This window comes from Kitasatospora sp. NPDC093679 (assembly GCF_040683455.1).
Lineage (GTDB): Bacteria > Actinomycetota > Actinomycetes > Streptomycetales > Streptomycetaceae > Kitasatospora > Kitasatospora arboriphila.
The window spans coordinates 1-47,698 of the sequence record NZ_JBFBDW010000063.1 but is presented as its reverse complement, the minus strand read 5'-3'; the positions used below and the strand labels follow the sequence as shown (position 1 = coordinate 47,698).

Sequence of the window (47,698 nt, the reverse complement as noted above, 5' to 3'; positions counted from 1 at the left end):
CTTGTCCTCGTCCGCCTTCGGCCAGTCGAAGCCGAGCATCTCCAGGACCCACTCAAGGCCGTCCGGCAGCATCAGCGACACGAGTCAGTTCCCCCCAACTGACCGGCCCGTCCGGCTCCGGGGCCGGGACGGGTGAACGAGAACGAAGCACAGCACGAGCGACGAACAGTCAGATGATCCTATTCATCGCACCGACAGCCCGTCGCCCCCCGACGCCGGGAAGATCCCCACCCGACGCCGCCGGAGCCGACCCTTCACCGGCCCCCCACGAACATCGCGACAACCCTGCACACGGACCGGACGGCCCGTCACTTCCGCCGGTCGTCGCGCTTGGCGGAGTTGCTCTCGGCCTCCTCCTGCTCGCGGACCATCTTCTCCGCGCGCTCCTCCGACCTGCGCCGGTCCTCCGGCGACAGGTGCTCGGCGGCGTCGTGGATCTCGCCGAGCCGGCCGGTGATCGCGTGCATGTAGCGGTCGGACTCGATGACGTCCCTCATGCCGATCCGGCCGCTGAGCACGCCCTTCGCCATCTCCTGCAGCTCGGGGCCGACGTTGGAGTTGTTGGCGAGGGTGCGCAGTGCCTTGTGCAGCGACGCGGCCTGGGTCGGATTGTCCGCCACGTCCAGCAGTTCGTCGTCACCGATCTCGTGCTCGTCGGCCATGGCGGCCACCTCCCCGTCGTCCAAAACCTGGACTTCGCCCCGGACCGCGGCGGGCCAAGACCGGTCGGCCGCAGTCGCTTTCGTCGTGCGATCATATGCAACCGTTCGGAGTCGACGGTGCCTGACGGTAATGTCGGCCGCAGTCCGCCACCACGGAGGAATCGTCGTGATCACCCAGGAGCAGGCCCTCGCCGCAGCCGACCGCTGGCTGAACGGTGAAGCGCCGGCCGAGCAGCGCCGTGCCGTCCGCCACCGCGAGTTCGGTCTCGGCTGGGTGGTCTGGGCCGCGCCGGCCCCGCTGGAGCGCGACCCCGTCACCGGGGAGCGGCGCCCGCCGGCCGACCTCGGCGACGCCTGCGGTGTGGTGGACCGGGAGAGCGGTGAGCTCACCGTGTGGCCCTCGATCCCGGTGGACGAGGTGATCCGCGCGTACGAGGCCAAGCACGCCGAGCGGGCGCACCGGAACGACCCGCCCGCCACCGGCCCGGGCAACACCGCCGTCGCCACCTACGTGAACCCGGCCGACGGTCAGGAGGTCATGCTCTACCGCAACGCGGGGCCGGGTCTGCCGCCCGCGGAGTACCAGCTCGCCGCGGAGCTCGACCGACTCGGCGTCCCGGCCGGGAACGTGGTCGCCGTCCACACCGACCTGCGCCCGGCCACCCTGCCCGGCGGCTACACCGCCGCCCTGCTGGAGCGCGCCTTCCCCAACGCCGAGGTCTCCTGCTCGCACACCTACGGCATCTTCGCCGACGAACGGGCCGAGGGTGCCGCCGCGCTCACGCAGCACGCGGAGCGGATCGCCCGCCTCGCGGGGCAGCCGCTGCCCCCGCGGCCGCGCCGGGTGCCGGCGCCGCAGCCCGGCGAGGTCGAGCCGGCCGCGGCGGTCCGTGACGTGGCGCTCGGCCGCCGGCTGGCCGAGGTGTTCGGCGAGGTCGTGCGGTACGACGCCGACGACATCGCGGCGAGTGCGCTGCCCGAGCCGACCCGTTCCACGCTGACCTGGGCGGGGCTGCCCGCCGACGTCCCCCTGTTCTTCGCCGCGGACCGCCCGGACGCCCCGCCGGCCGGCGGTCTCCTGGCCGACCTGCGCGCCCACCTGACGGCCGCGGGCACCGAGCTGGAGGATTCGCTGCTGGACGTCCTCGCGGGCTGGACGAGGATCGGCTCCGACGGGCTGTGCGTCGTCGCCGTGCAGTGCGCGGGGGCCGAGCAGGACCTCGGCTCGGTGTGGGCCGTCAACCCGCGCACCGGCAGCGGACGGTACGTCAGCGCCTCGCTCTCCGCCTTCCTGCGGGGCCTGGACGCCCTGGTGACGGCGCGTGCCGCGATGCGCGGGCTCGACCCGCTGGCGGCCGGTGCCGCGGTCGCCGCGCTCCAGACGGAGCTCGCCGGGATCGACCCGCAGGCCTTCCACAAGGACTCGACCTGGTGGAACGTGGTCGTCGAGCAGATGTGGCACGGCCTGTTCTGACCCGGCCCCACGCGTTCGGGGGCTCTCTCAGGAGAGGTCGACCCGTACCAGGGCGGCGGCCAGCGCGGGCAGTTCGGGTCCCGGCACCAAGGCACCCAGGGAGTCGCCGTCGCTCGGCAGGCCGAGCGAGGCGGCGGCGTCCCGCGCCCGACGGTCGAAGGACGGGCGGAGCTCCGGCCAGACGCCCTGGGCCTCGCGGCAGAAGATGTCCGCGCCGACCGGCCCGATCCGGGGGAACTCCTGGAGCAGCCGGTGCACCGCGGCCCGGTCGCCGTCCGCCTCGGCGCGCAGTCGGCGCAGGTCGCCGCGCCAGCGTTCGAGGAGCAGGTCGGCGCCGCGGCCGAGGGCGGTGGCGGTGCTCTCGTCGTAGCGGACGTAGTGGGCGCGTCCGAGGGCGTCGACCCGGTCCTGCCAGCCGGAGCCGGCCATCGCCTGCGGGGTGCGCAGCCCGGCCCGGAAGAGTTCGCGGGCTGCTGCGGTGGCGATGTCCGCCTTGATCCTGGTGGAGCAGAGCAGCGTCAGCACCAGCAGTCGGTAGAGCGGTGCGGGCTTGTTCCGCAGGGTGATCCCGGCTGCCTCCGCGTAGGTCTGTCCGTGCTCGTGCAGGAGGCGGGCCGCCGTCTGCGAAGCCTCGCTCACCCGGGCGCGCCTACCCCGCTCCGCCGGTTCGAACCACGGCTCGCAGGCCGAGGCGCGACGGTCGGGCAGCGGTCAGGCGCACCAGGCGCCGCCGGTACGGCTGGCACGGACCTCGACGGTGTAGCCCTGTCCACCGGCGTAGGCCCAGCCCACCGCGAGGTGGGCGGTGGTGCCGTCGACCTGTTTGGTGAAGCAGAGGCCGATCCGCTCGCCGCCGGGGTCGGTGCGCCAGGCCGGTTCGTCCGGGTCGGGCGGGGCGGGCTGCCAGCCGTTGTGGGCGGCGGCGGCCCGGTAGTGGGCCACGACGTCCGCCCGCCGGGCGGGCTCGTCGTAGCCCTGCCCGTAGTAGGCGAAGCGGTCGTCGTCGTCGCAGCCGGCGTACGGCTCCCCGTCGGAGCGCGCGCCCTGCGGCGCTCCGAGTGCCCGCACCTCGGCGGTCACCGGTTGCTGCAGGCGGCGGTCGGCGAAGGTGCAGCCGTACAGTCCGCCGTCGAGCGCCCAGTACCCGCCGCCGACGACGAGCGCGGCGAGCACGAGTCCGCCGACGGCCAGCGACGCTCCCACCCGGAGATCGTTCACGGGCGGGAGCGTAGCGGTCGGCGGGCCGCGGCGGAAGCGGCGGTCAGAGCACCCGGACCATCGTCCGGTGCGGGATTCCGGCGTCCTCGTAGACCGGGCCCTCGGCGGTGTAGCCGAGCCGCTCGTAGAAGCCGAGCGCCTGGGTCTGGGCGTGCAGTTCGAGTTCGCGGGCGCCGCGCTCGCGCCCGGCCTCCTCGATGGCGCGGACGAGGTCGGCGCCGAGGCCGGTGCCGCGGGCGGCCTTGCGCACGGCGAGGCGGCCGAGCAGGACGCGGCCCTCGACGCCGGTGAGCTTCAGGGCGTCGGCGCCGTGGATCAGGCGGCCGGTGCCGAGACCGGTGCCGTCGGCGGTGACGGCGAGCAGGTGCACCGAGGTGGCGTCGAGCTCGTCGTACTCGAGCTCCTCGGGGACGTTCTGCTCCTCGACGAAGACCTCGCGGCGGACGTGCCGCACCTGGGCGAGGTCGGCCTCGCTCGTCGCGATCCGGATCTCGACGGCGGGCCGGTGGGTCTCGTCGGCCATGTCAGCTCTCCGCGGCGATGATGTCGAGGGCGTTCTGCAGGTCGGCGGGGTACTCGCTGCGGAACTCCACCCACTGGCCGTCGGAGGGGTGCTCGAAGCCGAGCTGGACGGCGTGCAGCCACTGCCGGGTGATGCCGAGGCGCTTGGCGAGGGTCGGGTCGGCGCCGTAGGTCAGGTCGCCGACGCAGGGGTGGCGCAGCGCGGACATGTGCACCCGGATCTGGTGGGTGCGGCCGGTCTCCAGCTTGATGTCGAGCAGGGAGGCGGCGCGGTAGGCCTCGATGAGGTCGTAGTGGGTGACCGAGGGCTTGCCGTCGCGGGTGACGGCCCACTTCCAGTCGCTGCTGGGGTGGCGGCCGATCGGGGCGTCGACGGTGCCGGTCAGCGGGTCGGGGTGGCCCTGGACGAGCGCGTTGTACCGCTTCTCGGTGATCCGGTCGTGGAACTGCCGCTTGAGGTCGGTGTAGGCGCGCTCGGACTTGGCGACGACCATGAGGCCGGAGGTGCCGACGTCGAGGCGGTGCACGATGCCCTGGCGCTCGGCGGCGCCGGAGGTGGAGATCCGGTAGCCGGCCGCGGCGAGGCCGCCGATGACGGTGGGGCCGGTCCAGCCGGGGCTGGGGTGGGCGGCGACGCCGACCGGCTTGTCGACGAGGACGATGTCGTCGTCGTCGTGGACGATGCGCATGCCCTCGACGGGCTCGGCGACGATCTGCACGGGGGCGGCGGGGGCCGGGATCTCGACCTCCAGCCAGGCGCCGGCGGTGACCCGGTCGGACTTGGCGGCGGGGGAGCCGTCGAGCGTCACCTTGCCGTCGGCCGCCAGCTCGGCGGCCTTGGTCCGGGAGAATCCGAACATCCGGGCCAGGGCGGCGTCGAGGCGCTCGCCCTCCAGGCCGTCGGGTACGGGAAGGCTGCGGGTCTGCGCTGCGATACTCACTCGTACGAGTATGCCGGACCGCGGGGGGCGGCCCGACCGCCGCGGACGCGGTCCGCCCCGCCGGCGCGGGGCCTGCGGGACGGTCGTCGCCCGGCCGTCACGCGGCCGCGGTCACTCCGCGCGGTCGCCGGTGCTCTCTCCGCCGTCCTGTGCGGCGGTCTGCTTGGCGCTCTGGTGGGTGGTGCCGTCCGGGTTGGAGCCGCGGAAGGACAGCAGCACCACGAGGATGCCGCCGCAGACGATCGCCGAGTCGGCGAGGTTGAAGACGGCGAAGTGCTGGACGGAGATGAAGTCCACCACGTGGCCGCGGAACACACCGGGCGAGCGGAACAGCCGGTCGGTGAGGTTGCCGAGGGCGCCGCCGAGCAGCAGGCCGAGCGCGATCGCCCAGGGCAGGCTGTGCAGACGGCGGGCGATCCGCCAGATCACCACGATCACGGCGGCGGCGATGGCGGTGAACACCACCGTCATCGCCTGGCCCATGCCGAAGGCGGCGCCGGGGTTGCGGATCACCTGGAAGGTCATGACGTCGCCGATGACCTCGATCGGCCGGTGGCCCTCCAGCCGGGCGACGACCAGCAGCTTGCTGCCGAGGTCGATCAGGAAGGCGAGCAGGGCCACGGCCAGCAGCACGCCGACCCGGCGGTGACGGACGCTGCGGGCGCCGCCCGCCGCGGTGGCCCCGGCCGTGGCGGTGCCGGGCTCGGAGGCGGACTCGTCCACGGCGGTCTCCGGCTCGTGCGGCACGCGTGCGGTGGGGACGGCTTCGTCCTGCGTCTGGGGGGAACCTGGAGTGCTGATGATCCGCTCCGCTGCCGTGTACAAGAGGACCGGCCCGAGGCGGGCCGACCTGGGCCGGGGTTACGGGGACGAGCGTACGGCACTCGGCGGCCGGACCGCCCGTTCCCCGCCACCCCGGACGGGCCCTACCTGCGCTCCTGCTTGGCCTTGCAGCTGACGCAGAGCGTCGCCCGCGGGAACGCCTGGAGCCGGGCCTTGCCGATCGGCTGGCCGCAGGACTCGCAGATGCCGAAGCCGACGCCCTCCAGGCGGGCGAGCGCCCGCTCGGTCTGGGCGAGGCTGTCGCGGGCGTTGTTGGCGAGGGCGAGCTCGCTCTCGCGGTTGATGTTCTTGGTCCCGGCGTCGACCTGGTCGTCGCCGGCGCCGTCGTTGGAGTCGCGCATCAGGCCGGTGATCGCGGCCTCGGAGGCCTCGATCTCGGCGCGCAGGCGCTCCAGGTCGGTGTTGAGCTCGGCGTGCAGCTCGGCCACCTCGGCCGACGTCCAGGCGTCCTCACCCGGGCGTACGGGCAGCTCGGCCGGGTCCACCGACTCGGCTCCGCCGCCCCGGGCGCCGGAGCCCGCCGGGACGTGGGTGCGGCTGGCCGCCGCCCGGCCGGTGGTGGTGCTGGTCTTCCGCCGTGCAGTGCTCACGGTCCCCTCCCCTGGGTCGCCTGCCACAGCCTCCCGCGTCCGCTTGGTGGCGGTACGCGTGCCAGTTGCTCTCTCAGCCATGGCTTTCGACCTCATTTACGAATGATGCGAACCGCCGGTTCCCGGCGGTTTCTGGTGCCGGAAAGATAAACCCCATCGAATCCGGTCACAACGTGACATACCGGCGTCAGATCCGATCCCACTCGGGCAGCCTCTGCCGCCACCGGTGCCCGAGTGCTGACCCTGTTGTGCCCAGATCGCCACCGGCTAATCGCCACCGGCCGACGGCGGCCCGCGCCGGGCGGTGCGGGTGCCGCAACCGGTTTGCCACGGCCGATACACTGGCCTGGCAAGGCGCAGATGGGACGAGTACCGCTGTACGCAGCCACCAGCGACCCGGGGACGGTGCGAGCCCGGGGGTGTGCACGGCGCGAAGATCACCCCGGAGCCGCCGGAAGAACGGCCGTCCGACCCGCTCGGACGGCCCAGTAGAACCGGCAGCAGACCCAAACAAGAGGGTCGCGGGCCGTTGTGGCCGCGGCCAAGGAGGGTGGTACCGCGGGACGGCCTGCCGTCTCGTCCCTCCGTCGGAGCCAGTCCACGCATCCGTCGGAGGTAGACGCCAGCGATGAGCACCTACAACCCCGTCCCCGCGCAGGTCGACCTGCCTGCGGTCGAGCACGGCATCCTGTCGTTCTGGCAGGACAACAAGATCTTCCAGCGCAGCCTGGAGCAGTCCGAGGGCCGCCCGGAGTGGGTGTTCTACGAGGGCCCGCCGACCGCCAACGGCATGCCCGGCGCCCACCACATCGAGGCCCGCGTCTTCAAGGACGTCTTCCCGCGCTACCGGACGATGAAGGGCTACCACGTCGCCCGCAAGGCCGGCTGGGACTGCCACGGCCTGCCGGTCGAGCTCGCCGTCGAGAAGGAGCTCGGCTTCTCCGGCAAGCAGGACATCGAGGCGTACGGCATCGCCGAGTTCAACGCCAAGTGCCGCGAGTCGGTCACCCGGCACACCGACGAGTTCGTCAAGCTCACCGAGCGCATGGGCTACTGGGTGGACCTCGACGAGGCCTACCGGACGATGGACCCCTCCTACATCGAGTCGGTCTGGTGGTCCCTCAAGCAGATCTTCGCCAAGGGCCTGCTGGTCCAGGACCACCGGGTCGCCCCCTGGTGCCCGCGCTGCGGCACCGGTCTGTCCGACCACGAGCTGGCCCAGGGCTACGAGACCGTCGTCGACCCCTCGGTCTACGTCCGCTTCCCGCTGACCTCCGGCCCGCTGGCCGGCGAGGCCGCGCTGCTGGTCTGGACGACCACCCCCTGGACGCTGGTCTCCAACACCGCCGCCGCCGTGCACCCCGAGGTCACCTACGTGGTGGCCACCGACGGCACCGAGAAGCTCGTCGTCGCCGAGCCGCTGGTCGCCAAGGCCCTCGGCGAGGGCTGGGAGACCACCGGGCAGAGCTTCACCGGCGCCGAGATGGAGCGCTGGACGTACGACCGGCCGTTCCAGCTGGTCGAGATCGAGAACGCGCACTTCGTGGTGACCGCCGACTACGTCACCACCGAGGACGGCACCGGCATCGTCCACCAGTCCCCCGCGTTCGGCGCCGACGACCTCGCGGTCTGCCGCCGCTACGGCCTGCCCGTGGTCAACCCGGTCGAGGCCGACGGCACCTTCGCCGCGGACGTCCCGCTGGTCGGCGGCGTCTTCTTCAAGAAGGCCGACGAGACCCTCGTCGCCGACCTGCAGGCCCGCGGCCTGCTCTTCCGCCACCTGCCGTACGAGCACAGCTACCCGCACTGCTGGCGCTGCCACACCGCGCTGCTCTACTACGCGCAGCCGTCCTGGTACATCCGCACCACCGCGGTCAAGGACGCCCTGCTCCGGGAGAACGAGAACACCAACTGGTTCCCCGAGAACGTCAAGCACGGCCGCTTCGGCGACTGGCTGAACAACAACATCGACTGGGCGCTCTCCCGCAACCGTTACTGGGGCACCCCGCTGCCGATCTGGCGCTGCGACGAGGGCCACCTCACCTGCGTCGGCTCGCTCGCCGAGCTCTCCGAGCTCACCGGCACCGACCAGGGCGGCCTCGACCCGCACCGGCCGTTCATCGACGAGGTGACCTTCGGCTGCCCGCAGTGCTCCGGCACCGCCGTGCGCGTCCCCGAGGTCATCGATGCCTGGTACGACTCCGGCTCCATGCCGTTCGCTCAGTACGGCTACCCGTACCGCAACAAGGAGCTGTTCGAGAAGCGCTACCCGGCGCAGTTCATCTCCGAGGCGATCGACCAGACCCGCGGCTGGTTCTACACGCTGATGGCCGTCGGCACCCTGGTCTTCGACAAGTCCTCCTACGAGAACGTGGTCTGCCTCGGCCACATCCTCGCCGAGGACGGCCGGAAGATGTCCAAGCACCTGGGCAACATCCTCCAGCCGATCCCGCTGATGGACCAGCACGGCGCCGACGCCGTCCGGTGGTTCATGGCCGCGGGCGGCTCGCCCTGGTCCGCGCGCCGCGTCGGCCACGGCACCATCCAGGAGGTCGTCCGCAAGACCCTGCTGACCTACTGGAACACCGTCGCCTTCCAGGCCCTGTACGCGCGCACCGCCGACTGGGCGCCCTCCGCCGCCGACCCGGCGCCCGCGGACCGCCCGCAGCTCGACAAGTGGGTGCTCTCCGAGCTCAACACCCTCGTCCGCGAGGTCGACCTGGCCCTGGAGGCCTACGACACCCAGGGGGCCGGCAAGCTGCTCTCCGGCTTCGTCGACGACCTCTCCAACTGGTACGTCCGCCGCGGCCGCCGCCGCTTCTGGCAGGGCGACGCCGCCGCGCTCGCGACCCTGCACGAGGCCCTGGAGACCGTCACCCGGCTGATGGCCCCGCTCACCCCGTTCATCACCGAGCGGGTCTGGCAGGACCTGGTCGTCCCGGTCGTCCCGGGTGCCCCCGCCTCCGTCCACCTCGCGAGCTGGCCGACCGCCGACGAGACCCTCGTCGACGCCGACCTCTCGCGGAACATGGCGCTGGTGCGGCGCCTCGTCGAACTCGGCCGGGCCACCCGCGCCGAGTCCGGGGTGAAGACCCGTCAGCCGCTCTCCCGCGCGCTGATCGCCGCGCAGGGCTGGGACGGACTCCCCGCCGACCTGCGGGCGCAGATCGCCGAGGAGCTCAACGTCACCACCCTGGAGTCGCTGGCCGGCGTCGGCGCCTCGCTCGTCGACACCACCGCCAAGGCCAACTTCCGTGCCCTCGGCAAGCGGTTCGGCAAGGGCGTCCAGGACGTCGCCAAGGCCGTCGCGGCCGCCGACGCCGCCGCCCTCGCCGCCGAACTGCGCGCCTCCGGCACCACCGGGGTCGAGCTGAACGGCGAGCGGATCGAGCTCTCGCCGGACGAGGTGATCATCACCGAGACCCCGCGGGAGGGCTGGGCCGTCGCCAACGAGTCCGGTGCGACCGTCGCCCTGGACCTCGCGATCACCCCGGAGTTGAAGCGGCTCGGCATCGCCCGCGACGCCATCCGCCAGATCCAGGAGGCCCGGAAGAACTCCGGCCTGGACGTCGCCGACCGGATCGTCCTCCGCTGGCGCGCCACCGCCGAGGAGACCGCCGAGGCCATCGCCGAACACGGCCCCCTCGTCGCCGAGGAGGTCCTCGCCGTGGACTTCGCGGCGGGCGCCGCCGACTGGGAGTCCGAGAGCTTCACCGACGACTCCCTCGGCCTCGCCTTCCAGCTCCGCAAGGCCTGAACGTAGAGGTCGACCTCTAGGGACGGCGAACCAGCAGGGGCGCGTGGGGGCACCTCCCGGCCGAAGGCTGGGGGAGAACTGCGCGATTCGGATGCGGTCATCCTTCCGAATCGCGCAGTTCCCCGCGCCCTGTTCTGTTCCTGCCCGCACCCGTGAAGAAGCCCGTCCCCGACTGCGCGGTCCCCACGCCCCCTCTTCGTGGCCGGCAGCGCACACGAGGGCGCCCCCGCCGTGATGTTGATCACAGTGGGGGCGCCCTCGATGTGGGTGGTGCTTAGTTGTCGCCGTCCTCGTCGATGAGGAAGCCCCGCATCGGGGCCGGCGCCTGCTGCATCGGCTGCGGCGGCTGCGGGCGGACCGCGGCCATCGGCTGCGTCATCCCGGCGGGAGCCATCTGCGCGGCACCGCTGCCGCCCGGCTGACCGCCGAAGCTCGGGCTGTTGCCGCCGCCGAAGGAGTTCCCGCCGAAGGACTGGCCGTTGCCGCCGAACGACGGCTGGTTGCCGCCGAAGGAGGGCTGGCCGCCGAAGCTGGAACCGGTGCCCACCGAGGAGGTGGCCGGCGACATCGACGACGCCGCCGGGGGCAGCGAGGCGGTGGCGGGGATCCGCGGCGGGGCCAGCGAGTCGTCCGCCTGCGACTCCAGCTGGCGCAGCTGGGTCTCCAGGTAGGACTTCAGGCGGGTCCGGTACTCGCGCTCGAAGGCGCGCAGGTCCTCGACCTTGCGCTCCAGCGTGGCGCGGGCGGACTCCAGCGAGCCCATGGCGACGCGGTGCTTCTCCTGGGCGTCCCGCTCCAGGGCGTCGGCCTTGGCGCGGGCGTCCCGCTCCAGGCCCTCGGCGCGGCTGCGGGCCTCGCCGACGATCTTGTTGGCCTCGGAACGCGCCTCGGAGATCGCCTGGTCGGCGGTCTGCTGGGCGAGGGCGAGCACGCGGGCGGCGCTGTCGCCGCCGGGCTGCTGCTGCGGCTGGCCCATCGGGCCGCCGAGCGGGCCGCCCATCGGCTGGCCCATGGGCTGACCCATCGGGCCGCCCATCGGCGCGAGCTGCTGCTGGCCGCCCATGGTCTGGCCCATCGGCTGACCCATCGGGCCGCCCATCGGCTGCAGCATCTGACCGCCCATCGGCTGGACCAGCTGCTGCTGGCCGCCCATGGTCTGCATCGGCTGGGGCTGACCCATCTGCTGGGGCTGACCCATCGGCTGCGGCTGGCCCATCTGACCGGCGCCGGGGCCGGGCGGGAGGGCGGGGGCGCCGGAGGGCAGGCCGAGGGGCTGGTTGCCCATCTGCTGCTGCGGGCCGCCCATCTGCGGACCGGGGCCCTGCTGCTGGCCGGGCACCGGGGGACCGGATATGGCGGCGGGCACGGGGGCGCCGGCGGGACGGGCGTCCTGCGGCGGCTCCTTGCGCATGTTGGCCTGGTTCTGCGCGGCGGCACGCGTGGCGGCGGCCAGCTTGGCGCGCAGGTCCTCGTTCTCGCGCAGCAGGCGGGTCAGCTCGGCTTCGACCTCGTCGAGGAAGGCATCGACCTCGTCCTCGTCATAGCCTTCGCGCAGCCGGACGGTCGTGAACTGCTTGTTCCGAACGTCCTCGGGGGTCAATGGCATCTCTTCACCTCAACGTGATCGTCGGCACTCCGGAATCCTGTCGCATCGCTCACAACGACAGGGACCGCACGAGCGAGATCAGGACATACACAATGATCATCAGTACGAAGAAGGACAGGTCGAGCGCCACGCCCCCGAGACGCAACGGCGGGATGAAGCGCCGAAGAAGCTTGAGCGGCGGATCCGTGACAGTGTACGTGGCCTCCAGGACCAGGACCATGGCCCTTCCCGGCCGCCACGAGCGCGCGAACTGGAAGACCCAGTCCATCACGAGGCGGAAGAGCAGGATGAGCAGGAAGACTGTCAGCGCGTAGTAAAGCACCGCCCCGACGATCCCCATCTCGTCTCCCTCTCCTGGTCATCAGCCCGTCGGTGACGCACTGTCGATCGGTCCACACGTAAAGTCGTGGCCGGGTCAGCTCTGGTTGAAGAACCCACCCTCGGCGATCCGAGCCTTGTCCTCCGCCGTGACATCGACGTTAGCAGGAGACAGGAGGAACACCTTCTGTGTCACGCGCTCGATACTGCCGTGCAGACCGAAGACGAGTCCAGCCGCGAAGTCTACGAGCCGCTTGGCGTCCGTGTCGTCCATCTCGGTCAAATTCATGATCACGGGTGTGCCGTCGCGGAACTGTTCCCCGATGGTACGGGCCTCGTTGTAGGTCCTCGGGTGCAGCGTGGTGATGCGGTAGGGCTCTCGTTCGTTCACTACCTTGGGCATGATCACCGGGGAGCTCTTCTCCAGGTTCTGGCGACGGTCGGGTGTGATGGACGACACGGGCGCCATCCGCGGCGCCTCCTGCCGGATCGGGACGGCGGCCGGGACGGGCTGCGGCGCGATGTGCGCGACCGGCGCGGGCGCCGGGCGCTCGGCCGCGGCCGGGCGCAGGTCCTCGGTGCGGCCGGTGCGGATCGGCTCGGGGTCCGCGTCGTAGTCGTCGTCGGGGTCGTACCCCTGGCCGTCGTACGTCTCGTCCTCCACGAGGCCGAGGTAGACCGCCATCTTGCGCATTGCGCCGGCCATGCTCCTGTCTCCTCCGCTCTGTGGTGGATCGACTCCGGCTCCGGCCTCGGCCTGCGGTCCCCGCAGAGGTCCGGGCTCGCCGGACCGACGGCCCGTCAGACCGTGAGGATTCTGCGGAGATGCGATCCACGAAGTTTTCGCTAGCGCGCTGGAACTGCTGCTAGGTTCTGTCCTGTTTTGTCCTGCAGTCTGATCTACTACCCGGTGACGTTACCCGAGCGGTGACCGCACGCCGAGTACCGCCGTACCGACGCGTACATGTGTCGCTCCGGCTGCCACGGCCTGCTCCAGATCCCCGCTCATGCCTGCGGACACCATCGTGGCAGTCGGATGGCTCGCCCGTACGGCGCTTGAGATTTCCGCGAGTCTGGCGAAGGCGGCGGCCGGATCGCCGGCCAGCGGGCCGGCCAGCGGAGCGACCGTCATCAGGCCGTCGAGCCTGAGGCCCGGTGCGGCGGCGATCAGGTCGGCGAGCGCCTCCACCTCGGACGGCGCCACCCCGGCGCGGTGCGCGCCCTCCCCGGCCTCCTTGTCGAGGGCCACCTGCACCAGGCAACCGAGGGGCGCGCGTCCGGAGTTGAGCACCCCGGCGGAGAGCGACTCCACCAGCCGCGGGCGGTCCACGGAGTGCACCAGGTCGGCGTAGCGGACCACCGAGCGGACCTTGTTGGTCTGCAGCTGGCCGACGAAGTGCCAGGTCAGCGGCAGGTTCACGCACTGCTCGGCCTTGGGGGCGGCGTCCTGGTCGCGGTTCTCGGCCACGTCGGTGACCCCGAGTCCGGCGAGCAGCGCGGTGTCCTCGGCCGGGTAGGTCTTGGTGACCACGACCAGGGTGACCTCGTCGCGGGCGCGGCCCGCGGCCGAGCAGGCGTCCGCGATCCGCTTCTCGACCACGTCGAGGTTGGCGCCGAGCTGCTCGTACCGCTCGCGCTGCCGCGCGTCGAGGGCCGCGGAGAAGTCGGCGCCGCCCGGGAACGGTCCGTAGATGTCGTTCGTCATGAGTCTTCGGGGCCCAACCAGACGTAGCTCGCGAGCCGGCCCGTCCGCTGCTCGCGGCGGTAGGAGTAGTGGTCGTCGGACTCGAGGGTGCAGACGTCGGAGCGCACCACGTCGGTGACGCCCGCCTCGGCGAGCTGGGCGGCGACGCCGGCGGCGACGTCCAGCGCGGGCGTGCCCCAGGAGGTCTCGGCGTACGCGGCGGGCACCACCCGGGCGACCTCGGCGCGCAGGTCTGCGGGCACCTCGTAGCAGCGCCCGCAGACGGCGGGGCCGAGCACGGCGGTGATCCGCGCCGGGTCGGCGCCGAGCTCCGTCATGGCCCGCACGGCGGCGGGCACGACGCCCGCGGCCAGGCCCGGCCGGCCGGCGTGGGCCGCGCCGACGACGCCGGCCGCCCGGTCGGCCAGCAGCACGGGCGTGCAGTCGGCGGTGAGCACGGCGAGGGCCAGCGGGCGGTCGGTGACCACCGCGTCGACGGTGGGGGCCTGCCCGTCGGGCTGGCGCTGCGTCACCACGGAGACGTCCGCGCCGTGCACCTGGTTCATCCAGACCACGTCGGCCGGGTCGAGGCCGAGCTGCCGGGCGGCGATCTCCCGGTTGCGCCGGACGGCGGCCGGGTCGTCCCCGACCGCGCCGCCGAGGTTCAGCTCCCCGTACGGCGAGGTGCTCACCCCGCCCCACCGGGTGGTGGAGGCGAAGTGAGCACCCTGTCGACTGATGTGAGGAATCACGTGCGAGACGTCTACTTCAGGAAGTCGGGCACGTCGAGCTCCTCGGCGGGGCTCTCCACGTACGGCTGGCGGGCGGGCTGCACCTGCGGCGGCACCGGCGGGACGGCCGGGGTGATCCGGGCCGGCACGTCGGCGGGGCGGTCGGAGTCGTCCGAACGGGAGGTCACCGAGCCGATCCCGTAGGAGGGCCGGGTGGCCGGGCGCTCCGGGGCCGCCGCGGGCGCGGTGGAGGAGGACGAGGACGCCTTGACCACCGGCTCGCGGACGATCGCCGGCGGCTGGCCGCCGTCGAAGCCGGCCGCGATGACGGTGACCCGGACCTCGTCGCCGAGCGCGTCGTCGATGACGGCGCCGAAGATGATGTTGGCCTCGGGGTGGGCGGCCTCGCTGACCAGCTGGGCGGCCTCGTTGATCTCGAACAGGCCGAGGTCGGAGCCGCCGGAGATGGAGAGCAGCACGCCGCGGGCGCCGTCGATGGAGGCCTCCAGCAGCGGCGAGGAGATCGCCATCACGGCGGCCGCCTTGGCGCGGTCCTCGCCGCGGGCGGAGCCGATGCCCATCAGGGCGGAGCCTGCGTCCGACATGACCGACTTGACGTCGGCGAAGTCGAGGTTGATCAGGCCGGGGGTGGTGATCAGGTCGGTGATGCCCTGGACACCGGAGAGCAGCACCTGGTCGGCGGAGCGGAAGGCGTCCAGCACGCTCACCTGGCGGTCCGAGATGGACAGCAGGCGGTCGTTGGGGATGACGATGAGGGTGTCGACCTGCTCGCGCAGGGAGGCGATGCCGTCCTCGGCCTGGTTGGCGCGGCGGCGGCCCTCGAAGGTGAACGGGCGGGTGACCACGCCGATGGTGAGCGCGCCGAGCGAGCGGGCGATGTTGGCCACGACGGGCGCGCCGCCGGTGCCGGTGCCGCCGCCCTCGCCGGCGGTGACGAAGACCATGTCGGCCCCCTTGAGGACCTCCTCGATCTCCTCGCGGTGGTCCTCGGCGGCCTTCCGGCCGACCTCGGGGTTGGCGCCGGCGCCGAGGCCCCGGGTGAGTTCACGGCCCACGTCGAGCTTCACGTCGGCGTCGCTCATGAGGAGGGCCTGCGCATCGGTGTTGATCGCGATGAACTCGACGCCCTTGAGCCCGACCTCGATCATCCGGTTGATGGCGTTGACACCACCGCCGCCGATTCCGACGACCTTGATGACTGCGAGGTAGTTCTGGGGTGCTGCCACGTCGAAGGCCTCTCGCCTCGAATTTCCGGGTCGGCTCCCCTTGTCGCGAAGGCCGACGGATGTCGATGGGTGGGAAGCGCGCGCTTTCGGTGCTGGTATGTCCGAAATGCCGACCGCCGACCCGAACCCTAAACTTGAGGTTTAGGGTTGTAACTGCGGCTGTGTCACTTCACCGTTGGACACAGCCCGGTGACACAGGACAGTAGGTCGCATCCGGTCGGTGTTCAACGAACAACGCCGAGCTTCCCGTTTTTCTTTTGAGCCTATGTGATCATCGACTCCCCGGCGAAACCGGGGTGACCACCAAGGGTCGGACCGGAGCCTCGGCGCCGTCAATACCGCCCCTTGAGGAAGAACTTACCGGATCATCCAGACACGGCCGGGGCATCCGGGGCACTCACGTCGTAATTGGCGGCTTTCCGACCGAGCAGCGCGGCCAGCACCCTGGCCTTGCGCTCCGTCCGCTCCGGGCTCCCCCAGCGCACCGTCGCCCCGCCCGCCAGCTGCAGCCGGATGTCGTCGTAGCTGTGCACCTGCACCGCCCCGGCCTTCCCGGCCAGTTCGGCGGGCAGCCCGGCCGCGACGGTGATCGCCGCCCGCACCAGGGCCGGCCGGTCGAAGAGGTCCAGCGCGTCGTTCGCCTGCTGACCGAGCTGCAGGTCCACCACCGGCACCCCGGCCGGGGCGGCCGCCTCGGTGGCGAAGGTGAAGCCCCCCGCGTCCACCTGCGCGAACTTCCCGTCGTCGGTGCGGACGGAGGCCACCGCCCGACGCTCCGTCACCTTGACCCGCAGGGTGTGCGGCCAGCCGCGCCACACCTCGGCCTTCGCCACCCGGGGCAGCGCCTCCACCCGCTTGCGGGCCTCGTCGAGGTCGACCCGGGCGAGCGGCCCCTGCCGCAGCCCGCCGAGCGCCGACGCCACCTCGTCCCGGCCGAGCTTCCCGCTGTCCAGGCCCTGGACGGCGACGGCGCGCACGTCCAGGGCCGAGGAGAGGAACACCGTCCAGCCGAGCAGGCCGGCCACCAGCGCGCCGAGCACGCACAGCACCGCGATCCCCCGCCGGGAGAGCCGCAGCCTGGTGGCCGGCGCGGGCGCCGGGTCGGCGGGGTCAGCCACGGCGGCGGGGTCAGCCACGGCGGCGGCCGCCCCTGGACGCCTCGATCGCCTCGTAGACCATGCGGACCAGCAGCTCGTCCGCGTCCCGGCGGCCGAACTCGGCGGCCGAGCGGCTCATGTCCCACAGCCGCGCCGGGTCGGTGAGCACCGGCAGCACGTTCTGCAGCACCCACTCCGGGGTGAGTTCGGCGTCGTCGACCAGCAGGCCGCCGCCGGCCTTGACCATCGGCTGGGCGTTCAGCCGCTGCTCGCCGTTGCCGATCGGCAGCGGGACGAAGGCGGCCGGCAGGCCGACCGCCGCCAGCTCCGCGACGGTCATCGCGCCGGCCCGGCAGAGCATCATGTCGGCCGCGGCGTACGCCAGGTCCATCCGGTCCACGTACGGCACCGGCCGGTACGGCGGCATGCCGGGGATGTCGTCGACCACCGGCAGCTCGTTCTTCGGGCCGACCGCGTGCAGGATCTGCACCCCGTACTGCTGCAGGCGCGGGGCGATCGCCTGGACGGTCTCGTTCAGCCGGCGGGCGCCCTGCGAGCCGCCGGAGACCAGCAGGGTGGGCAGCCGTTGGTCGAGGCCGAAGTAGTGCCGGGCCTCCGGGCGGACGGCGTTGCGGTCCAGCGTCGCGATGGTGCGGCGGAGCGGGATGCCGATGTACCGGGAGTCGCGGAGCTTGGAGTCCGGGGTGGAGACCGCGACGAAGTCGGTGTAGCGCGCACCGATCTTGTTGGCCAGGCCCGGGCGGGCGTTGGCCTCGTGGACGACGATCGGCACGCCGGCCCGCTTGGCGGCGAAGTAGGCGGGCATCGCGACGTAGCCGCCGAAGCCGACCACCACGTCCGCGTTGACCCGCTCGATGACGTCCTGGGCGGCGCGCACGGTGCCCCGCAGCCGGCCCGGGACGGTGATCAGCTCCGGGGTGGGCTTGCGGGGCAGCGGCACGGCGGGGATCAGCGCCAGCTCGTAGCCGCGTTCGGGCACCAGCCGGGTCTCCAGGCCTCGCTCGGTGCCGAGGGCGGTGATCCCGACGGACGGGTCGTGCCTGCGGAGCGCGTCCGCGAGCGCCAAGGCCGGCTCGATGTGACCGGCGGTCCCGCCGCCGGCGAGTACGACATGCACCGAAATTCACCGCTCCCTGCGCGCCGGACGTGCGGCCGGCTTGCGCGCTGTGGTTCGTCGTCGTGGCACCACCCTGGCCAGGAACGTCCCGGCCCGGGTGGGGTTCCGGGCGGCCAGGGCCGCCTTCGCCCCCGGGGTGCTGCGCGCGAAGCTGACCAGCACGCCGACGGCGCACAGGGCCGACAGCATGGCGGACCCGCCGTAGGAGAACAGCGGGAGCGGGACGCCCGCGATGGGCAGGAGTCCCAGTGCCGACCCCAGGTTGACCATGGCCTGCGCCATGATCCACGTGGTGGCGGCTCCCGCGGCGTACCTGACGAAGGGGTCCTTCGTGCCGATGGCCACACGGATACCCGCGTAGCCTAGTGCCGCGAAGAGACCGAGCACCGACAGCGTCCCCACCAGACCGAGTTCCTCGCCGGTGGCGGCGAAGATGAAGTCGGTGTGGGCCTCCGGCAGCTGGCCCCACTTCTCGACGCCGGCGCCGAGGCCGGAGCCGAACGGGCCGCCGGCGGCGAAGGCGTAGAGGCCGTGCAGGGCCTGGAAACAGTTGATGTTCGGGTCCGGCTTGGTGACGCCGATGCAGGCCAGCCGGTCGAGCCGGTGCGGCACCGTGATGATCAGCGCGGTGCAGGCGACGACGGCGATGCCGAGGGTCGCGGCGAACAGTCGCAGCGGGGCGCCGACCATCCAGAGCAGGCCGAAGAGCATCGCCACCAGCACCATGGTGGTGCCCATGTCGCCGCCCAGCATGATCAGCATCATCAGCAGCACGGTGCCGGGCACCAGCGGGACGAGCAGGTGCTTCCACTGGTCGAGGGTGTGGGTGCGGTGCTTGCGGGCGAGCAGGTCCGCACCCCAGAGGACCAGGGCGAGTTTGGCGAACTCGGAGGGCTGGACCTGGAAGAAGCCGAAGCTCAGCCAGTTCCGGTTGCCGTTGACCATCACGCCGACGCCGGGGATCGCCACCAGGAGCATGCCGGCGATCACGGCCAGCAGCAGCGGGTAGGCGAGCAGTCTCAGCGCCTTGACCGGGGTGCGGGCGAGCAGCACCAGCATGACGGTGCCGAGCATGGTGGCGACCAGCTGCTTGCGGAAGAAGAACGTGATCGGCAGGTGGTGCTCCATGACCAGGATCTGGGACGAGGAGAACACCATGACCAGGCCGAGCACCACCAGCAGCATGGTGGAGCCGAGGATCAGGTAGTACGGGGTGAGCGGACGTTCCAGCATCCAGCGCACCCGGGCGCGCAGGGCGCGGAGCCGGGTGACGGGGGTGGCGGCCTTGAAGGTGGTGGTGGTCGCCGAGATCAGCTGGAGGCGGGCGGAGCCGCGCTCCGGTGGGGCGGCCGTTCCCGCCTTGCCCTCACCGGACACCTGCTCCCCCTGTCTCTTCCGCGCTCGGGCCGGACGGCCGCTGGTGCCGTCCGGCCCGTCCGCTATTCCATCAGGTCCAGGACCGCGGCGGCGAAGAGGTCGCCGCGTTCGCCGTAGTTGGTGAACATGTCCATCGAGGCGCAGGCGGGCGCCAGCAGGACGGTGTCCCCGGGCTTCGCCAGCGAGGCCGCCGTGCGGACGACGTCGGCCATCGCCTCGGCGCCAGTCTGTCCCGCGGCGGCTTCGACGACGGGGACATCCGGGGCGTGTCGCAGCAGCGCCTCTCGGATCAGGCCGCGGTCCTGGCCGATCAGCACGGCCGCCCGCAGGCGGTCGGCGGCGGCCGCGACGAGCTCGTCGAAGGTGGCGCCCTTGGCGAGTCCGCCGGCGATCCAGACCACCGGTTCGTACGCGGCGAGCGAGGCCGCCGCGGCGTGGGTGTTGGTGGCCTTGGAGTCGTCGACGTAGGTGACCTCGTCCACCACCGCGACCCGGGCGATCCGGTGCGCGTCGGGGCGGAAGGCACGCAGGCCGTCGCGGACGGCCTTGGCGTCCACGCCGTAGGCGCGGGCGAGGGCGGCCGCGGCGAGCGCGTTGGCGACGTTGTGCGGGGCGGCCGGCACGACGTCGGAGACGGCGCCGATCTCGGCCGCGTTGTTGGCCCGGTCCTCGACGAAGGCGCGGTCGACGAGCAGGCCGTCGACGACGCCGAGGTTCGACGGGCCCGGGGCGTCGAGCCCGAAGCCGATCGCCCGGCAGCCCTCCTCGACGTCGGCCTCGCGGACCAGCGCCTCGGTGGCCGGGTCGGCCAGGTTGTAGACGCAGGCGACCTTGTTGCCCTCGTAGATGCGGCCCTTGTCGGCGGCGTACGCCTCCATCGAGCCGTGCCAGTCGAGGTGGTCGGGGGCCAGGTTGAGGACGGCCGCCGAGTGCGGGCGCAGCGAGGGCGCCCAGTGCAGCTGGTAGCTGGAGAGTTCGACGGCGAGGACGTCGTAGGGCTCCTCGGCGAGCACCGCGTCCAGGACGGAGACGCCGACGTTGCCGACGGCGGCCGTCCGCGCGCCCGCCGCGGTGAGGATCGAGGCGAGCATCTGGACGGTGGTGGTCTTGCCGTTGGTGCCGGTGACGGCCAGCCAGGGGGCGGGCTCTCCGGTCGCCGGGTGCGGGCGGCGCAGCCGCCAGGCGAGTTCGACGTCGCCCCAGACGGGGACGCCGGCCTGCTCGGCGGCGGCGAACAGCGGGCTGTTCGGCGGCCAGCCGGGCGAGGTGACGATCAGTTCGGTGCCCTCGGGGAGGGTGTCGCCGTCGCCGAGGCGGACGGCGATGCCGGTGAGGTCGGCGGCCTTGGCGCGCAGTGCGGGACCGTCGCCGCCGTCGACGACGGTGACCTCGGCGCCGAGGTCGCGCAGCACCCGGGCGGCGCTGACGCCGGACAGGCCGAGGCCCGCCACGACGGTCTTCAGGCCGTTCCAGTCGGGGTTGTCCGTCATCCGGCCACCCATCCTGCGTAGAAGAGTCCGAGGCCGACCGCGACGCACAGGCCCTGGATGATCCAGAAGCGGACGACGATGAGCACCTCGCTCCAGCCCTTGAGCTCGAAGTGGTGCTGGAGCGGCGCCATCTTGAAGACGCGCTTGCCGGTCATCCGGAACGAGCCGACCTGGATGATCACGGACAGGGTGATGATCACGAACAGGCCGCCGAGCAGGGCCAGCAGCAGTTCGGTGCGGGAGCAGATGGCGAGACCGGCGAGGGCGCCGCCGAGGGCGAGCGAGCCGGTGTCACCCATGAAGATCTTGGCGGGCGAGGTGTTCCACCACAGGAAGCCGAAGCAGGAGCCCATCAGGGCGGAGGCGACGACGGCGAGGTCCAGCGGGTCGCGGACGTCGTAGCAGTTCGCGGTGGCGGTGATCATGTGGGCGCAGGTCTGGCCGTACTGCCAGACGCCGATGAAGACGTAGGCGCCGAAGACCATCACCGAGGCGCCGGTGGCGAGGCCGTCGAGGCCGTCGGTGAGGTTCACGCCGTTCGACATCGCGGCGATCATGAAGTAGGCCCAGATGACGAAGAGCACCGGGCCGATGGACCACTTGAAGTCGTTGACGAACGACAGGTGGGTGGAGGCGGGCGTCTGGTTGCGGCTGTCGGCGAACTGCATCGACAGGACGGCGAACGCGAGGCCCACGAAGGACTGGCCGAACAGCTTCGCCTTGGCCCGCAGGCCGAGGGAGCGGCGCTTGACCACCTTGATGTAGTCGTCGAGGAAGCCGACCAGGCCCAGACCCACTGTCAGGAACAGCACCAGCAGGCCGGAAGCCGTGGGCGACTCGCCCGTTATCGCCTTGGTGGCGAAGTAGGCGATCAGCGTCGCCAGGATGAACGCGATGCCGCCCATGGTGGGGGTGCCGCGCTTGCTGTGGTGGGCCTTGGGGCCGTCGTCGCGGATGTACTGGCCGTAGCCGTGCCGGGCCAGCAGCTTGATCAGGGCGGGCGTGCCCAGCAGCGACAGGATCAGGCCGATGCCGCCGGAGAAGAGGATCTGCTTCACTGAGCGGCCCCATCGGCGAGCAGGGCCTCGGCGACCTTCTCCAGGCCGGCCGAACGGGAGGCCTTCACCAGCACCACGTCCCCAGGCTGCAGCTGACTGCGCAGCAGCTCGATCGCCGCGTCCGCGTCGGACACCAGCACCGACTCCTCACCCCACGAACCTTCGTTCCTCGCGCCGAGTTCCATGCAGGCCGCCTCGCGTCCGCCCACCGCCACCAGCTTGGTGACGTCGAGCCGGACGGCGAGCCGTCCGATGGCGTCGTGCTCGTCGAGGCTGTCCTCGCCGAGCTCCCGCATCTCCCCGAGCACCGCGAAGGTGCGGCGGCGCTCCGGGCCGCGGCCGGCCATCGACACCAGCGCCCTGAGCGCGGCCCGCATCGAGTCGGGGTTCGCGTTGTAGGCGTCGTTGACGACGGTGACACCGTCGGCCCGGTCGACGACCTCCATGCGCCAGCGGGACAGCGCACCCGCCTCGCTGAGCGCTTCGGCGGTGTCGTCGACGGGCATCCCGAGCTCCACCGCCACCGCTGCGGCGGCGAGGGCGTTCGAGACGTGGTGCTCACCGTACAGGCGCAGGTTCACGGGTGCGGAACCGGCCGGGGTGATGAGCGTGAAGGACGGCCGGCCGGTGGCGTCCAGGCGGACGTCGGCTGCACGGACGTGGGCGTCCCGGCTCTCGCCGAAGAGCACGACGCGGCCCTTGGTCCGGCTCGCCATCGCCCGCACCAGTGGGTCGTCGGCGTTGAGGACGGCGACGCCGTCGGCGCCGAGCGCCTCGACGATCTCGCCCTTGGCCTGCGCGATGCCCTCCTTGGAGCCGAACTCGCCGACGTGGGCGCTGCCGACGTTGAGGACGATCGCGATGCTGGGCGGGGTGATGCCGGTCAGGTACTCGATGTCGCCCTTGTGCCGGGCGCCCATCTCCAGCACCAGGTGCTTGGTGCCCGGTTCGACCCGCAGGGCCGTCATCGGGTGCCCGATCTCGTTGTTGAGGTTGCCGGGCGGGTAGACGGTCTCGCCGCGGCGCTGCAGCACCTGGGCGATGAGGTCCTTGGTGCTGGTCTTGCCGGAGGAGCCGGTGAGGGCGACCACGGCGGTGCCGGTGGCGCGCTCCACGACGGCGCGGGCGAGCCGGCCGAGGGCCGCCACCACGTCGTCCACCAGGATCGCGGGCACGCCGACCTGACGGGAGGCCAGCACCGCGACGGCACCGCCGTCGACCGCCCCGGCGGCGTAGTCGTGGCCGTCCACGTGCTCGCCGGAAACCGCGACGAACAGGCCGCCCGGCTGCACCTGGCGGGAGTCCACCACGACCGGTCCGGTCACCAGGGCCTCGGGGTCGGCGCCGTCGAGCGTGCCGCCGACCGCAGCGGCGGCCTCGGCCAGGGTCAGTGCGATCACGGCTGCTCTCCTTCGGGGGCCTGCTCGGGGCGGGCGGGGGCCTGCTGGGTGCGGACGGTCCGCGCGATGGCCTCGCGCAGTTCCTCGCGGTCGTCGAACGGGCGGACCTCGCCCTTCGCGTACTGGCCGACCTCGTGGCCCTTGCCGGCCACCAGGACGGTGTCCCCGGCGTGCGCCCGGGCGACGGCGTGCAGGATCGCCTCGGCGCGGTCCGGGACGACCAGCACCTCGCCGCGCTCCTGCTCGGGCACCTCGGCGGCGCCGGCGAGCATCGCGGTGAGGATCGCCAGCGGGTCCTCGGAGCGCGGGTTGTCACTGGTGAGCACGGCGGTGTCGGCGATCCGCGCGGCGATCGCGCCCATCGGGCCGCGCTTGAACGGGTCGCGGTCGCCGCCGCAGCCGACGACGACGTGCAGCCGGCCCTTGGTGACCTCGCGCAGCGACTCCAGGACGGCCTGCAGGGCGTCCGGCTTGTGCGCGTAGTCGACCACGGCGACGTACGGCTGGCCGGCGTCGACCCGCTCCAGGCGGCCGGGCACGCCGGTCGAGGCGGCGACCCCGGCGGCCGCGGCGTGCAGCGGCACGCCGGCGGTGACCAGGGCGGTGATCGCACCGAGGGCGTTGGCCACGTTGAACGGGCCGGGCAGCGGCACCGAGGCGTCCGCGGCGGCGCCGTCCGGGCCGACCACGCGGAAGGTCGAGCCGGCCGGGCCGAGCTGGACGTCCACGGCCCGCCAGTCGGCGTCCGGGTCGCCCTTCGCGGAGAAGGTCACCACCGGGATCGGCGCCTCGGCGGCCAGCCGGCGGCCGTAGGCGTCGTCGAAGTTGGCCACCCCGCGGCGGGCCTTGTCGGTCTGGAAGAGCCGGGCCTTGGCCCGGTAGTAGTCCTCCATGTCCGGGTGGAAGTCGAGGTGCTCGGGGGTGAGGTTGTTGAACAGCGCGACGTCGTACATCACGCCGTCGACCCGCCCGAAGACCAGCGCGTGGCTGGAGACCTCCATGACGACGGCGGCCGCGCCGCGCTCGCGCATCACCGCGAGGACGGCGTGCAGGTCGGTGGACTCGGGGGTGGTGCGCTCGCTCTTGATCCGCTCGCTGCCGACCCGCATCTCGACGGTGCCGATCACGCCGGGCAGCAGGTCTCCGCCGCGCAGGCCGGCCTCGACCAGGTACGAGGTGGTGGTCTTGCCGTTGGTGCCGGTCAGGCCGATCATCAGCAGCTGCTCGCTGGGGCGCCCGTACACGGCGGCGGCGAGGTGGCCCATGGCGCCGCGGACGTTGTCCACGACCAGCAGCGGGGCGCCGGCCCCGCGGGCGAGCTCGGCGCCGGCCGGGTCGGTCAGCACGGCGACGGCGCCCGCCGCCACCGCCTGTCCGGCGAAGGCGGCGCCGTGGTGGTTGGCACCGGGGAAGGCCACGTACACGTCGCCGGGGCGCACCGCCCGGGAGTCGTGGGTGATGCCGGTGACCCCGGTGTCCTCCGCGCCCTCGGCGGGCGCCAGGCCCAGCTGTCGGGCGACCTCGGCGAGCGGCAGCGCCGCCGGGCTGGAGGGGCGGGGCGGGCTCGCGGAGATTTGATCGGGTTTCGGCACGGCGGGCAGGGTATCGGCCGAAGGGCCTCCAGGGCCAAACCGGGCGGGGGTGCCCCCGTCGTTCCGCTCCGCCGGGCGCGGATCGCTGCTGCGGTGGTCGGGGGCGTCGTTCATCAGGGCTTCCAGTCGACGGGCAGGTTCGGCGCCTCGCTGCCGCTCGGCGCGACCCGCAGGGTCTTCAGGGCGAACTCCATCACCTGCTTGAACACCGGGCCGCACAGCTGGCCGCCGAAGTGGCCGTTGACCGGGTCCTGGATCACGCAGGAGACCGTGACCCGGGGCTGGTCGGCCGGCGCGAAGCCGATGAAGGAGGCGGTGTACCCGGAGTACCGGCCGGTCTTCGGGTCCACGCGGTTGGCGGTGCCGGTCTTGCCGGCGACACGGTAGCCGGGGATCGCCGCCTTGGTGCCGGTGCCCTGCTCGTCGGTGACGACGGACTCCAGCATCTCGGTGAGCGTCTTCGCGGTCGCCTCGCTGACCACCCGGGTCTGCGCGCCCGGCGGGGTCGGGGTGTAGCGGCCGTCCGGGCCGGTGGTGCCCATGACCAGGCTCGGCGCGACCCGCACCCCGCCGTTGGCGATGGTGGAGAACACCGAGGTGGCCTGCAGGGCGTTGACCGACAGGCCCTGCCCGAACGGGATGGTGTACTGCTGCGAGCCCTTCCAGTCCTCCGGCTTGGCGAGGATGCCGCGGGTCTCGCCGGGGAAGCCGAGGCCGCTGGGCTGCCCGATCCCGAACTTCTGCAGGTAGCCGCCGAGCACCTTGTTGGCCGCGGCCTGGTCCTTGCCCAGGTGCTCGGCGGCCTCGATGGTGCCGATGTTGGAGGACTTGGCGAGCACGCCGGCCAGCGTCAGGTACCAGGTCTCGTGGTCGACGTCGTCGTGGAAGACCCGGTCGGAGCGCTGCAGCGTGTTGGGCACGGTGACGTGGGTGTCCCAGCTCGCGGTGCCGGTGTCCAGCACCGCGGCCATGGTCATCAGCTTGGCGGTGGAGCCGGGCTCGTACGCGTCCTGGACGGCGGCGTTGCCGAGCTGCTCGGGCCGGGCCGAGGCGAGCTTGTTCGGGTCCAGGCCGGGCGAGGTGGCCATGGCGAGGACCCGGCCGGTCTTCACGTCCTGGACGACGACGTAGCCCTTCTCCGCCCCGGCGTTGGCGACCTGGTCGGTGATGGCCCGCTGGGCCGCCCACTGGATGTCCTTGTCGACGGTCAGCCGCAGGTCGGTGCCGGGCACCGGGGCCTGCATGCCGCCGCCGGAGCCGGGCACGATCCGCCCGCCGACCGAGGCGTAGGTGGAGCGGCCGTCCACGCCCGCGAGGTCCTTCTGGAACTGCAGCTCCAGGCCACCGGTGCCGGTGCCCTCGGCGTTGACGAAGCCGACCAGGTTGCCGGCGAGGTCGCCGGCCGGGTAGACCCGCCGCTTGCTGGGCGACCAGACCACCCCGGCGAGGGTGTTGGCGCAGGCGGCGTCGACCGCGGTGCGGCCGCCCTTCTCCGCGGGCTTGCCGAGCAGCTGCCGCTGCCCCCGACAGGCCTTGCCGTCGGCCTGCTTGGCCAGGTCGGCGCGCAGGTCGGCGATCCTGTTCTTCGCCTCCGGGGTCTGCCGGGGCGCGAGCAGCGCGTACCGGCTCTTCGGGTTCTTCGGGTTGAGGTGCAGCAGTCCGGCGATCTTCTCCTGCGGCACGCCGAGGATCGGGGCGAGCAGCGCGGCGGCCTGCTCCGGCGCGTCCGGGACGTGGGTGGCCGCGGGGGTGAACAGCGTGGGGTCGGCGGTGATGTCGTAGGCGTCCACGGTGGTCGCCAGGACGGTGCCGTCGCTGGACGTTATCGAGCCGCGCTCCGCGGACAGCACGACCGGCACGTACTGGTTGGCGCCGGCCTCGGAGGCGAGCGCGTGCGAGTCGAGCAGCTGCAGCTGGACGAGCCGTCCGGCGAACACCGTGAAGACGACGACCAGCGCGATGCCGGCCAGCCGCAGCCGCTTGCGCGGGTCGGCGAGACGGATCATGCGCGGCTGCGGGCGGGCGGCGGGGCGCTGCGGGCGGCGGGCCGGGCGGGCGGCCCGGGGGTCGGCGCCGCGGCCGCGGTCCGGGCGCGGGGGCGTCCGGCGGGCCTGGTCGGCGGAGCGCGGGCGGGGGGTGCGGGCCCGGTCGGCGGGTTTGCGGCCGGGCTCTCCGGGGTGGTGCGGCCTGCGGTCGCCGGGGCCCTGCGGCCGGCGCGGTGTGCTCATCGTCCGCTCCCGGGGTGCGGGGTCGCCGTGGCCGGCGGGGCGGGGGCGATCTGCACCCCGTCGTCGCCCGCGGTCGGCGAGGGGGACGCCGGCGCCGGGGCGCCGGCGGAGGGGTCGCCGGAGGGGGCGGCGGGCGCGGCGGAGGCGGCAGCGGCGTCGTCGGGCCGCTTGACCGGCGGGCTGTCCTGGGCCTGGCCGGGCTTGCCGAGCACCTTGCCGTCGTCCTGCAGGAAGGCCGGGCCGCCGCCGGGCACCATGCCCAGTTCGCGGGCGCGGCGGGCCAGTGCGTCGGGGGCGGCGTTCCGGTCGATCTGCGCCTGCAGGCCCTGCTTCTCGTCGGTGAGGTCGGTGGTCTGCTTCTTCAGCCGGGACAGCTCGAAGGAGCCCTCGTTGAGGGCGGTGTTGAGCATCAGCAGGCCGAGCAGCCCGGCCGAGAGCAGCACCACGATCAGCACGGCGAACGGTGTCCGTCCGCGGACCGACCGGGACTGCGGACGGGCGGTGATCCGCCCCCCTCCCGCCTGCCCGGGGAGCGCGCCGCTCCTCCGGGTCCGACCGCCCCGCCCGCCCGCGGGCAGCAGGGGCCCACCGCCGGCCACCGGCACCGCGCCCTCCCTCTCGCCGTTCCTCGCTCGCCGTCCGCCCCGGTCAGCGCCGGGTCGCCCTGATCCTCTCCGCCACGCGGAGCCGGACGGGCGCGGCGCGCCGGTTCTCCTCGATCTCCGCCTCGGTGGCCAGCACCGCGCCGCGGGTGTGCAGCTTCAGCCAGGGCTGGTGCTCCTCGGGCACGAACGGCAGCCCGGGCGGGGCGGTGGACGTGGCGCCGGCCTGGAAGTACTGCTTGACCAGGCGGTCCTCCAGGGACTGGTAGGACATGACCACGATCCGGCCGCCGACCGCGAGGCGTTCCAGCGCGCCGGGGATCGCCCGGTCCAGCACCTCCAGCTCCCCGTTGACCTCGATCCGCAGGGCCTGGAAGGTGCGCTTGGCCGGGTTGCCGCCGGTGCGCCGGGTCGCCGCCGGGATGGCGTTGCGTACCAATTCGACGAGACGCGCGCTGGTGGTGAACGGTTCCTTCTGCCGTTCGCGGACGATCACCGAGGCGATCTTCCCGGCGAACCGCTCCTCGCCGTAGACCTTGAGGATCCGGGCGAGGTCGCCGTGGCTGTAGGTGTTGAGGACCTCGGCGGCGCTCAGCCCGCGGGTCTGGTCCATCCGCATGTCGAGCGGGGCGTCCTGGGCGTAGGCGAAGCCGCGGTCGGCCTCGTCGAGCTGCATCGAGGAGACGCCGAGGTCGAACAGGACGCCGTGCACCTCGGGGATGCCGAGGTCGTCGAGGACCTGCGGGATCTCGTCGTACACGGCGTGCACCAGGGTGGCCCGGTCGCCGAACGGGGCCAGGCGCTCGGCGGAGAGCCGCAGCGCGGCCGGGTCGCGGTCCACCGCGACGAGCCGGGCCCCGGGGAACTGGGTGAGGATCGCCTCGCTGTGGCCGCCGAGGCCGAGGGTGGCGTCGACCACCACGGCGCCGGGGGCACCGGCCGCGGGGGCCAGGGCGTCCATGCAGCGCTGCAGCATCACGGGGACGTGCTTGGGTGCCGGACTCTCGTTGCTCATTGCGCGGTGGCGACCTTCCTCGGTGCGGCCGCCCGGGCCCGGACGGCTGGCCCCATTCTCGCCCACCGCCGGAGCGGCTCCGGCCGCCGGGCCGGGACCGCCCGCGTGCACACGGCCCGCGGTCCCCGCCCGCTCGCCTGGGGAAGGAGTGACCGCCCGGCACCGGGGAAGGTGCGCCAGGTGGCACAGGAGCGGGTGGAGGCCGCGGGCCGCGTACGGGGAGCGCCCCCTCGCCGGCCCGGGGGCGTCGGCGGGGCGCCGGGGCAGTGCTCCACTGCGCCGCCAGACTATCGCCCGCTCACGCCGAGTCAACGCTCCCCGACGGAGCGCCACCCGGGCGGCGGTACGGCTCCGCGCAGGTCACGGGTACCGCGGGCGCGGCGGACCGGCCGGGCGCACCGACGCGGTCCGCGCCGGGCATACCGGGCGGAACGGTGCAACCCGCCCGGCCTGCGGCGCAGCGGGGCTATGGACTCGATCACAGCCCGGGGGCGCCCTCACCACGGCGCCGGGATTCGGATTACCTTCGTCACCATGACAGTGACCCCCGACCGGCCCGTGCCGAACGCCGCTGCCAGCTCCGCCTCCGGCATCATCGACCGCTTCGTGGCGTCGAACCGCGAGTACGCGGTCGACTTCCGCGACGGCGGCATGGACGCCCGCCCCGTGCAGAAGGTCGCCGTGGTGGCGTGCATGGACGCCCGTCTCGACCTGTTCGCCGCCCTCGGCCTGGAGCTCGGCGACGCCCACATCATCCGCAACGCGGGCGGTGTCGTCACCGACGACACCATCCGCTCGCTCACCATCAGCCAGCGCGCCCTGGGCACCCGCTCGGTCGTGCTGATCCACCACACCGGCTGCGGTCTGCTCGGCCTCACCGAGGACTTCCGCCGCGAGCTGGAGGCCGAGGTCGGCCAGCGCCCGCAGTGGGCGGTGGAGGCGTTCGTGGACCTGGACGGCGACGTCCGCCAGTCCATGCAGCGGGTCCGCACCTCGCCGTTCGTCCCGCACACCGACGACGTCCGCGGCTTCGTCTTCGACGTCCACACCGGCCTGCTCCGCGAAGTCGACTGAGCCTGCCGTTCCGCGTCCGCCCCGCCCGGGGCGGACGCCCCGCTCCGACCCGGCCAGCGTCGTCCGGGTCCCCCTCCCGCGCCCGGGGCTCCCGTCCCCGGGCGTCGGTGGTGCCGGGACGAACCGGGACACTGCACGCGTCTCGCCCGCCCGAGTGACTTCCGGCCGCACGACAGGGAAGAATGCCCGTGCAGGCCCGGCCCCGATCCACCGGGGCGGCCCGCCGCACGCCCACCGCCCGTGCCGCTCCTCGACGGACTCGCACGCCCGCCCGGGCGGTGCGCCATCGGTCGGCCGGCAACCTGAGCCGGCACAAGTGGTCCACATGGGAGCGAACGGGTGACGACCTACAACACGCAGGGCACGGCGGGCGCGACCCGTTCCGACGGTTTCGCGGCGCGCAGGCCCGCGGGGCTCCAGGAGCTGGGCGCGGTGGCCGAGCGCATCCGCGCGTCGGTGGAGAGCGTCATCGAGGGCAAGCCGGAGGCCGTCCGGATCGCACTGACCGTGCTGCTGGCCGAGGGCCACCTGCTGCTGGAGGACGTGCCCGGCGTCGGCAAGACCATGCTCGCCAAGGCACTCGCCCGGTCCGTGGACTGCACGGTGCGCCGCATCCAGTTCACCCCGGACCTGCTGCCCTCCGACGTGACCGGCACCAACGTCTTCGACCAGCACCAGCGGGACTTCGAGTTCCGGCCGGGCGCGATCTTCGCGCAGATCGTGGTCGGCGACGAGATCAACCGGGCCTCGCCGAAGACCCAGTCGGCGCTGCTGGAGTCGATGGAGGAGCGCCAGGTCACCATCGACGGCACCAGCTACGAGCTGCCCTCGCCGTTCATGGTCGTGGCGACCCAGAACCCGGTCGAGATGGAGGGCACCTACCCGCTGCCCGAGGCGCAGCGGGACCGCTTCATGGCCCGGGTGTCGATCGGCTACCCCAGCCCCGAGGCCGAGTTCGCGATGCTGGACGTGCACGCCGGCGCCAATCCGCTGGAGGACCTGCAGCCGGTGGCGCACGCCGCCGACATCCTCAAGCTGATCGAGGTGGTCCGCTCGGTGCACGTCGCCGACGCGGTGCGCCGCTACGCGGTCGACCTGGTCGCCGCCACCCGTTCCCACCCGGAGCTGCGGCTCGGCGCCTCGCCGCGCGCCACCCTGCACCTGGTGCGGGCGGCCCGTGCGGCCGCCGCGCTGGAGGGCCGCGACTACGTGGTGCCGGACGACGTCCAGGGGCTGGCCGTGCCGGTGCTCGCGCACCGCCTGCTGCCGACCGCCGAGAGCCGGATGAACCGGCGCACCGCCGAGCAGGTCGTGCTGGACCTCATCGCGCGGCTGCCGATCCCCCGTCCGCAGGGGCGCGGCTGACGTGGCCGCGGGCGAGAACCCTCCGCCGCAGGCCGGGCAGGCGCCGCACGGACTGCGGGCGGGGCTGCACGGGCTGACCACCCGGGGGCGGTCCTTCCTCGCCGCCGGGATCACCGCCTCGCTGTGCGCGTACGTCTTCGGGCAGGACGCGCTGCTGCGGGTGGGTGTGCTGCTGGCGGCGCTGCCGCTGGTCTCCGCGCTCTGGCTGCTGCGCACCCGCTACCGGGTGGCGGGCGGCCGACGGCTGTCCCCGCACCGCACCCCGGCGGGCCACGAGGCCCGGGTGCACCTGCGGCTGGACAACGTGTCCCGGATGCCCACCGGCGTGCTGATGCTGGAGGACCGCGTCCCGTACGTGCTCGGGCCGCGGCCGCGGTTCGTGCTGGACCGGGTCGAGTCGCACGGCTACCGCGAGGTGTCCTACCGGGTCCGCTCCGATCTGCGCGGCCGCTATCCGCTGGGCCCGCTGCAGCTGCGGCTGTCCGACCCGTTCGGGATGTGCGAGCTGGGCCGCTCGTTCAACGCCTCCGACGTGCTGACGGTGGTGCCGCAGGTCGTTCCGCTGCCGCCGGTGCGGCTGCCGGGCGAGCGGGCCGGGCACGGCGACACCAACGCCCGGGCGCTGGCGCTGGCCGGCGACGACGACGTGATCCCGCGCGAGTACCGGCACGGCGACGACCTGCGCCGGGTGCACTGGAAGTCCACCGCGCGGTACGGCGAGCTGATGGTCCGCCGCGAGGAGCAGCCGCTGCGGGCGCACGCCGCGGTGCTGCTGGACACCCGGGAGATCGCGCACCGCGGCTCCGGGCCGGGCTCCTCCTTCGAGTGGGCGGTGAGCTGCGCGGCGTCCGTCGGCGTCCACCTGGTCGACCGCGGCTACCGGACGCGGCTGGTCACCGACACCGGCCGCGCGGTGCCGTCCGCGGGCAACCCGGCCGCGACGACGCCCGCCGAGGCGAACGGGCTGCTGCTGGACGAGCTCGCGGTGGTCGACCACTCCGACGGCGGCGGGCTGGCCCGCGCCGAGGAGGTGCTGCGCGGCGGCGAGGGCCTGCTGGTCGCGATCGTCGGCTCCCTCGACTCCGAGCAGTTGGAGCGGCTGTGCGGGCTGCGCCGCCGGGCCGCCGGCGCGGTGCTGTTCCTGCTGGACACGGCGACCTGGGCGGGGCTGCGGCACCTGCTGCCGGACACCTCCGACGGCGACTTCGAGGAGCAGCAGAAGATGCTGCGGCGGGCCGGCTGGACGGTGCTGCCGGTGAAGGCCGGCGCCTCGCTGCCCGAGCTGTGGCGTTCGGCCGACCGTACCGAGCAGTCGAGCCCCTACCGAGACGAGGTCGGCGCGTGACCACCCGGGCCCGTTTGACGATCAGCGCGGCGACGGCGACGGCGCTCACCGCACTGTGCCTGCTGCCGCTGATCACCACGCACGGCTGGTTCGTGCAGGCCGTCCTGCTGGTCCTGGTCGCGGCCGGGGCCGGCACCGGGCTGCGCCGCCTCGCCCTCGCCGGCTGGGCGGTGACCCCGCTGCAGCTGCTGATCGTGCTGTACGCGCTGATGCTGCTGTCGGTGCGCCGGTCGATGGCCTGGGGGCTGCTGCCCGGCGGCCGGGCGCTGGACGCGCTGAGCGGGCTGCTCACCCAGGCCGGCACGGACCTCGGCCAGTACGCGGTGCCCGCGCCGGACACGGCGGGCCTGCGGCTGGTGCTGGTCGGGTCGGTCGCCCTGATCGCGGTGCTGGTGGACGCGCTGGCGGTGACCCACCGGCGGGCGGCGGCGGCCGGTCTGCCGCTGCTGGCGCTGTACTCGGTGGGCTGCGGCCTGTCCGGGGTGGGCTCGGGTTCGTGGATCTGGTTCCTGCCCGCGGCCGGCGGCTACCTGCTACTGCTGCGCGCCGAGGGCCAGGACCGGCTGTCGCGCTGGGGCCGGGTGTTCAGCGGCCGGGGCAAGGCGACGAACACGCCGCCGGTGCACAGCGGGCACCGGGTCGGTGTGATCGCGCTGGTGCTGGCGGTGGCGGTGCCGGCGTTCCTGCCGCAGGCGGGCCTGGGGCTGGTCGGGGCGATCGGCGGCAGCGGCGGTTCGGGCTCCGGCAGCGGGTCCGGGTACCACGTGACCTCGCTGAACCCGGTGGTGGCGCTGACCGAGAGCCTGCACCGGACGGACGCGGTGCCGCTGCTGCAGTACCGCACCACCGCGCAGTCCGTCGGCGAGATGTACCTGCGGATCGGCGCGCTGGACGAGTTCAACGGCGTCGACTGGCGGTTCTCCCCGCAGAAGCTGCAGCAGCGGCCCGAGCCGCTGCCGAAGCCCGCGGGCCTGTCCTCGGCGGTCGCGGTCACCCGGGCGGACACCCACGTGGCGATCTCGCAGAACCTGCGCACCGACTGGCTGCCGCTGCCGTACCCGGCGAACTCGGTGAAGGTGCAGGGCAACTGGCGGTACGAGCCGGAGACCCGCACCGTGGTCGGTGCGGACGGCCAGAAGACGGACGGCCTCACGTACGACGTGACCAGCCTGGACGTGCGGCCGACCGCCGAGCAGCTGCGCTCGGCCGGCCCCGTCCCCGCCGACCTGCCCGGGCGCTACCTGCAGCTGCCGGACTCGTTGCCGGCGCAGGTGGCGAGGACGGCCCAGGAGGTGACGGCGGGCAAGGACAACGCCTTCGACCGCGCGGTGGCGCTGCAGGACTGGTTCACCTCGCCGCAGTTCCACTACGACACCGACATCGAGGCCGGCACCGGCAGCACCGCGATCCTGAAGTTCCTCCAGGACCGGCGGGGCTTCTGCGTGCACTTCGCGTCGACCATGGCCGCGATGGCCCGCACCCTGGGCATCCCGGCCCGGGTGGCGATCGGCTTCACGCCGGGCAGTTCCAACGACGGTTCGGTGTACGTGGTGCGGTCGACCAACTACCACGCCTGGCCGGAGCTGTACTTCGCGGGCACCGGGTGGGTGCGCTTCGAGCCGACGCCGTCGGCCGGGCAGGGCGCGATCGCGCCGAGCTACGCCCGGCCGGAGACCGCCCCGTCCGCCGGGGCGACCACGGCGCAGCCGACCGACGAGCCGAGCGGCGCCGCGTCGGCCTCGCCGGGTGCGGCCAACAGCTGCGGCGGCGGCCACCGCGCGGAGGACTGCGCGGACCAGCAGACCGCCGCGGACCAGGCCGTGCACGGCGAGCCGTGGTGGCTGTCCTGGCGGGCGCTGGCGACGTTCTCGCTGGTGGCGTCGGCCCTGGTGCTGCTGGCGGTGCCGGCGCTGTGGCGGGCGAGGCTGCGGCGGCGCCGGCTCGGCGCCGGACGGCACCTGGCGGGTGCCGACCGCACGGAGCTCACCGACGCGCAGGTGCTGGCCGCCTGGCAGGAGTTGATCGACTCGGCCTGGGACCTCGGCATCCCGCCGGACGACGCCAGTACGCCGCGTCGCACCGTGGCGCGGATCGCGCGGCTCGGTTCGCTGGACGTCGAGGCGCAGGCGGCCGCGGGCCGGGTGGCGCTCGCCACCGAGCAGGTGCTGTACGCCCGGGAGACCGGGCCGGTGCCGCCGCTCGGCGCGGACGTGCTCGCGACCCGTGAGGCGCTGCGGGCGTCGGTCGGCCGGTACGGCCGGCTGCGGGCGGTGCTGCTGCCGCCGTCGGCGGTGCGCCTGTGGTGGCGGGCCACCGAGCGGGTCGGCGCGGTGCGGCAGGCGGTGCGCGGCCGCTTCGACACGGTGGCGGGTGCGGTGCGCACGGTTGTCCGCCGGGTGCTGCGGCGTCCGCCCGAGGAGGACGGCCGGTCCTGACCGGTCCCGCTCCCGGCCCGCCGGACGACGGCGCCGGGGGCGGGCAGTTCGGTGAACTGCCCGCCCCCGGCGGTCGGTCGCTCGTGCTTCCGGTGGTTCCTAGAGGCCGTCGTGTTCGTCGCGGCGGCGTTGCCAGCGCTGTTCCATCCGGTCCATCACGTTCGCCTTGCGGCGGGGAGCGGGGGATGCCTTGGGGCCCGATCCGTGCCCGAGGGCACCGCGTCGCCATCCGGTCACGGCGAGGACCGCGCAGCCAAGCATCACCAGGAAACCGATCACGCTCACCCAGATCAGCTGGGCGACCATGCCTCCCATCAGGAGACCGACGCCAGCCACGAACCCTGCGGCGGCCAGGTAGACCCTCCGACGGGTGTAGGTGCGCAGGCCGGTTCCCTCAAGCGCTGACGCGAATTTGGGATCTTCGGCGTACAGCGCTCGCTCCATCTGCTCGAGCAGTCGCTGCTCGTGCTCCGAGAGCGGCACGGAGTCCTCCTACTCGTCGGTCGCGGGGCGACCGGTCCGCCACCCCTGGGCCTGATCCTGTGAGGTCCATATGCCCCAGGCGTTCGGGTGTCATGCTTTCCGGCTTTACCCAGATCATACGGTCCACAGGGCCTGTTCGGGGTGGTCGTGGACACGTGCCATCGACCACTTCGGAGCCGCCCTGCACCGGTGCCAACGCCCCTGCCCGCGCACAAGTGCCCGGATCATCGGAATCTCCGCAGCCCAAGGGGCGCGGCGGCGCCCGGCGGCGGGCTCAGACGAGGGCGGCCAGCAGGTGGAGCTGGGTGGCGACGGCGTGGAAGGCGGGCTCCTCGGCGGCGGCCAGCTCCAGCTTGAGCAGGGCCTCCATCGCGCCCGGCTCGGTGTCGACGAGCACCCCGGGGACGAGGTCGGCGAAGACCCGTACGCCGTGCACGGAGCGCACCCGGAGGCCGGCCCCGGCGGTCAGGCCGGACAGCTCCTCGCCGGTGAAGCGGCGCGGCATCGGGTCGCCGGCGCCCCAGCGGCCGTCCTCGGCGTCCAGCACCGCGCGGGCGTCGGCGAAGTGGCCGGCCAGGGCGCGGGCGAGCACCGCGCCGTTGCGGTTGGCGGCGAGCAGGCTCACCAGGCCGCCCTTGCGCAGCGTGCCGGCGAGGCTGCCGAGCGCCTGTGCCGGGTCGTCAACGACCTCCAGCACGCCGTGGCACAGCACGGCGTCCACCGAGCCGGCCTCGACCACCTCGGGCAGCGTCTGGGTGTCGCCCTGGACGGCGCGGACGAGGCCGGTGACCCCGGCCTCGTCGGCGCGCCGCTCCAGTGCGAAGAGCGCGTCCGGGCTCGGGTCGACGACCGTGACGCGGTGGCCGAGCCGGGCCACCGGCACCGCGAAGTTGCCGGTGCCGCCGCCCGTGTCGAGGACGTCCAGCACCGGCCGGTCGAGCTCCGCGGTGCGCTGCTCCAGGGCGGTGCGCAGCACCTCCCAGACCACGGCGGTACGCAGGGCACTGCGGGGGCGCGTCGGGTACACGGCGGAGCTCCTCGGTACTGGGATCGATCACCGAACGCCACCACCTTAGGCCCTGCGGTGCCGGCCGAACGGCGCCCGACGGCCGCGGGCCGCTACGCCAGCGGCAGGGGCTGCTGGGGGACGGCCGGACTCAGCCCCAGCAGGCGCTCGACGATCCGCAGGTACAGCCCGGTGTTGCGGATCAGGTCGTCGGCGTCGCGGGCGGTCGCCGCGGTACGGATGCCGGCCTCGGCGGCGGCCCGTCGGCGTGCGCCGGCGGCGAAGTAGACGGCCCACTCGGTGAGTTCGGGGGCGACCCCGGGCAGCAGCTCCCAGGCGCTGCGGATGGCCTTGCGGCGGCGCGGGTTGCCCTCGGGCCGGCCGCGCACCGCGAGCACGGCGGCGGTGGTGCGCAGCGCGGCGAGGTGGGCGGTGGCGTAGCGCTCCAGCGGGTCCGGCAGGCCGCGGGCGGCGGTGAGGGTGCGGTGGGCCTGGCGGAGCAGGTCGAGGGCGGCGGGCGGGGCGTCCGTCCGGCGCACCACGGGGTGGACGTCGGCGGGGCGGGTGCGTCCGGCGGGCAGGGTCTCGGCGACAGGGTGGCGGGTGACGCGCTCGGGGCGGCTGATGGTCATGGTCTCCCCCGGTCCGATGCGGGTTGCCCGGGCCGGGCGGCCCGCGCCACTCCAGCGTGGCAACCGCCACTGACAATCCCGGGTGCGAACGGTCCGCCGGGGGTGCGGGAAGCACGGCGGCGGGAGGAGCGGCGGGGGCGGCGGCGCCGCGGCCGGACCGGCACCCCCGTCGCCGTCCGGCCGGGCGCCGCCGCCCCGCACGTCTGCCGGAGGCCGTTCCCCCGGCCTCCGGTCTCCCCCGGTCGGGCCGTCCCCCCGGACCGCGCTCCGCCGCCCCGTGCCGGCGGTGCGCGGCCCCGAACGGCCCGTGCACGCGACCGGGCCGGCCCGTCGGTCCCCCACGGTCGGCGGACGGCCCCGTCGCTTCCCGGACGGTGCTTCGCGCTCACCCCGTCCGGCGCCCACCACTATGGCGTCCCCGCAGGTCAGGGGGTATCCGTCGGCGTACTCATTCGTGGCCCTGAGTATCCGTACTCAGTCCCCGGGCGGGCCGGCGCCCGGGAACCGGCGGGCCGTGCGGCGCGTCCTTGGAGCACCGGTACGGTACGTCCCGACCGCCCGGGTGTCGGGCGGCCCTGCCGGAGGGGAGCAGAGTTGAGCATCATCCCGTTGATCTTCACCAGCGGATGGGCGAGCGGTGTCAACGCCTACGCCGTGGTCCTGCTGCTCGGCCTGTTCGGCCGGTTCGGCGGCGCCGAGTCGGTGCCGCCGGCGCTGGAGCGCACGGACGTGCTGATCGCCGCCGCGGTGCTGTTCCTCTGCGAGGCGGTGGCCGACAAGATCCCGTACGTGGACTCGGTGTGGGACGTGGTGCACACCGTGATCCGCCCGGCCGCGGGCACCGTCGTCGGCGTGCTGATGGCGAGCAACGACCCCGGCTCGCTGAGCGAGATCGCCGCGGGCGCGCTCGGCGGCACGACGGCGCTGGTCAGCCACGGCATCAAGGCCTCGCTGCGGATGGCGGTCAACACCTCGCCCGAGCCGGCCTCGAACATCGTGGTCAGCCTGCTGGAGGACCTCTCGGTGGCCGGCCTGGTCACCCTGGCGGTCTTCCACCCGTGGGTGGCGGCCTCGGCGGCCGCGGTGCTGCTGGTGGTCGGGGTGCTGCTGGTCTGGTTCGCGGTCTCCCGCATCCGCCGCTTCCTCCAGCGCCGCCGCGAGCGCAGGGCCGCGCGCACCGCGGCCGTCCAGCCGCAGTACTGACGACGGCGCCGGGGGCGGCAGCCCCCGGGTGACCTGCGCGGGTTCGCCCGTAGACTCAGCGCCCATGGCACGGATCGTCATCATCGGCGCAGGCATGGCCGGACTCGCGGCAGCGGCCCGGCTCGGCACCCTCGGCCACCGGGTGACGGTGTGCGAGGCCGCCCCGACGTACGGCGGCATGGTCGGCCGGTACGAGCGGGGCGGCTTCGCCTTCGACACCGGGCCGGGCGTGCTCAACCTGCCGGCCGTCTACCGGGACCTGGCGCTGAAGAGCGGCCGGGAGCCGCTGGAGCAGCTGGTCGACCTCGTCCCGGTGGAGCCGGAGAGTCGGCACCTCTTCCCCGACGGCACCGACCTGGTGCTGCCGAACGCCTCCCGCGGCGGCGTCGCCAAGGCCCTGGACACGGCCTTCAGCACCGGCTCGGGCGACCGCTGGGGCGAGGTGATGAACCGCGGCCGGGCGGTCTGGGAGGCCACCCGCCGCCCGCTGATGGAGGAGCCGCTGCCCGAGGGCCGGCTCGCCGACCCCTACCCGCGGCCGCCGCGCCGCGGCCCCGCCAAGTGGCTGCCGCGCGGCTCGTACACCCTCGGCGACGTGGCCCGCCGCGAACTCGGCGACCATCCCGGGCTGACGGCGCTGCTCACCGAGTACGCGACCCGGTTCGGCCTCGGGCCGGACGCTCCGGCCGGGGCGACCGTGCTGGCGTACATGGAGCAGTCCTTCGGCGTCTGGTACGTCCGCGGCGGCATCCGGGCGCTGGCCGACGCGGTGTTCCGCCGCTGCGAGCAGCGCGGGGCCGAGTTCCGCTTCGACACCCGGGTGGCCGGGGTGCTGACCGCGGGCGGCCGGGCCTGCGGGGTGCTCACGGCCGACGGCGAGCGGATCGAGGCCGACCTGGTGCTCTCCTCCTCGCCCGACCCGGGCCTCGGGTGGCAGAAGCCGGGCAGCGGGCTCGGCCGGGTGCGGGTGCTGCTCGCCCTGCGCGGGGCCCGGCCGGAGGGCACCGTGCACCGGACGGTGGTGCACGCGGAGAACGCCGGCTGGGAGATGGAGGCACTGCTGCACGAGGACAGCGTCCCCGAGGGGCCGACCGTGCAGGTGCTGCGGCCGGACGACCCCTCCCTGGTACCGGACGCCGACCACGAGGCGGTCACCCTCACCGTCACCTGCGGGGTGCGCGAGGGCGACGACCTGGACGCCTACGCGGGCCACCTGCTCGACCACCTGGCGAAGTCCGGGCTGGACCTGCGCGAGCGGGTGCTGTGGCGCGAGGTGCGGTCCACGCCGTGGGTGCCCGTCCCCTCGCTGGCGGGCGGCACCCTCAACCCGCCGAACGGGACGGGTGTCCCGGGCCTGTACCGGATCGGCGGCGGCGCCCACCCCGGCGGCGGGCTCGCCCGGGTCGGCATGTCCGCCTCGATCACCGCCGGGCTGATCGGCCCGGCCTGACGGCCGGCCGCCGGGCTCAGCCCTGCTGCTGGTAGTCCCAGGTCTGCTGCTGGTACTGACCCTGCTGCTGCGGGACGGCCGGCTGCTGCTGGTACTCCCAGCCCTGCTGGTAGTACTGGCCCTGCTGCTGGGCCTGGAACTGCTGCGCCTGCTGGGCGGCGAACTGCTGCGCGGCGTACGGGTCCTGCTGGTACTGGGCGTAGGCGGCCTGCTGCGCGTAGGCGGCCTGCTGGCCGTACGCGTCCTGCTGGTACTGGACGTGGGCGACCTGCTGCTGCGCCGCCCACTGCTGCTCCCAGCCGTAGCCGGCCTGCTGCTGGGCGTACGCGTCCTGGTGGGCGGCCTGCTGCGGGAAGCCCTGCTGGGTCCAGACCTGCTGCTCCTGCTGCTGGTACGCCTGCGGCTCGGCGTAGACGCCGTCGGCGGCGACCTCCTCGACCTCGGTGTACGCGGCGAGGGCCACGTCGGGCTCGACCGGGCCGACCTCGCCGACGACCGGCGGCTCGGGCAGGGCCGTCTCCTCGGCGCCGGCCGCACCGCCGGTGGCGGCGCTCAGCAGCGGGACACGGGCCAGCGGGCCGGGCAGGGCGCCGTCCTCGCGGCGCAGCGACCAGCCGGCGACGAAACCGCGCTTCACCGAGGTGGTCACGAAGAACTGGCCGACCGCGAAGGCGGCCGCGCCGATGCCGATGACCAGCACCGACTGCAGCCGCATGCCGCCGACCACCAGGAGGAAGCCGGCCAGGGCGACGCCGCGCCACACCAGCGGGGCACGGTTCTGCAGCAGCAGTTCGGCGATCAGCCAGAGCGCGACGACCGCGAGTGCGGCGTACAGCAGCAGGTACCCGATGCCCATCCTGCTACCTCCACTCGCGCGCCCCGCATGTGCGGGCGACTGTACAGGCTGCGGGCGAACACCACTGCATCCTCGGCAGGACCGGCCTCAGCGCCGGTGCAGGCCGAGGTTCTGGTAGATCTCCAGCGTCGAGGTGGAGTGGTTGAGGGTGATGAAGTGCAGGCCCGGCGCACCCTCGGCGAGCAGCCGCTCGGACATCGCGGTGGCGTGCTCGATGCCCACCGCCCGCACCGCGTCCGGGTCGTCGGCGACGGCCAGGAAGCGGGCCTTCAGCTCCTCCGGGAAGTCGGAGCCGGACAGCTGCGGGAAGCGCTCCAGCTGCCGGATGTTGGTGACCGGCATGATCTCCGGGATGATCGGCGTGGTGCAGCCCGCCGCCGCGACCCGGTCGCGCAGCCGCAGGTAGTCCTCCACCTCGAAGAACATCTGGGTGATCGCGTAGTCGGCGCCGGCCCGGCACTTGGCGACGAAGTGGCGGATGTCCTCGTCCCAGTTCTCCGACCGCGGGTGCATCTGCGGGAAGGCGGCCACGCCCACGCAGAAGTCGCCGATCCCCTTGATCAGCTCGACCAGCTCGTAGGCGTAGGTGACGCCCTCCGGGTGCCGGACCCACGCGCCCATCGGGTCGCCGGGCGGGTCGCCGCGCACCGCGAGCACGTTGCGCACGCCCTCGTCGGCGTACTGGCCGATGATGTTGCGCAGCTCGGCCACCGAGTGGTCGACGGCGGTCAGGTGGGCGACCGGGGTCAGGGTGGTCTCGGTCGCGATCCGGCCGACCATGTTGACCGTCCGGCTGCGCGAGGAGCCCCCGGCGCCGTAGGTCATGCAGACGAAGTTGGGGTCGAGCGCCTCGACCCGGCGGATCGCGTCCCAGAGGCGGCGCTCGCCGACCTCGTTGCGCGGCGGCATGAACTCGAAGGAGAACGAGCGGTCACCGGCCGCCAGCAGGTCCCGGACGGTCGGCGCGTGGTCGGTCCGGGTGGAGGGGATGCCGAGTGCCATGCTGGCAGGCTAGCGGTCAGGCGCGGAGGGTGACCAAACGTAGTCCACTGAATGAGACGTGCACGTGGGACACCGCGTGACCGGGGCCACCCGCGGGTCCGCGCCGACCGGCGCGGACGACCGATTCGGGCCCCGGACGACCGCCGGATAGGCTGATTGTCAGCCCAATGATCCGGAGTCCCACCGTGCCCTCCTCCACCAGCCTGCCGGCCAACCCGATCGACCGGGAGGCCGTGCGTGACCGCGTGAACGCCGCGCTCGCCGCCTTCATGGACGGCCGGAGCACCCTGCTCGCCGGCATCTCCCCCCAGCTCGGCCCGGTCTCCGAGGCACTGCGCGACTTCCTGCTCGACGGCGGCAAGCGGCTGCGGCCCGCCTTCTGCTACTGGGGCTGGCGCGGCGCCGGCGGCGCCGCCGACCACCCCGGCATCGCCGCCGCCGCCGCCGCCCTCGAACTGCTGCAGGCCAGCGCCCTCGTCCACGACGACCTCATGGACCGCAGCGACACCCGCCGCGGCCTGCCCTCGGTCCACCGCCGCTTCGAGGGCCTGCACCGCGAGCACGGCTGGCGCGGCGACCGCGAGCAGTACGGCGCCAGCGCCGCCGTCCTGCTCGGCGACCTGCTGCTGATCTGGTGCGACGAACTGTTCCAGAGCTCCGGGCTGCCGGACGACGCGGTACGGGCCGCCAAGCCCGTCTTCGACCTCATGCGCACCGAGGTCATGGTCGGCCAGTACCTCGACGTCCTCGAACCGGTCGCCGGGGACTCCGCCGACGCCGGGGCGCTCGACCGGGCGCAGACCGTCCTGCACTACAAGTCCGCGAAGTACACCATCGAACGGCCGCTCCAGGTCGGCGCCCTGCTCGCCGGCGCCGGACCCGGACTCGTCGAGGCCTACGGGGCGTTCGGGCTGCCGCTCGGCGAGGCCTTCCAGCTCCGCGACGACCTGCTCGGCGTCTTCGGCGACCCCGCCGTCACCGGCAAGCCCGCCGGGGACGACCTCCGCGAGGGCAAGCGGACCCTCCTCGTCGCCCACGCCATGCGGGGGCTCTCCCCCGCGGACGCCCGGCACCTCGACGAGCGGCTCGGCGCGGCCGACCTGACGGCCGAGGAGATCCCCGTCCTGCGCGGGCTGGTGGAGCGCAGCGGCGCGGCCGACCGCGTCGAACGGCGCATCGGGGAACTCCTCGAACAGTCCCTCGCCGCCCTCGACGCCGCCCCCCTCGCCGACGGCCCCGCCCGCCCCACCCTCCTCGCGCTCGCCGAAGCCGCCACCGTCCGCAAGCACTGACGAACGGCTTGAACCAGGGGATGCACACCAGGGGCGTGTGGGGGCACCTCCCGGCCGAAGGCCGGGGGAGAACCGCGCAATCCGGATGCGGGTCACCGTACGGAACTCGGCTTGGCCCGTTCCGTCGTGACGGCCGCTCCCGGGCTGCGCAGTTCCCCGCGCCCCTGTGGTACCCCTCGCCGGGCCTGCCTGGCCTCAGGCGTCGCGGAGGCGGCGGGCCAGGGAGGCCGCGGCCGCGCCCGGGTCCTCGGCTGCGGTGATGGCGCGGACGACGACGATCCGTCGCGCCCCCGCGGCGAGCACCTCGTCGAGGTTGCTGCCGTCGATGCCGCCGATGGCGAACCACGGACGGTCCGTCACGGCCTTCGCCGCGTAGGAGACCAGGCCGAGGCCGGGGGCCGGGCGGCCGGGCTTGGTGGGGGTGGGCCAGACGGGGCCGGTGCAGAAGTAGTCCACGCCGGCCTCGGCGACCGCCGCGTCGACCTCGGCCTCGGCGTGGCAGGACCGCCCGATCAGGACGTCCTCGCCGAGGATCGCGCGGGCCGCCGGCACCGGCAGGTCGTCCTGCCCGAGGTGCAGCACCTGCGGTCCGGCGGCGTGCGCCACGTCCGCCCGGTCGTTGACCGCGAAGAGCTTGCCGTGGCGGCGGGCCGCGTCGGCGAAGACCTCCAGGTACTCCAGCTCCTGGCGGGCCTCCAGGTTCTTGTCCCGGAGCTGGACGATGTCCACCCCGCCGGCCAGCACCGCGTCGAGGAACTCGGCCAGGTCGCCCTGCTCGCGGCGGGCGTCGGTGCACAGGTAGAGCCGGGCGTCGGCCAGCTGCTCGCGCGGGTAGGCCATCAGAGCGCCATCGCCTGGGCGCGGCGCTTGACCTCGGTGGCGCGGTTCTCGTGCAGGGCCTGGATGGGGCTGCCGGGCAGCGACGGGTCCTCGGTGAAGAGCCACTCGAGGATCTCCTCGTCGCTGAAGCCGGAGTCGCGCAGGACGGTCAGGGTGCCGATCAGGTGCTTGACCGGACCGTCCGGCGTGATGAACGCGGCGGGCACCTGCAGCGACCTGTTCTCGCCGCGGCGGACGGCCAGCAGGGTGTTGGCCTTCACCATGTTGCGGACCTCCGTGACCTGCACACCCCACAGTTCGGAGATGTCGGGCAGGTACATCCAGGCCGGGACCAGGGCGTCAATCTTGGGATCGATCTCACTCACGGCACCAGACTGCCACCTGCCGGGCCCCGCGCGCACGCAGCCCGCCCGGCCAGCCCGGTACCGATGACGGATCGTGACCGGACGACCGCCGAGGGCGGCGGCCCCGGGTGGGCGCGGCTCAGGCCGCGGCGGCCTTCAGCTGGACGGCCGGGTCGGCGGCGCGGGCGCGGTCCAGCGGGGTGCCGCGCTCGATGAGCCGCTTCGCCTGGTTGAGGTCGCGGGGCCGGTCCACGGCGAGCAGGGCGACGGCGGCGCCGCCGCGCAGCCACAGCACCGACCAGGACGGCTCGTCGGGGCTGCCGCGCCACAGCAGTTCGTCGGCGTCGGCGTGCCGGCCGGCGTACTGGACCATGCGGCCGAACTGCTCGGACCAGAAGTACGGCACCGGGTCGTAGGGGGTCTCGGAGCCCAGCAGCGAGGCGGCCGCGGCGGCGCCGGACTGCAGGGCGTGGTCCCAGTGCTGGACGGTGAGCCGGGTGCCGGAGCGGCGCGAGGGGTAGGAGGTGCAGTCGCCGGCCGCCCACACGCCGGGGGCGCCGGTGCGCAGCCGCTCGTCGACCAGGACGGCGCCGGCCGCGTCGAGGGCGACGCCGGAGCCGGCCAGCCAGCGGGTGGCGGGGCGGGCGCCGATGCCGACAACGACGTGGTCGGCGTCGATCCGGCTGCCGTCGGCGAGCAGCAGGCCGGCGGGTTCGACGGCGGCGACGCCGGTGCCGCAGCGCAGGTCGACGCCGGCGTCCGCGTACCAGCGGGCCATCAGGGCGCCGAGTTCGGCGGGGAGGGCTCCGGGCAGCGGTGCGGGGCCGGCCTCGACGACGGTCACGTGGCAGCCGAGCTGCCGGGCGACGGTGGCGGTCTCGGCGCCGATCCAGCCGGCGCCGACCAGGGCGATCCGGGTGCCGGGGGTGAGGTCGGCGCGCAGCGCGAGGGCGTCGTCGAGGGTGCGCAGCATGCGGGTGCCGGTGGCGGCGGGCAGGGTGGTGGCCTCGGCGCCGGTGGCGATCACCAGGGCGTCGTGGGCGAGCGGGCCGGCGTCGGTGTGCAGGACGCCGGGTTCGAGGCCGGTGGCGCGGCGGCCGAGCAGCAGCTCGACGCCGAGCTGCTCCCAGTCGATGTCGAAGGCGGTGGAGTCGCTCTTGCCGAGCAGGACGTCCTTGGAGAGCGGCGGCCGGTCGTACGGGCGGTGCGGCTCGTCGCCGACCAGCGCGACCGTCCCGCGGAAGCCGCCCTGGCGCAGGGCGAGGGCGCACTGGGCGCCGGCCATGCCGGTGCCGGCGATCAGGACGCGGTCCGTTCCGTTCAGCTCTGCCACGGCGGCCACCCTATCGGCCGGGGTGTCCAGCCCGTGTACGCCCTTTCGGGGTGGGCGACACCCGGCGTTATGGTGGGTGCACACCACACGGGAGCCCGGTGCACCGGGCTGAGAGGCGGGCTGGAGCGGCCTGCGACCGTCCGAACCTGATCCGGGTCATGCCGGCGAAGGGAGAATCAGCGACGTGGCACGGTCCCATTCAGACGTGCTGGTGGTCGGCGGCGGCATCATCGGGCTCGGCGTCGCCTGGCGGGCGGCGCAGCGCGGCCTGGCCGTGGCCCTGGTCGATCCCGTGCCCGGCGGCGGTGCCGCGCAGGTCGCGGCGGGCATGCTGGCGCCGGTGACGGAGCTGCAGTACGGCGAGGAGCCGCTGCTGCGCCTGGGCATGGCGTCGAACGAGCGGTACGCCGCGTTCGCGGCCGAGCTGACCGAAGTGACGGGCCTGGACACCGGCTACCGGCGGACCGGGACGCTGGCGGTGGCGCTGGACGCGGACGACCGCGAGGAACTGCGCGAGTTGCACGCCTTCCAGGCCCGGCTGGGCCTGGACTCGCAGTGGCTGACCGGCCGGGAGTGCCGCCGGCTGGAGCCGATGCTGGCGCCGGGGGTGCGCGGCGGTCTGCTGGTCACCGGGGACCACCAGGTGGACGGGCGGCGCCTCGCCCGGGCGCTGGTGGTGGCCTGCGAGCGGGCCGGGGTGGTGCTGCACCGGGAGTCCGCGGTCGAGCTGCTGGTCGAGGACGGCCGGGCGGCCGGGGTGCGGACGGACGGCGGCGCCGAGCTCGCGGCCGGACGGACGGTGCTGGCGGCGGGCTGCCGCAGCCATCTGCTGCCCGGTCTGCCGGAGGGGGTGCTGCCGCCGGTGCGGCCGGTGAAGGGCCAGGTGCTGCGGCTGCGGATTCCGGAGGCGTACCGGCCGTTCCTGTCGCGCAACGTGCGGGCGGTGGTCCGCGGGCAGCACATCTACCTGGTGCCGCGGGCGGACGGCGAGCTGGTGATCGGCGCGACCAGCGAGGAGCAGGGCTTCGACACCACGGTGACCGCCGGCGGGGTCTACGAACTGCTGCGCGACGCCCACGAGTTGGTACCGGGTCTGACCGAGCTGCCGCTGGTGGAGACCGGTGCCGGGCTGCGGCCCGGCTCGCCCGACAACGCGCCGCTGCTCGGCCCGACCCGGCTGCCCGGGCTGGTCGCCGCCACCGGCCACTACCGCAACGGCGTGCTGCTGACGCCGGTGACCGCCGACCTGCTCGGCGAGCACCTGGCGACCGGGAGCGTCCCGGAGCTCGCCGCCCCCTTCTCCCCCGACCGTTTCCACGCGAAGGCCCTCGCATGCTGAACACCGATCCGGTGCCCGTCCCTCTGACCGTCAACGGCGAGCCGCAGGAACTGCCTCCGGGCACCACGCTGGCCGAGGTGGTGGCCCGGGTGTCCGCCGCGAACACCGGGGTGGCGGCGGCGGTCAACGAGGCCGTGGTGCCGCGCGGCGCCTGGCCGGCCACCGTGCTCGGCGCGGGCGACCGGGTGGAGATCCTCACCGCCGTCCAGGGAGGCTGACGATGGCCGACGACCTGTTCACGATCGCGGGCACGGCGTTCACCTCGCGCCTGATCATGGGCACCGGCGGCGCCCCCAGCCTGGAGGTGCTGGAGCAGGCGCTGCAGGTGTCCGGCACCGAGCTGACCACGGTCGCGATGCGCCGGGTCAACGCCTCGACCCAGGGGTCGGTGCTCGACGTGCTGACCCGCAACGGGATCCGGGTGCTGCCCAACACCGCGGGCTGCTTCACCGCCGGCGAGGCGGTGCTGACGGCCCGTCTGGCCCGCGAGGCGCTCGGCACCGACTGGGTGAAGCTGGAGGTGATCGCGGACGAGCGGACGCTGCTGCCCGACCCGATCGAACTGCTGGACGCCGCCGAGACCCTGGTCGACGACGGTTTCACGGTGCTGCCGTACACCAACGACGACCCGGTGCTGGCGCGGAAGCTGGAGGACGTCGGCTGCGCGGCGATCATGCCGCTGGGGTCGCCGATCGGCTCGGGCCTGGGGATCCGCAACCCGCACAACTTCCAGCTGATCGTGGAGGGCGCGGGCGTGCCGGTCGTCCTGGACGCCGGCGCGGGCACCGCCTCCGACGTGGCGCTGGCGATGGAGCTGGGCTGCTCGGCGGTGATGCTGGCCTCGGCGGTGACGCGGGCTCAGGACCCGGTGCTGATGGCGGACGCGATGAAGCGGGCCGCCGAGGCCGGCCGGCTGGCGTACCGCGCGGGCCGCATCCCGCGCCGCTTCCACGCCGAGGCCTCCTCCCAGATGGCCGGCCGCGCCCACCTCGACACCCGCGAACACCCGGCGTTCTAGGCCGTGTCTCATAATTGATCTTGTGGTGGGTCGAGGAGAGATAACGGATGCTGCGTGGGCTCGGATCGAGCCGTTGCTGCCGCAGCGGGAC

Annotated in this window: 43 protein-coding genes and 1 riboswitch; of the genes, 12 read left to right on the top strand and 31 right to left on the bottom strand. The window is 73.9% G+C overall.

Translation table 11 applies throughout. The annotated features are described in order from the left end of the window. Window positions 1-308: 308 nt before the first annotated feature. The gene (locus tag AB0O09_RS33740) at window positions 309-662 is read right to left on the bottom strand and encodes a hypothetical protein (RefSeq protein WP_363548525.1); all 354 of its coding nucleotides are present in this window, start codon (window positions 660-662) and stop codon (window positions 309-311) included. A 166-nt stretch (window positions 663-828) separates the two neighbouring features. Here AB0O09_RS33740 and AB0O09_RS33735 point away from each other — a divergent pair, with 166 nt between their 5' ends. Beyond that, window positions 829-2,136, top strand: coding sequence for an SUKH-4 family immunity protein (locus tag AB0O09_RS33735; protein WP_363548523.1), 1,308 nt, complete (start codon window positions 829-831; stop codon window positions 2,134-2,136). 27 nt (window positions 2,137-2,163) lie between these two features. On the opposite strand, the gene AB0O09_RS33730 is transcribed toward AB0O09_RS33735, so the two are convergent. The 6 genes from AB0O09_RS33730 to AB0O09_RS33705 all read right to left on the bottom strand — a co-directional run bounded on the left by AB0O09_RS33730 (window position 2,164) and on the right by AB0O09_RS33705 (window position 6,250). After that, window positions 2,164-2,775, bottom strand: a complete 612-nt coding sequence (locus AB0O09_RS33730) for an endonuclease (protein WP_363548521.1) — start codon at window positions 2,773-2,775, stop codon at window positions 2,164-2,166. A gap of 72 nt (window positions 2,776-2,847) precedes the next feature. Further along, window positions 2,848-3,354: a hypothetical protein gene (locus AB0O09_RS33725; RefSeq protein WP_363548520.1), complete on the bottom strand. Its 507-nt coding sequence runs from the start codon at window positions 3,352-3,354 to the stop codon at window positions 2,848-2,850. Window positions 3,355-3,397: 43 nt separating this feature from the next. Continuing rightward, entirely contained in the window at window positions 3,398-3,877 is a 480-nt protein-coding gene (locus tag AB0O09_RS33720) for a GNAT family N-acetyltransferase (protein WP_363548518.1), read from the bottom strand. Window position 3,878: 1 nt separating this feature from the next. Next, window positions 3,879-4,817 carry an RluA family pseudouridine synthase gene (locus AB0O09_RS33715; RefSeq protein WP_363548516.1) on the bottom strand — a complete coding sequence of 313 codons (939 nt, stop codon included), beginning with the start codon at window positions 4,815-4,817 and terminating at the stop codon, window positions 3,879-3,881. Window positions 4,818-4,928: 111 nt separating this feature from the next. After that, window positions 4,929-5,540: a signal peptidase II gene (gene lspA / locus AB0O09_RS33710; RefSeq protein WP_363548515.1), complete on the bottom strand. Its 612-nt coding sequence runs from the start codon at window positions 5,538-5,540 to the stop codon at window positions 4,929-4,931. Window positions 5,541-5,743: 203 nt separating this feature from the next. Beyond that, window positions 5,744-6,250, bottom strand: a complete 507-nt coding sequence (locus AB0O09_RS33705; protein WP_363548514.1) for a TraR/DksA family transcriptional regulator — start codon at window positions 6,248-6,250, stop codon at window positions 5,744-5,746. A 628-nt stretch (window positions 6,251-6,878) separates the two neighbouring features. Between AB0O09_RS33705 and ileS the strand changes: the two genes are divergently transcribed. After that, entirely contained in the window at window positions 6,879-10,007 is a 3,129-nt protein-coding gene (gene ileS / locus AB0O09_RS33700) for an isoleucine--tRNA ligase (protein WP_363548512.1), read from the top strand. 274 nt (window positions 10,008-10,281) lie between these two features. On the opposite strand, the gene AB0O09_RS33695 is transcribed toward ileS, so the two are convergent. The 16 genes from AB0O09_RS33695 to rsmH form a co-directional block, all read right to left on the bottom strand. Then, the gene (locus AB0O09_RS33695) at window positions 10,282-11,613 is read right to left on the bottom strand and encodes a DivIVA domain-containing protein (RefSeq protein WP_363548511.1); all 1,332 of its coding nucleotides are present in this window, start codon (window positions 11,611-11,613) and stop codon (window positions 10,282-10,284) included. A gap of 49 nt (window positions 11,614-11,662) precedes the next feature. Beyond that, window positions 11,663-11,953, bottom strand: a complete 291-nt coding sequence (locus tag AB0O09_RS33690; protein ID WP_030262809.1) for a YggT family protein — start codon at window positions 11,951-11,953, stop codon at window positions 11,663-11,665. A gap of 75 nt (window positions 11,954-12,028) precedes the next feature. After that, on the bottom strand, window positions 12,029-12,637 hold the full coding sequence (gene sepF, locus AB0O09_RS33685) for a cell division protein SepF (protein ID WP_344627430.1): 609 nt from the start codon (window positions 12,635-12,637) through the stop codon (window positions 12,029-12,031). A gap of 210 nt (window positions 12,638-12,847) precedes the next feature. After that, a complete protein-coding gene (locus tag AB0O09_RS33680) occupies window positions 12,848-13,636 on the bottom strand; it encodes a YggS family pyridoxal phosphate-dependent enzyme (protein WP_344627429.1) in 789 nt (262 codons plus the stop codon). Continuing rightward, window positions 13,633-14,367, bottom strand: a complete 735-nt coding sequence (pgeF, locus tag AB0O09_RS33675) for a peptidoglycan editing factor PgeF (RefSeq protein WP_363548510.1) — start codon at window positions 14,365-14,367, stop codon at window positions 13,633-13,635. The genes AB0O09_RS33680 and pgeF overlap by 4 nt, the downstream gene beginning before the upstream one ends. Window positions 14,368-14,378: 11 nt before the next feature. After that, window positions 14,379-15,593: a cell division protein FtsZ gene (gene ftsZ / locus AB0O09_RS33670; RefSeq protein WP_363548509.1), complete on the bottom strand. Its 1,215-nt coding sequence runs from the start codon at window positions 15,591-15,593 to the stop codon at window positions 14,379-14,381. A 365-nt stretch (window positions 15,594-15,958) separates the two neighbouring features. After that, window positions 15,959-16,711 (bottom strand): FtsQ-type POTRA domain-containing protein, encoded by a 753-nt coding sequence (locus AB0O09_RS33665; protein ID WP_363548508.1) that lies wholly within the window; start codon window positions 16,709-16,711, stop codon window positions 15,959-15,961. 10 nt (window positions 16,712-16,721) lie between these two features. Then, a complete protein-coding gene (murG, locus tag AB0O09_RS33660; RefSeq protein WP_344627425.1) occupies window positions 16,722-17,828 on the bottom strand; it encodes an undecaprenyldiphospho-muramoylpentapeptide beta-N-acetylglucosaminyltransferase in 1,107 nt (368 codons plus the stop codon). A 6-nt stretch (window positions 17,829-17,834) separates the two neighbouring features. After that, entirely contained in the window at window positions 17,835-19,139 is a 1,305-nt protein-coding gene (gene ftsW, locus AB0O09_RS33655; RefSeq protein ID WP_363548529.1) for a putative lipid II flippase FtsW, read from the bottom strand. A gap of 128 nt (window positions 19,140-19,267) precedes the next feature. Then, window positions 19,268-20,695 carry a UDP-N-acetylmuramoyl-L-alanine--D-glutamate ligase gene (gene murD / locus AB0O09_RS33650; RefSeq protein ID WP_363548507.1) on the bottom strand — a complete coding sequence of 476 codons (1,428 nt, stop codon included), beginning with the start codon at window positions 20,693-20,695 and terminating at the stop codon, window positions 19,268-19,270. Next, on the bottom strand, window positions 20,692-21,753 hold the full coding sequence (mraY, locus tag AB0O09_RS33645; protein ID WP_363548505.1) for a phospho-N-acetylmuramoyl-pentapeptide-transferase: 1,062 nt from the start codon (window positions 21,751-21,753) through the stop codon (window positions 20,692-20,694). The genes murD and mraY overlap by 4 nt, the downstream gene beginning before the upstream one ends. Then, a complete protein-coding gene (murF, locus tag AB0O09_RS33640) occupies window positions 21,750-23,153 on the bottom strand; it encodes a UDP-N-acetylmuramoyl-tripeptide--D-alanyl-D-alanine ligase (RefSeq protein WP_363548504.1) in 1,404 nt (467 codons plus the stop codon). Before murF ends, mraY begins: the two co-directional genes overlap by 4 nt. After that, window positions 23,150-24,745 (bottom strand): UDP-N-acetylmuramoyl-L-alanyl-D-glutamate--2,6-diaminopimelate ligase, encoded by a 1,596-nt coding sequence (locus tag AB0O09_RS33635; RefSeq protein ID WP_363548502.1) that lies wholly within the window; start codon window positions 24,743-24,745, stop codon window positions 23,150-23,152. Before AB0O09_RS33635 ends, murF begins: the two co-directional genes overlap by 4 nt. Before the next feature lie 113 nt (window positions 24,746-24,858). Further along, window positions 24,859-26,973, bottom strand: coding sequence for a penicillin-binding protein 2 (locus AB0O09_RS33630; RefSeq protein ID WP_363548500.1), 2,115 nt, complete (start codon window positions 26,971-26,973; stop codon window positions 24,859-24,861). Next, the gene (locus tag AB0O09_RS33625; protein WP_363548498.1) at window positions 26,970-27,428 is read right to left on the bottom strand and encodes a cell division protein FtsL; all 459 of its coding nucleotides are present in this window, start codon (window positions 27,426-27,428) and stop codon (window positions 26,970-26,972) included. Before AB0O09_RS33625 ends, AB0O09_RS33630 begins: the two co-directional genes overlap by 4 nt. A 193-nt stretch (window positions 27,429-27,621) precedes the next feature. Continuing rightward, window positions 27,622-28,590, bottom strand: coding sequence for a 16S rRNA (cytosine(1402)-N(4))-methyltransferase RsmH (rsmH, locus tag AB0O09_RS33620; protein ID WP_344628011.1), 969 nt, complete (start codon window positions 28,588-28,590; stop codon window positions 27,622-27,624). A gap of 534 nt (window positions 28,591-29,124) precedes the next feature. Between rsmH and AB0O09_RS33615 the strand changes: the two genes are divergently transcribed. The 4 genes from AB0O09_RS33615 to AB0O09_RS33600 all read left to right on the top strand — a co-directional run bounded on the left by AB0O09_RS33615 (window position 29,125) and on the right by AB0O09_RS33600 (window position 34,809). After that, window positions 29,125-29,664 carry a carbonic anhydrase gene (locus tag AB0O09_RS33615; RefSeq protein WP_344628012.1) on the top strand — a complete coding sequence of 180 codons (540 nt, stop codon included), beginning with the start codon at window positions 29,125-29,127 and terminating at the stop codon, window positions 29,662-29,664. Window positions 29,665-30,087: 423 nt separating this feature from the next. Further along, a complete protein-coding gene (locus AB0O09_RS33610; RefSeq protein WP_363548527.1) occupies window positions 30,088-31,029 on the top strand; it encodes a MoxR family ATPase in 942 nt (313 codons plus the stop codon). 1 nt (window position 31,030) lies between these two features. Next, window positions 31,031-32,374 (top strand): DUF58 domain-containing protein, encoded by a 1,344-nt coding sequence (locus AB0O09_RS33605; protein ID WP_363548497.1) that lies wholly within the window; start codon window positions 31,031-31,033, stop codon window positions 32,372-32,374. Further along, window positions 32,371-34,809 carry a DUF3488 and transglutaminase-like domain-containing protein gene (locus AB0O09_RS33600; RefSeq protein ID WP_363548495.1) on the top strand — a complete coding sequence of 813 codons (2,439 nt, stop codon included), beginning with the start codon at window positions 32,371-32,373 and terminating at the stop codon, window positions 34,807-34,809. The genes AB0O09_RS33605 and AB0O09_RS33600 overlap by 4 nt, the downstream gene beginning before the upstream one ends. A gap of 99 nt (window positions 34,810-34,908) precedes the next feature. Here AB0O09_RS33600 and AB0O09_RS33595 read toward each other — a convergent pair whose 3' ends face one another. The 3 genes from AB0O09_RS33595 to AB0O09_RS33585 form a co-directional block, all read right to left on the bottom strand. Beyond that, a complete protein-coding gene (locus tag AB0O09_RS33595) occupies window positions 34,909-35,292 on the bottom strand; it encodes a DUF3040 domain-containing protein (protein WP_030262858.1) in 384 nt (127 codons plus the stop codon). A gap of 274 nt (window positions 35,293-35,566) precedes the next feature. After that, window positions 35,567-36,319: a methyltransferase domain-containing protein gene (locus AB0O09_RS33590; protein ID WP_363548493.1), complete on the bottom strand. Its 753-nt coding sequence runs from the start codon at window positions 36,317-36,319 to the stop codon at window positions 35,567-35,569. A 92-nt stretch (window positions 36,320-36,411) separates the two neighbouring features. Continuing rightward, complete coding sequence (locus AB0O09_RS33585; RefSeq protein ID WP_363548491.1) at window positions 36,412-36,930, bottom strand: SAV_6107 family HEPN domain-containing protein; 519 nt, start codon at window positions 36,928-36,930, stop codon at window positions 36,412-36,414. Window positions 36,931-37,524: 594 nt separating this feature from the next. Here AB0O09_RS33585 and AB0O09_RS33580 point away from each other — a divergent pair. Both AB0O09_RS33580 and AB0O09_RS33575 read left to right on the top strand, forming a co-directional pair. After that, complete coding sequence (locus AB0O09_RS33580; RefSeq protein ID WP_363548489.1) at window positions 37,525-38,133, top strand: DUF4126 domain-containing protein; 609 nt, start codon at window positions 37,525-37,527, stop codon at window positions 38,131-38,133. Between the two features lie 64 nt (window positions 38,134-38,197). Then, on the top strand, window positions 38,198-39,583 hold the full coding sequence (locus AB0O09_RS33575) for an NAD(P)/FAD-dependent oxidoreductase (RefSeq protein ID WP_363548487.1): 1,386 nt from the start codon (window positions 38,198-38,200) through the stop codon (window positions 39,581-39,583). Between the two features lie 16 nt (window positions 39,584-39,599). Here AB0O09_RS33575 and AB0O09_RS33570 read toward each other — a convergent pair whose 3' ends face one another. Next, window positions 39,600-40,439: a hypothetical protein gene (locus AB0O09_RS33570; protein ID WP_363548485.1), complete on the bottom strand. Its 840-nt coding sequence runs from the start codon at window positions 40,437-40,439 to the stop codon at window positions 39,600-39,602. Between the two features lie 87 nt (window positions 40,440-40,526). Continuing rightward, complete coding sequence (gene metF, locus AB0O09_RS33565; RefSeq protein WP_363548484.1) at window positions 40,527-41,441, bottom strand: methylenetetrahydrofolate reductase [NAD(P)H]; 915 nt, start codon at window positions 41,439-41,441, stop codon at window positions 40,527-40,529. A gap of 167 nt (window positions 41,442-41,608) precedes the next feature. On the opposite strand from metF, the gene AB0O09_RS33560 reads away from it, so the two are divergent. Continuing rightward, window positions 41,609-42,733, top strand: coding sequence for a polyprenyl synthetase family protein (locus AB0O09_RS33560; protein WP_363548483.1), 1,125 nt, complete (start codon window positions 41,609-41,611; stop codon window positions 42,731-42,733). Window positions 42,734-42,928: 195 nt separating this feature from the next. Here the strand turns inward: AB0O09_RS33560 and thiE are convergent, their stop codons facing one another. The 3 genes from thiE to AB0O09_RS33545 all read right to left on the bottom strand — a co-directional run bounded on the left by thiE (window position 42,929) and on the right by AB0O09_RS33545 (window position 45,259). Then, window positions 42,929-43,573: a thiamine phosphate synthase gene (gene thiE / locus AB0O09_RS33555; RefSeq protein WP_363548481.1), complete on the bottom strand. Its 645-nt coding sequence runs from the start codon at window positions 43,571-43,573 to the stop codon at window positions 42,929-42,931. Next, a complete protein-coding gene (locus AB0O09_RS33550) occupies window positions 43,573-43,938 on the bottom strand; it encodes an Rv2175c family DNA-binding protein (RefSeq protein WP_344625988.1) in 366 nt (121 codons plus the stop codon). Before AB0O09_RS33550 ends, thiE begins: the two co-directional genes overlap by 1 nt. Before the next feature lie 118 nt (window positions 43,939-44,056). Further along, a complete protein-coding gene (locus tag AB0O09_RS33545; protein WP_363548479.1) occupies window positions 44,057-45,259 on the bottom strand; it encodes an FAD-dependent oxidoreductase in 1,203 nt (400 codons plus the stop codon). 68 nt (window positions 45,260-45,327) lie between these two features. Next, window positions 45,328-45,440: riboswitch (TPP riboswitch) on the top strand. On the opposite strand from AB0O09_RS33545, the gene thiO reads away from it, so the two are divergent. The 3 genes from thiO (at window position 45,435) to AB0O09_RS33530 (ending at window position 47,607) form a co-directional block, all read left to right on the top strand. Next, window positions 45,435-46,589, top strand: a complete 1,155-nt coding sequence (thiO, locus tag AB0O09_RS33540) for a glycine oxidase ThiO (protein WP_344625990.1) — start codon at window positions 45,435-45,437, stop codon at window positions 46,587-46,589. Its footprint overlaps the riboswitch before it by 6 nt. Next, entirely contained in the window at window positions 46,583-46,807 is a 225-nt protein-coding gene (gene thiS, locus AB0O09_RS33535) for a sulfur carrier protein ThiS (RefSeq protein ID WP_030262890.1), read from the top strand. Before thiO ends, thiS begins: the two co-directional genes overlap by 7 nt. 2 nt (window positions 46,808-46,809) lie before the next feature. After that, window positions 46,810-47,607, top strand: coding sequence for a thiazole synthase (locus AB0O09_RS33530; RefSeq protein WP_363548477.1), 798 nt, complete (start codon window positions 46,810-46,812; stop codon window positions 47,605-47,607). Window positions 47,608-47,698: the final 91 nt, after the last annotated feature.

Excerpts from the sequence above, each read along its gene's own strand:
- sepF (WP_344627430.1), bottom strand. The coding sequence starts at position 12,637 with ATGGCCGGCGCAATGCGCAAGATGGCGGTCTACCTCGGCCTCGTGGAG.
- ileS (WP_363548512.1), top strand. The coding sequence starts at position 6,879 with ATGAGCACCTACAACCCCGTCCCCGCGCAGGTCGACCTGCCTGCGGTC.
- AB0O09_RS33740 (WP_363548525.1), bottom strand. The coding sequence starts at position 662 with ATGGCCGACGAGCACGAGATCGGTGACGACGAACTGCTGGACGTGGCG.
- metF (WP_363548484.1), bottom strand. The coding sequence starts at position 41,441 with ATGGCACTCGGCATCCCCTCCACCCGGACCGACCACGCGCCGACCGTC.
- AB0O09_RS33570 (WP_363548485.1), bottom strand. The coding sequence starts at position 40,439 with ATGGGCATCGGGTACCTGCTGCTGTACGCCGCACTCGCGGTCGTCGCG.
- AB0O09_RS33615 (WP_344628012.1), top strand. The coding sequence starts at position 29,125 with ATGACAGTGACCCCCGACCGGCCCGTGCCGAACGCCGCTGCCAGCTCC.
- AB0O09_RS33695 (WP_363548511.1), bottom strand. The coding sequence starts at position 11,613 with ATGCCATTGACCCCCGAGGACGTTCGGAACAAGCAGTTCACGACCGTC.
- AB0O09_RS33560 (WP_363548483.1), top strand. The coding sequence starts at position 41,609 with ATGATCCGGAGTCCCACCGTGCCCTCCTCCACCAGCCTGCCGGCCAAC.
- thiS (WP_030262890.1), top strand. The coding sequence starts at position 46,583 with ATGCTGAACACCGATCCGGTGCCCGTCCCTCTGACCGTCAACGGCGAG.
- AB0O09_RS33530 (WP_363548477.1), top strand. The coding sequence starts at position 46,810 with ATGGCCGACGACCTGTTCACGATCGCGGGCACGGCGTTCACCTCGCGC.
- rsmH (WP_344628011.1), bottom strand. The coding sequence starts at position 28,590 with ATGAGCAACGAGAGTCCGGCACCCAAGCACGTCCCCGTGATGCTGCAG.
- AB0O09_RS33680 (WP_344627429.1), bottom strand. The coding sequence starts at position 13,636 with ATGACGAACGACATCTACGGACCGTTCCCGGGCGGCGCCGACTTCTCC.
- thiE (WP_363548481.1), bottom strand. The coding sequence starts at position 43,573 with ATGGCCTACCCGCGCGAGCAGCTGGCCGACGCCCGGCTCTACCTGTGC.
- AB0O09_RS33575 (WP_363548487.1), top strand. The coding sequence starts at position 38,198 with ATGGCACGGATCGTCATCATCGGCGCAGGCATGGCCGGACTCGCGGCA.
- AB0O09_RS33585 (WP_363548491.1), bottom strand. The coding sequence starts at position 36,930 with ATGACCATCAGCCGCCCCGAGCGCGTCACCCGCCACCCTGTCGCCGAG.
- murD (WP_363548507.1), bottom strand. The coding sequence starts at position 20,695 with ATGACGGACAACCCCGACTGGAACGGCCTGAAGACCGTCGTGGCGGGC.
- AB0O09_RS33720 (WP_363548518.1), bottom strand. The coding sequence starts at position 3,877 with ATGGCCGACGAGACCCACCGGCCCGCCGTCGAGATCCGGATCGCGACG.
- AB0O09_RS33630 (WP_363548500.1), bottom strand. The coding sequence starts at position 26,973 with ATGAGCACACCGCGCCGGCCGCAGGGCCCCGGCGACCGCAGGCCGCAC.
- AB0O09_RS33690 (WP_030262809.1), bottom strand. The coding sequence starts at position 11,953 with ATGGGGATCGTCGGGGCGGTGCTTTACTACGCGCTGACAGTCTTCCTG.